The sequence below is a fragment of the Hylemonella gracilis str. Niagara R genome, from assembly GCF_000600295.1.
Taxonomy (GTDB): Bacteria; Pseudomonadota; Gammaproteobacteria; order Burkholderiales; family Burkholderiaceae_C; genus Hylemonella; species Hylemonella gracilis_A.
This window is the reverse complement of record NZ_JEMG01000001.1, coordinates 2042746-2096035: the sequence shown is the minus strand read 5'-3', so window position 1 is coordinate 2096035 and position 53290 is coordinate 2042746. Positions and strand designations below refer to the sequence as shown.

Here is a 53290-nt window from a genome sequence, read left to right as displayed (position 1 = left end):
CGCGCAGCGGGGAGCGTGGGGGTCCCGGTTCTCATCGTCGCCCACCAACCCACCTGGGGCCTGGACATCGGCGCGGTCGCCTACGTGCACGACCAGCTCGTCGCCGCCCGTGACGCGGGCGCGGCCGTGCTGCTGATCTCCGACGATCTGGACGAGGTACTGACCCTGGGCGACCGCGTGGCCGTGATGCACGCGGGCCGCCTGAGCGAGGCCCGGCCCACCGAAGACTGGACACGCGAGGCCATCGGCCTGGCCATGGCCGGCGTGACGCCGGAGAGCACCGCGACATGAGGCTGGAAAAACGCAACCAGGCCTCAGCCCTTGCCCTGGTGCTGGCCCCCGGCGCCGCCATCGCCTTCACCCTGGGGGTCAGCAGCCTGCTGGTGCTCTGGGCCGACGCGCCGGTGGCGCAGACCTTCGGCCTGCTGTTCAAGGGCGCGTTCGGTTCGGTCTTCGCATGGAGCGAGACCCTGACACGCGCGATCCCGCTGATCCTTACCGGCCTGTCCGTCACCGTCGCCTTCAAGGCACGGCTGTTCAACATCGGCGCCGAAGGCCAGCTCTATGCCGGCGCGCTGGCGGCGGTTGCCGTCGGCGGCCTGCACGGCGGCACGGGTTTTGATCTGTCACCGTGGTTGCTGTTTCCCCTGATGCTGCTCGCGGCGGCGCTGGCAGGCGCCCTGCTGCTGCTCGGCCCCGCGCTGCTGAAGAACCGGCTGGGCGTGGACGAGGTCGTCACCACCCTGCTGTTGAACTTCATCGTGCTGCTGGGCGTTTCGGCCCTGCTCGACGGCCCCATGAAAGACCCGCTGGCGCTGGGCTGGCCGCAGAGTGTCTCGCTGCAGGGCGAGCTGGAACTGGCCAAACTGATTCCTCAGACCCGCGCCCACACCGGCCTGCTGTTTGCTGCGGCCCTGGCCCTGCTGGTCTGGGTGTTCTTCAAGCACACCGCGCCGGGCTTCGACATCCGCGCCGTCGGCGCCAATTCGCGTGCCGCGGCCTTCGCGGGTGTGCGCGTCACGCGCACCGTGGTGTTGACCGCCCTGCTCTCGGGTGCGCTCGCGGGCCTGGCCGGCGCCATCGAGGTCGCGGGCCGCACCGGCTACGTCACGCTCGACATGTCGCCCGGCTACGGCTACAGCGGCATCGTGATCGCCATGCTGGCGGGCCTGCACCCGCTGGGCGTGCTGGCCGCCAGCCTGTTCGTCGCGGGCGTGCTGGTGGGCGCCGACAGCATGAGCCGCGCGATCGCCGTGCCCACCTACATCGCCGACGTGATGGTCGCGACCTCGCTGCTGGCCGTGCTGGTCGCGGCGCTCTTCGCGCAGTACCGAATCCGCTGGAAGATGTTGAGCGCCGCCGGGCCGTCCCAAGGCCTGCGAAACCCCACCCCGAGCAAAGCGCAGGACAAGCCTGCGAGTGGGGGCAGCGACCCACACGCAGTGGGGGAGCGTGGGGGCTGACAATGGACATTCTGGCCACCCCCGACTTCTGGAGCGCGGTGCTGCGCATCGGCACGCCGCTCATCCTCGGCACCCTGGGCGTGCTGCTGTGCGAACGCGCGGGCGTGCTCAACCTGGGCATCGAAGGCATCCTGGTCGCTGGCGCCTTCACAGGCTGGCTGGCCGTCTACCTGGGCGCATCACTCTGGACGGGCGTGCTCGTGGCGGCGCTGACGGGTGCGGTCTTCGGCCTGCTGCACGCCGCGCTCACCGTGGGGCTCGCGCTGTCGCAGCATGTCTCGGGCCTGGGCATCACCTTGCTGGCCACGGCCCTGAGCTATTTCGCTTACCGCGTGAGTTTTCCGCAGGTCAGCACGCCGCCCACGGTGACACCCTTCGGCCCCATGCAGGACTGGGCCCTGCTCGGGCAGATCCCCGTCCTGTCGACGCAGACGCCGCTGACCTTGCTGGCCCTGGTGCTCGTGCCCGTGCTGGCCTACCTGCTGTACCGCACGCCCCTGGGCCTGGCCCTGCGCATGTGCGGCGAGAACCCGCAGGCGGCCGAAGGCCAGGGTATCCCGGTCGTCGCAGTGCGCACGGGCGCCATCGTGGCGGGCTCGGCGCTGATGGGCGTGGCCGGCGCTTTCCTCACCCTGTCCGCCTTCAACGCCTTCTACTTCAACATGGTCAACGGCCGAGGCTGGATCTGCGTAGCCCTGGTCGTCTTCGCCTCGTGGAAACCCGGCAAGGCCCTGCTGGGCGCGCTGCTCTTCGCATTCTTCGATGCACTGCAACTGCGCCTGCAGCAATCAGGCGACGCCTGGCTGCCCTACCAGCTCTACCTGATGCTGCCCTACGCGCTGTCCATCCTCGCGCTGGTGCTGGTCGCGCGCAAGGCGGCCTATCCGCAGGCGTTGATGAAGCCCTACCGCAAGGGGGAACGATGATCCTTGCATCCATACGCACCGCGAAAAACCAAGTTCAGGCGCTCGCGGCACTCTTGTCTTGAACAAACCCGACGCCGCCCATGCTTGATCTACTCATCACCCATGCTTGCCTGCCCGACGGGCGCCAGAACATGTCCGTGGCCGTGCAGAACGGCAAGATCGTCGAGGTCCGGGAAGGCCTGAGCACAGACCAGGCGCCCGCGAAAGAAACGGTCGACGCCCAGGGTTGGCTGCTCTCGCCCCCCTTCGTGGACCCGCATTTCCACATGGATGCCACGCTGTCCTACGGTCTGCCCCGGGTCAACGCCAGCGGCACGCTGCTGGAGGGCATCGCCCTCTGGGGTGAACTCAAGCCGCTGTTGACCGGGGAAGCCCTGGTCGAACGGGCGCTGGCATATTGCGACTGGGCCGTGGCCCAAGGTCTGCTGGCCATCCGCAGCCATGTGGACACCAGCGACCCCAGCCTGCTGCCCGTGCACGCCATGCTCGAAGTCAAGAAACGGGTAGCGCCTTACCTCGACCTGCAGCTGGTCGCCTTCCCACAGGACGGCGTGCTGCGTATCCCCGGTGGTCTAGACAACCTCAAACGCGCGCTGGACCTGGGCGTGGAGGTGGTGGGTGGGATCCCGCATTTCGAACGCACCATGGTCGAGGGCGCGGCCAGCGTCAAGCTGCTATGCGAACTCGCCGCCGAGCGCGGCCTGCTGGTGGACATGCACTGCGACGAATCCGACGACCCATTGTCGCGCCACATCGAGACCCTGGCCTATGAGACCCAGCGCCTGGGCCTGCAAGGTCGTGTGAACGGCTCCCACCTGACCTCCATGCACAGCATGGACAACTACTACGTGAGCAAGTTGATTCCGTTGATCGCGCAAAGTGGCGTGAGCGCGGTGGCCAACCCGCTGATCAACATCACCCTGCAGGGTCGGCACGACACTTATCCCAAACGGCGCGGCATGACCCGCGTGCCCGAGCTGATGGCCGCAGGCGTGACCGTGGCCTTTGGTCACGACTGCGTCATGGACCCCTGGTATTCGCTGGGTAGCGCCGACATGCTGGACGTGGCTCACATGGGCCTGCATGTGGCGCAAATGACCAGTCAGGCGGGCATGCGCGCCTGCTACGAGGCCGTGACGACGAATGCGGCCAAGGTCATGCACCTGTCGGCTTACGGCCTGGCGCCGGGGTGCGACGCCAGTTTCCTGCTGCTGCAGGCCCGCGACGTGGTGGAAGCGATCCGCCTGCGCCCGACCCGCCTGGGCGTCTGGCGCCAGGGCCTGCTGCTGGCGCAAAGCCCGCAACAGCAGACCCGCCTGGGCCTGCCCGGGCGCGCACCACTCACACTGACCCCGGGGCTGCGCGCCTGAACCCGGGTCCAGGCCTGGACCACAAACAGCATCCACCATCACTGAGTTCTTTTGTCAATCAGTACTGGCGTGAAATATTCACGGTCCTGCGTGTTTGATCCAGCAACCATAGGATTTCCCTAACAAGGGGCAAAAGCCTCCCCCTGATGCAGGCAAAATCAGACAGCGCTGTCCATACAGGTCCATGCCTTGGGTGTGCGCTCTTCTTGTGTATGTTTTGCTCGCGGTGTTCCCATGTTCCCCTCGCCTGATCTGCTCACGCCCAGCTATGACCCTTGGGTCGTGGCGCTTTCTTACCTGATCGCGAGCTTCGCCTCCTACACCGCGCTGGACCTCGCGCGCCGCGTGCGCACCCCCCACCTGTCGGTGGCCCGTGGCTGGTGGCTCAGCGGCACCATCGTCATGGGCACCGGCATCTGGGCCATGCACTTCGTGGGCATGCTGGCCATGGACCTGCCCATCGACGTGGGCTACGACTACGGCATCACCAGCCTGTCCTGGCTGGCCGCCGTGGCCGCCTCGGGCGTGGCCTTGCACATCGCCAGCGATGCCGAACTCAACTGGGGACAGTTGGCGCGCGGCGCGCTGATCATGGGCGGCGGTATCTGCGCCATGCACTACCTGGGCATGCAGGCCTTGGTCATGGCACCGCCCATCCAATGGTCGATGCTCTGGGTGACCGTCTCCATCGTGATTGCCGTGGGCGCCTCGGCGGCGTCCCTGCTGATCTTCTTCGGCTTGCGCAAGCTGCAAGGCCGGCGCGCATTCCTGGGCCAGGTCGGAGCCGCGCTGCTGATGGGCGCCGCGATCTGCGGCATGCACTACAGCGGCATGGCGGCGGCCTCCTTCCCCCAGGGGTCGATCTGCCTGAGCGCGGATCAACTGGGCGGCGTGGGCCTGAGCGCGGTCATCGCCGCAGCCACCGGTGTGCTGCTGCTGCTCGCGACCCTCACCTCCATGATCGACGCGCACATGCAGACCCAGACCGCGCTGCTCGAAGCCTCGCTCAAGAGCAGCAACAACCGGTTGAAGGAGCAATCGCTGCGCGACGGGCTGACCGGTTTGCCCAATCGCCGCATGCTGGACGAGCGCCTGCGCCTCGCGGTCGAGCGCAGCGAACGCGACGGCCATGGTTTCGCCCTGCTCTTCGTCGACCTGGACGGCTTCAAGCCGGTCAACGATTCCTTCGGCCACCGCTTCGGCGATGACGTGCTGCGCGAGATGGCGCGCCGTCTGACCGCGCAGCTGCGCGCCATCGATGCCGTGGCACGGATCGGCGGCGACGAATTCGTCATCTTGCTGGATAACCAGGGCGACGCCGATGCCATCACGCGGGTCGCGCGCCGCATCATCGACGACGTGTCCGCCCCGGTGCGCGGCGGGGACGAAGGCAGCTCGCAGGAAGTACGTCTGTCTTGCTCCATCGGCATCGCCCGCTTCCCGCGTGACGGCGCGGCCGACCAGCTTCTGGTGCAGGCCGACGCGGCCATGCACGCGGCCAAGCGCGCCGGCGGCTCAGACTTCACCTTCTACGAGCCGCACATGAGCGCACGCGCCAAGGAACAGCTGGAGCTGCAGCGTGACCTGCGCCAGGCCCTGACGCGCGAGGGAGAACTGGAGCTGCACTACCAGCCCAAGGTCAGCGCGCGCGACGGCAGCCTGACGGGGGTCGAGGCACTGACGCGCTGGCGCCACCCTCAGCGCGGGCTGCTGGGGCCGGGCATTTTCATCCCGGTGGCCGAACGTTTTGGCCTGATCAACGCCCTGGGCGACTGGGTGATCGAGCAGGCCTGCATTCAGGCCGTGGCATGGCGGGAACAGGGTCAACCCTTGGCCGTGGCTGTCAACCTCTCCGTGCACCAGCTGCGCCAGGCCAATCTGGCGGAACGCACCCGCGAGCTGCTGAACAAGCATGGTTTGGACCCGGCCCTGCTGAGCTTCGAAGTCACCGAGTCCGTGGCCATGGAAGACACGGGCCACACTCTTCGTATCTTCGAGCAATTGGGTGAGATCGGCATCCAGCTGTCCATCGACGATTTCGGCACCGGCTATTCCAGCCTGTCCTACCTGCGCCAGTTGGACGCCGACCAGTTGAAGATCGACCAGAGCTTCGTGCGCGATCTGGAGCACAGCGCCGATGCCCGAGCCATCGTGCAAGCCGTGGTCAGCTTGGCCCACGCGTTGGGACTGACCGTGGTGGCCGAAGGCGTGGAAACCGAGGGCCAGCGCGACATCCTGGCCGGCCTGGGTTGCGACGAACTGCAGGGCTATTTCTACGCGCGCCCCATGCCTGTGACCACACTGACGGACTGGCTCTCGCGCCGGTCCGGGACCAGTTCTGGCCAGGCCGACACGCATTGAGCCGGCGACAGGTCGTCTCAAGACACGCGGAAATCCTGGCGCAATTCCTGTCGCAGCTTCTCCCCGACCTCGGGCCGGGCGGCAAAGGGGTCGGGCGGGTTCTGCTGGCCCACGATGGCCTCCATGCGCTGCTGCACGTTGCCCAGCGCCTGCGGGTGGCTGTAAATGTAGAAGGCGTTGTTGGCCACGGCCTCGAACACCTGGGCCGCGACTTGCGCCGCCGTCACCTTGCCCGAGCTGACCGCCTTGTCGTTCATGGCCTGGCCGATGCGCTGGCTGCGTGTGGCCCGACCCGCCGCCAGGTCCTGAGGGCGGTTGCGCTCGCTGCTGTTGATGCCCGTCGGCACGAAGTACGGGCAGAGCACCGAGGCGCCGACCTGGTCCGTGACCAGCGCCAGATCCTGGTACAGCGTTTCCGTCAGCGCCACCACGGCATGCTTGCTCACGTTGTAGACGCCCATGTTCGGCGGCGTCAGCAGGCCCGCCATGCTGGCCGTGTTGACGATGTGGCCGCGCCAGTTCGGGTCCCGGCCCGCAGCTTCCAGCATCATGGGCGTGAAGACACGCACGCCATGGATCACGCCCCAGAGGTTGACGCCCAGCACCCACTGCCAATCGGCCACGCTGTTTTCCCAGACCAGTCCGCCCGCGCCCACGCCCGCGTTGTTGAAGACGAAATGCGGCGCGCCCATGCGCTCCTGCACGGCTGCCCCCAAAGCCTCCATCTGCGCGGCATCGGACACGTCCACCTTGCGTGCCAGCACTTCGACGCCCTGGCCGCGCAGTTCTTCGACGGCTCGGTCCAGCGCATCCTGCTGCACATCGACCAGCACCAGCCTCATGCCGCGCTGCGCCGCGATGCGGGCACATTCCAGGCCAAAACCCGAACCGGCGCCGGTCAGCACGGCCACCTTGTCCTTGAAATCCGTCATCATGTCGTTGTCTCCTCGTTGTTGACCCGACAGATCATCCGACAGGCCGACTCGCTATGCAGTCACCTGTGTTTCCAGCAGCTTGACCAGCGTCCACAAGGCCCGGTTGACGGGCGTGGGCACGCCCAGGGCCGCGCCGCGACGCGCCACGTAGCCGTTGAGGTGGTCGATCTCGCTGGGCTTGCCGCGCATCAGGTCCTGGGCGGTCGATGAATACTGGCCTGGCATGGTCTCGGCGATGCGGCGCACGGCCAGGTCCGTGGCCTGCTTGCCCCCGGGAATCACCACGCCGTCCGCGGCCGCCACGGCCAGGCATTCGGCCACCAGGTCGGCCATCACGTCCTTCACACCGACACCTTGAACCATCACGCCATAAGGCCGGCGGGAGATGGCCGACAGCGCGTTGTAGGCGCAGTTCAGGATGAGCTTGGCCCAGAGCGCGCCGCGCACGTTGTCGTTGATCTCCACCGGGATGCCGGCGGCGATCAAGACAGGTGCAATCGCCCGGGCGGCAGGTTCGATCACCAGTTCCCCGCGCCCATGGTGTTTCACATGGCCGGGGCCGGCCATCTCGGTGGCCACGTAGACCACGGCGGCGGCGACGCTGTGGTCCGGCAGCACCGCACGCAGGCGCTCGGCGTTGTCCACGCCGTTCTGCAGGCAGAGCAGCAAGGCACCGGGTTTCAGGTGCGGACGGATCAAGGCGCCCGCTTCCTCGGTCGCGCCGGACTTGACGCTGAACAGCACCAGGTCAGCACCGGCGACGGCGGCAGGCTCGCTGCTGGCGCTCAGGCGCACCTGCTCGTCAAAGCCCTGGGTCTCCAGGCGCAGGCCCGCGCGTTCAATGGCTGCCACATGCGCCGGCCGCGCGATCAATGTCACCGCGTGACCGGCCCCGGGAACCGCTCGCGCCAGCATGCCCCCGTAATAACAACCTACGGCACCCGCGCCCATCACCGCCACCTTCATGCGCTCACTCCCTTCATGCGACCCGTCATGCCGCTCATGCCTCTTGCCTTGCCCCCACCACCTGGTGCGCCAGCGCCTGCAGCACCGGCCCCACGGACTGTTCGACTTTCAACGCCAGCAGATCGTCGGCCCGTGTGCGGCCCAGGTTGAGCGCCGCCACGGGCTGGCCCGCGGCCACCGCCGCCTGCACGAAACGCAGACCCGAATACACCATCAGCGAAGAGCCCACCACCAGCATGGCGTCGGATCGTGCCAGCGCCTCGAAGGCGGCCAACACGCGCTCGCGCGGCGCGTTCTCGCCGAAGAAGACCACGTCGGGTTTGACGATGCTGACCCGGCCTTCGGCCGCGCAGTACGGACACGGCGGCACCACCACGGTGCCGAAATCCACGCCCTCCAGGTCGGCGTCGCCGTCGGGCGCGGCCGGGGCATGCAGCGCCACCCAGTCCGGGTTGGCCTGGCGCAAGGTCTGCTGCCATTCGGCGCGTGGCCAGCGGCGCGCGCAGGCCATGCAGCACACGGTGTCGATGCGGCCATGCAGATCGATCACCTTCTGACTGCCCGCGGCCTGGTGCAGACCATCGACGTTCTGGGTCAGCAGCAGCTCGATGCGGCCCGCTGCCTCCAGCGCCTGCAAGGCCTGATGGGCCGGGCCCGGTCGGGCCTCGCCGATCGTGCGCCAGCCAATCAGGCTGCGTGCCCAGTAACGCTGGCGCGTCCTGTGCTCGCCCATGAAGGCCTGGAAGGTCACAGGCGGTGGGCGTTTCCATTCGCCCTTGGCGTCCCGGTAATCCGGTATGCCGCTGTCCGTGCTGACGCCCGCGCCGGTCAGCACGAAAAGGCGCGGATGGCGTTCGACGAAGGCACGCAGGGCTTCGATGTCAGTCATGAGCTTGCCCAAATCAGTGCGCGGCAGCCGCGGAGCTGACTTTGCCAGGCCGCTGGCTGCGCCCCTCCGCGCAGCAGGAGGGGGTGGCGAAGCGAACGAAGGGCGCGAAGCCTGGGGTGGTTACTCATGCTTCCGGGGCGATCTGCTCGGCATAGGCGTACAGCGACTCCAGGATCGCCTCGCCGCGCGCGTCGCCTTGTTCGGTCGCGTCCTGTCCCAGGCGGTCGAGTTCGGCAAACAAGGTATCCAGGTTGCGCGCGCCGCCCTCGCCGTCCACCAGGCGCGCCACGCGATGGGCCAACCAGCGCGCTTGCTCCTCGCCGTTCAGCGTGTCCGGAAAGTTGCGAGCGCGGTAGCGGAACAGGATGTCGCCCAGACGCGCGTCGTCGAAACCGGCGCGGCTGGTGGCCAGCTCCTGGGGCGAGAGCGCGCGCAGGCGGGCCAGGCGACGCCGGTCCTCGTTGCCAACGAAACCACCGTAGAGGTCCTCGTCCACGTCGGGTGTGCCGGCTTCGGCGGGACGCTGGAAGACCTGAGGCCAGATGGCGCTCATGTCCGGCAGTTCACGCGCGACGGCAGCGTTGCGCAACGCGGCCTCAATGTCGATGCCCCAGCGCTCGGCCAGTTCGGGCCGCAAGGTCTTGAGATTGCTGACCACCATGGGCGACTTGTTGAGGTGCACGCTCTTGATCGGCAAGCGGCTGACGCCTTCTGGCAAGTCATCCGTGCGGGTGTAGAGGCGCAGTCGGATCTCCTCAGCGCTCAGGCCGGGCAGCTCGCGCGGATCGGCGCTCAAGTCCCAGGCGATCAGTTCGTTCTTGTTCGTGGGATGCGTGGCCAGCGGCCACATCAGGGCCAGGCAACCGCGTTCGGCCGGGAACATGCCGGACACATGGAGAAAGGGCCGGGCCTGGGTCTGGGAGGTGGGCAGGCCCAACTCGGCCGCCACGGCGTCCTTTTTGCGCAGGGCCAGGGCGAAGTCGAACAGTCGCGGTTGTCTGTCCTTGATCAGTCGCGCCAGAGCGATGGTGGCGCGCACGTCGCTCAGGGCATCGTGCGCGGCCTCGTGGGCGAGGCCATTGGCGGCGGTCAAGTGCTCCAACTTGAAGCTGGCTTTACCCTTCATCTCGCCGTCGCGGTGCAGCGGCCATTCGATGCCCTCGGGCCGCAGCGCGCGGCACAGGCGCACCACGTCCAGCAGGTCCCAGCGGCTGCAGTCGTTCTGCCATTCGCGGGCGTAGGGGTCGATGAGGTTGCGCCAGAACAGGAAACGCGTCACTTCGTCGTCGAAGCGGATGGTGTTGTAGCCCACGCCGATGGTGCCGGGCTGGGCAAGCTCCTGTTCGATGCGGGCGGCAAACTCATGCTCCGGCACGCCCTGCTCAAGACAGGTCTGAGGTGTGATGCCGGTCAGCAGGCAGGCACCGGGGTCGGGCAGGTAGTCGTCTGCCGGCCGGCAGTAGAGCATGACGGGTTCGCCGATTTCGTTCAGGTCGGCATCGGTGCGGATGCCGGCGAATTGGGCAGGCCGGTCACGGCGGGTGTTGACGCCGAAGGTTTCGTAGTCGTGCCAGAAGAAGGTCAGAGCCATTCGTGGATTATCGCCAGCGCCACTGGTGTGCGACGATTATGCGGGTACGTTCCCGGGCACGCAGGCTCGCTGGCTGGGACGAACCTTCCTCATACGATTTTGCTGAACGCAAAATCCAAATCGTCGGGTCCGCCCCAGCCAGCGCCCCTGCTGAAACTGGCGCTTTTGACGCTCCAAGAGGTTCATCTTGCCGGCAAGGCGCGTCGCAAGATCGCGTCGAAATCGACGCCATTGCCCAGGCTGCCGTAGGTCTGGCCCCAGGCACCGCCCAGGCGGGATTCGCAGAAGGCGCTGCAGACGAAACCGGGCGCACTTTGCGCGAGCAAGGCCGCCTGCACGGCCAGGGCCACGTCCTGCGCCAGTCGGCGTGCTTCGACTTCGCTGCCCATGACTTCCACGCGCAGGGGCAAGCTGCGCGCCATGCGGTCGAGTGCGGCGTGTTGGCCCAGGGCGGGTTTCAACTCCTGCGCCAGGGCACTGGCGGCGTCAGCCTTGCGCAGGCCGCGCAACAGGTCCAGCGCCATGATGTTGCCCGCGCCTTCCCAGATGGAATTGACCGGCATCTCGCGGTAGATGCGCGCCAGCACACCCTCGCCGCCCTCCTCCACATAGCCGTTGCCACCCAGGCATTCCATGGCTTCCTGCGCGAAACCCGCGCCGCGCTTACAGATCCAGAACTTGGCCACGGGCGTAAGCAATCGGGCCATGGCTTTTTCATGCGGATCGTCGAGCTGGTCAAAGGTACGCGCCAGTCGCAAGGCCAGCGCGGTGGCGGCCTCGCTTTCCAGCGCCAGGTCGGCCAGCACGTTTTTCATCAGGGGCTGCTCGATCAGTGTCTTGCCGAAGGCCAGACGCTGGCGCGTGTGATGGATGGCCTGGGTCAGCGCCTGTCGCATCAGGCCGCTGCTGCCCAGGGCGCAGTCGAGCCGGGTCATGGTGCCCATTTCCAGGATCTGCGGCACGCCCCGCCCCTCCTCGCCCACCAACCAGGCCAGCGCGCCTTCAAATTCCACCTCGGAACTCGCATTGGCCTTGTTGCCCAGTTTGTCCTTGAGGCGCTGGATGCGCAGCGCGTTGTGCTGCCCCTGGGTTGTGCTGCCGGACAAGGCCTCGGGCAGCACGCGCGGCAGGAAGAAGCAGGACAGTCCATTGGCCGTCTGCGCCAGCACGAGGAAGGCATCGCTCATGGGTGCGGAGAAAAACCATTTGTGGCCGGTCAGGCGGTAACGCGCGCCCCAGGCATCGTGCCCGTCGGGCTCGGCGCGTGTGGTGTTGGCCCGCACGTCGCTGCCGCCCTGTTTTTCCGTCATGCCCATGCCCATGGTCAAACCGGCCTTGTGCTTGTACAGCGTGAGCGCCGGGTCGTAGGCCCGTGCGCCCAGGCCCGTTGACCATTCCTGGTGGATGGCCGCATTGGCGCGCAGCGCAGGCGTGACCGCATAGGTCATGGAGATCGGGCAGAGCATGGAGGGCTCCAGCTCGGTGAAGAGCATGAAGCCCGCGGCACGCTGGACATGTGGTGAGGTCGTCGACTTCGAGGCCTGCTCCAGCCAGGGCGTGCCGTGCAAACCCGCTTTCATGGCCGCCACCATCAGAATGTGGTAACTCGGGTGGAACTCCACCTCGTCGATGCGGTAGCCCTGGCGGTCGTGCGTGCGCAGCTGTGGGCCATGCGCGTTGGCCAAGCGCGCGTGCACCTGCATGGTGGCACTGCCCGCCAGTTGCCCCAGCGCCTCCAGGGGCCGCAGGTCCAGCGCGGGCGCATGGACCTTCAGTGCGTCGCGCATCGCCAGATTGCCCTCGAAGAGGTTCACATCCACCAGCGGTGCGGGCTGGTTGAACACGTCATGGGTCTGGTGCATGGCGGTCTCCTTGGGGACTGGCCGCACGAGCGGCGGCAAAGGGACTATATGAGCTTCACGAGCTGCTTGCCGAAGTTCCTGCCCTTCAACATGCCCAGGAAGGCCTCGGGTGCGGCGGCCAGGCCCTGCGCCACGGTCTCGCGCGGGCGCAGCTTTCCGCTGGCGACCAGCGTGACCAGTTCCTTGAGGGCCTCAGGCCAAACCTCCATGTGCTCGCTGACGATGAAGCCTTCGAGACGGATGCGCTGGGTCAGCAGCAGTTGCGGATACGTCAGCGGGATCGGTGCGCCGTCATAGCCAGCGATCACGCCGCAGAGGGCGATGCGCCCATGCGCGTTCATGCGCGAGAGCACGGCGTCCAGCACCATCCCGCCCACGTTCTCGAAATGGCCGTGGATGCCATCCGGGCAGGCGGCCTTGAGCGCCTTGGACAGCGAGCCCGCGTCGGCGTGCTGCTTGTAGTCGATGCAGGCGTCGAAACCCAGGTCGTTGACCACGTAGTCGCATTTCTCCTTGCCGCCCGCGATGCCCACCACACGACAACCGCGCGCTTTCGCCAGCGCGCCATAAGCACTGCCCACCGCGCCGCTGGCCGCGCTGACGGTCACGGTCTGTCCTGGCTTGGGTTCGATGATCTTGACCAGCCCATACCAGGCCGTCACGCCCGGCATGCCAGCCGCACCCAGGTACTGCGACAGGGGCACCTGGCCCGGCCCGTCCCCGGCCTGCACCTTGCTCAAGGTGCCGGGTTGCGCGGCATCGACCACGGCGTAGTCCTGCCAGCCGCCCATGCCCACCACCTTGTCACCGGGCACGAACTTCGGGTGCCGGCTTTCGACCACCTCGCCCACCGTGCCGCCGATCATCACCTCGCCCAGGGGCTGCGGCGTGGCGTAGCTCTTGGCGTCGCTCATGCGCCCGCGCATGTAAGGGTCGAGGCTGAGGTAGTGGTGGCGCACCAGCACCTGGCCATCCTGCAAGGGCGGTGTCTCCGTGCTCACGAGCTTGAAATTGGCTGCCGTGGCTTCGCCCGCGGGGCGGCTGGCGAGCAGGATCTGTTGATTGCGGGGCATGTCTGTCTCCTTGTTGTGGTGCCCGCTGCATGCGGGTTCAGTCGGTTGAAATCTGCTCGTTGAGTTTCTTCAAACCCGGTGGCAGGCGTTTGACGTACTTGAACGTCCCCGTGGCATGGGCGCAGGCTTGCCCTTCGCCGTCATAAACCGTGCCTTCGGTGAAGGCCATGGTGGTGCTGCGGTGCATGAGGCGGCCTTTGGCCCTCAGTGGCCCCTGTTCGGGCTTGGACGGCCGCATGAAGCTGGTCTTCATCTCTATGGTGACCACGCCCATTTCCTTGTCCACGCTGCGCGCGGCGCTGGCCATGGTCACGTCCAGCAGGGTCATCAGCGCGCCGCCATGCGCAACGGCGAAGGAATTCAGGTGCTCGGGCCGGGGCGCGAACACGAGTTCGGACTGTCCGTCCTCGAACTTCACGAGTTCGAAACCCAGGTGGTTGACGAAGGGGATTTCTGCGCCGAAGGGAATACTCATGGTGTAGATACTTGGCTCAATGATTTCGGGAGCGCGGGGTTTGGGGAACCCGACGATGTCGATTTGCACAACAAATCATATGAGGAGTGGTCCCCAAGCCACGCGCGCCCGAAATCATCCTGCACACGCAGCATTCAAACCACGGCACTTACGCCGCCATCCACCGCCAGCCACTGCCCCGTGATGTGCTTGCCCGCCGCCGAAGCGTAGAGCAACGCCAGGCCCTTCAAATCCTCATCGTCGCCGAGACGGCGCAGCGGCGCGTGCGCCGCCATCTTGTCCTCGCCCAGCTTCTCGATCAGGGCCGTCGCCATCTTGGTCTTGAAAAAACCCGGGCAGATCGCGTTCACCGTGATGCCATGCACGCCCCACTCCGCCGCCAGCGCGCGCGTGAAATTGATCACCGCGCCCTTGGACGTGTTGTAGGCGATGGTCTTCATCTCGACCGGGTTGCCGCCCAGGCCCGCGATCGAGGCCACGTTGATGATGCGGCCCTGCTTGCGCGGAATCATGCCGTGCTTGGCGATCGCCTGGCTCAGCAAAAAATAGCCACGGACGTTGAGGTTCATCACCTTGTCCCAGGCGGCAGTCGGGTGATCTTCCGCCGGGGCGCCCCAGCTCGCACCGGCGTTGTTGACCAGGACGTCCACATGGCCCAGGCGCTGCAGCGCCTCCTGCGCCAGGCGCTGGATGTCCGCCTCCTGCGCGCAGTCGGCCGCGACCCAGCGCGCGTCGATGCCGGCGGATTGCAGTTCCTGCACGGCCTCCTCCAGCTCATCCGCCTTGCGGGCGCTGAGCAGGACCTTGGCGCCCGCCTCGCCCAGGGCATGGGCGATCTGCAGGCCCAGGCCGCGCGAGCCGCCGGTGATGAGGGCCGTCTGGCCTTGAAGGTCGAACAGTTGCTGTACGGTGCGGGTCATGCTTGTCTCCTCGTTGTTGTCATGCCGGCCGTCGGGCCGGGCCTACTTCATCACGGAACGCAGCCAGATCAGGCCCACGCCCGTGGCGGCGACCAGACCGCCGCCGACTTGAAATATGTTGGCCAGGTCCGCCGTGTCCGGCCCCTGGCGTTGAAAGACGAAACCCAGCACCACGGCCAGCAGGCCGCCGTACAGGCAGATCCAGGCGCCTTTTTCGACCCGGGTCTTTTGGCGTTCGTTGCTCATCACATTGCTCCTGAGTAGAGGTCAAACCGCATGCGCGGATTAAAGCGGAAAGCGCGTTGCCGCGCAGCCGCCTCCCTCAGAAAGCGGCCTCCGGCATGGTGGCGCAAGTCAGGTCACGCGCCGCGACCACCTGCAGCCAGGGCTTGATTTTCGTCAACTCGTAGTGGAAAAAATAGCGGGTGGCATGCAGCACGCCCGCGCGGCGGTCCGGCGCAATTGTCGTGTCGGCGCGCGCGCCGCAGCAGGCCAGGTCCAGCCACATCCAGGCCAGCACGACATGGCCAAAGGCCTGCAGATAAGGCACGGCGTTGGCCAGGGCCTCGGTCGGATTTTCGGTGGCCCAGGCGGCCTTGGTGGCGGCGCCAATCTGCTGCAGGGCCTCGGCCAGTGCGTTCGCGTGCTCGGCCAGATCGGGCTGCTGGATCGCGCGCTCGATGGTGGCGTTCATGCGCGCGGCCAGCAAGGTCAGGCCGCGCCCGCCTTCCATGCGCACCTTGCGCCCCAGCAGGTCCAGGGCCTGCACGCCATGCGTGCCCTCGTGGATCATGTTCAGGCGCTGGTCGCGCCAGTACTGTTCCACCGGAAAATCGCGCGTGTAGCCGTAACCGCCATGGACCTGGATGGCCAGGGAATTCGCTTCCAGGCACCACTCGCTGGGCCAGCTCTTGGCGATGGGCGTCAGCACCTCCAGCAGCAGGCGCGCCTCATCCACGGCCTCGGGCGTGCCGGTACGCTGCTCGTCAACCAGGCGGGCGCAGTAGAGCTGCAAGGCCAGGGAACCTTCGCAATAGGCTTTCTGCGCGAGCAGCATGCGTTTGACATCGGCGTGTTCGATGATGCGGACTTGCGGCGCTGCGGCGTCTTTTCCCGTGCCCATTATCGGCCGCCCCTGCGGCCGGTTCTTGGCGTACTCCAAGGCAGCCTGATAACCCGCCATGCCCAGCATGGTTGCGGCCATGCCGATGCCGATGCGCGCCTCGTTCATCATGTGGAACATGCAGCGCAGGCCTTCACCGGGCTGGCCGACGAGGTACCCCACGGCACCCGGGGCGCCGTTCACAGGGAATTTGCCTTCGCCGAAATTGAGCAGCGTGTTGGTCGTGCCGCGCCAGCCGCATTTGTGGTTCAGCCCGGCCAGCGCCACGTCATTGCGTTGCCCTGTCAATGCGCCGTCGGCATTCACGAGCTTCTTGGGCACGATGAAGAGTGAAATGCCCTTCACGCCCGGCACCAGCTTGCCGTCCGGGCCCGGGATCTTGGCGAGCACGAGGTGGACGATGTTCTCGGTCAGCTCATGCTCGCCGGCCGAGATCCACATCTTGTTGCCGCGCAGGCGGTAGCGCGGTCCCAACGGGTCTTGCGCATAGCCATCGCCGTCGGGCACGGCCTTGGTCGCGATGTCGGACAACGAGGAGCCGGCCTGCGGCTCGGACAGGCACATGGTGCCGGACCACTGGCCCGAAAACTCCTTGAGCGCGAACACTTCTTTCTGCTTCGGGGTTCCATGCACCATCAGCAGGTTGGCGTTGCCCACCGTGAGCAGGCCGGAGCCCATGCTGATGGAGGCCAGGCCGAAGAAGCTGTTGGCGGCGGCTTCGACCAGGTAAGGCAGTTGCATGCCGCCGATGTCGTAATCCTGCGCGGCACTGAGCATGCCGGACTCGGCGTAGGCGCGCTGCGCCTCGTGCGTGGCCTGGGGCAGCACGACGCGCAGGCTGCCGTCGGCTTCGGTGACGGTGCGAGGCTCTTCAGTGTCGATCAGGCGGTTGAAGGGCGCGTATTTTTCGCGCGCGATGCGCTCGCAGGTGTCGAGCACGGCGTCGAAGGTTTCGCGGCTGTGCTCGGCGTAGCGCGGGCGTTGCGTCAGCGTTTCGGCGTGCAGCCAGTCATGCAAGAGGAATTCCAGCGTTTGACGGTAGCTCATGTCTCTCTCGTTGTCATGCGGGGTGTTACTGCATCGCCGGTGAAGCCAGGTGCCAAGTCACGACTGCTTTAAGTCCGAGCCATCTCATCGCCCGAGGAGGCGGGGCAAAGCCTGCGCTCATGTCCCCCGAAGCGGCTGCGCCGCTTCTCCTCCTTTACTTCGCTCCGACTTCGCCCCGCCTCCTCGGGCTCCACCAGCAGATCGGCACGCAATACCTCTGCATGCCCATGCCCTCGTCAACCTCAAAAGTCAGAGGACTTCAAACACCCCAGCCGCACCCATGCCACCCCCTATGCACATGGTCACCAGCACCTTCTTCGCGCCTCGGCGCTTGCCTTCGATCAGCGCGTGGCCGGTCAGGCGCTGGCCAGAGACGCCGTAGGGATGCCCCACCGCAATGGCGCCGCCGTTGACGTTCAGGCGATCCGCCGGAATGCCCAGCTTGTCGCGGCAGTAGATCACCTGCACGGCAAAGGCTTCGTTCAATTCCCAGAGATCGATGTCGCTCACCTTGAGGCCCAGGCGCTTGAGCACCTTGGGCACGGCGAATACGGGGCCGATGCCCATTTCGTCCGGCTCGCAGCCCGCGACCGCGAAGCCAAGGAAGCGGCCCAACGGTTTTAGGCCCTTGCGGCTGGCATAGTCCTCATGGACGAGCACGCAGGCGCCCGCGCCGTCTGAAAACTGGCTGGCATTGCCAGCCGCGATCACACCGCCGGGTATGGCGGGCTTGATGCCGCTGATGCCGTCTTTGGTGGTGCCGGGACGGATGCCTTCGTCCTGGCTCACGGTGACCTGCTTGCTGATCATGCCCAGCGTCTTGTCGGCCACGCCGGCCGTGACCGTGATGGGCACGATTTCGTCGCTGAACTTGCCGGCCGCCAGCGCGGCTTCGGCCTTTTGCTGACTGGCGGCGCCGTACTCGTCCATGGCGTCGCGGCCGATGTTGTACCGCTTGGCCACCTGCTCGGCCGTCTGCAGCATGTTCCAGTAGATCTCGGGCTTCTTGGCTTTCAGAACCGGATCGTGCAGCATGTGGACGTTGGCCTCGTTCTGCACGCAGGAAATGCTTTCCACGCCGCCCGCGACGTACACATCACCCTCGCCCGCGATGATGCGCTGCGCGGCCATGGCGATGGTCTGCAGGCCGCTGGAGCAGAAGCGGTTAACCGTAACACCCGACACCGAAACGGGCAGGCCTGCAGCCAGGGCGATCTGGCGCGCGATGTTGGAGCCGGTCGCGCCCTCGGGCGTGGCGCAACCCATCAGCACGTCCTCGACCTCGGCGCCCTCGATGCCGGCGCGCGCGATGGCGTGCTGGACTGCGTGTCCGCCCAGGGTCGCACCGTGGGTCATGTTGAAGGAACCGCGCCAGCTCTTGGCGAGCGGGGTGCGGGCGGTGGAAACGATGACAGCCTTGCTCATAACATCTTCCTCAGGGTGTACTTGCTCATCCGGACTCGCCGGCCTCAGACGTTGTTGAAGGTCTTGCCTTCGGCCACCAGCTTCTGCAGCAAGGGCGCGGGCTGCCAGAACTGGGCGTCGTCCAGCGGATTGCGGGCGTAGCGCTTCATGCTCTCGGCCACGTTGAACAGGCCCACGGTGTCGGCGTACTGCATGGGGCCGCCGCGCCAGAGCGGGAAGCCGTAGCCCGTGAGGTAGACCATGTCGATGTCGCTGGCCTTGGACGCGATACCCTCCTCGAGGATGCGCGTGGCCTCGTTCACCAGCGAGTACACCAGGCGTTCGACGATCTCCTGCTCGGAGATCTTGCGCGGCGTGATGCCTAGTTCCTTGCGATGGTCCTCGATCATCTTGTTGACCAGTTCGCTGGGGATGGCGTCGCGCTTGCCGGGCTTGTAGTCGTACCAGCCCGCGCCGGTCTTCTGCCCAAAGCGGCCCAGCTCACAGAGCTTGTCGGCCGTCTTGCTGTACTTCATGCCCGGTTTCTCGACGTAGCGGCGCTTGCGGATGGCCCAGCCGATGTCGTTGCCCGCCAGGTCGCCCATGCGGAACGGGCCCATGGCGAAGCCGAACTTCTCGATGGCCTTGTCGACCTGCTCGGGCGTCGCGCCCTCCTCCAGCAGGAAGCCGGCCTGGCGGCTGTACTGCTCGATCATGCGGTTGCCGATGAAGCCGTCCGTCACGCCCGAGACCACGGCCGTCTTCTTGATCGTCTTGGCCAGCGCCATCACGGTGGCCAGCACGTCCTTGCCGGTCTTGGCGCCGCGCACCACTTCCAGCAGCTTCATCACATTGGCCGGGCTGAAGAAGTGCAGGCCGACCACGTCCTGCGGACGCTTCGTGAAAGACGCGATCTTGTTGAGGTCCAGCGTCGAGGTGTTGGAGGCCAGGATGGCCCCGGGCTTCATCACCGCGTCCAGCTTCTTGAACACCGCTTCCTTGACGCCCATTTCCTCGAACACGGCCTCGATGACCAGGTCCGCATTCTTGATGTCGTCATAGCTCAGCGTGGTGCTCAGCAGGGCCATGCGTTGCTCGTACTTGTCCTGCTTGAGCTTGCCCTTGCCCACTTGGGCTTCGTAGTTCTTGCGGATGGTGGCGATGCCACGGTCCAGCGCCTCCTGCTTGGTCTCCAGGACCTTGACCGGAATACCTGCGTTCAGGAAGTTCATGGTGATGCCGCCACCCATGGTGCCCGCGCCGATGACGGCCACGGACTTGATCTCGCGCTTGGGCGTGTCGTCCGGCACGTCGGCGATCTTGCTGGCGGCACGCTCGGCCGCGAACACATGGCGCAGCGCCCGGCACTCGGGCGTCCACATCAGGTTGATGAAATGCTCGCGCTCGTAGGCAATGCCGTCATCGAACTTCTTCTTGGTGGCGGCTTCCACCGCGTCCACGCACTTGAGCGGCGCGGGGAAGTTCTTGGCCATCGCGCCCACGGTGTTGCGCGCGAACTGGAAGTAGGCGTCGCCCAGGGGATGTTTGGCGGGCAGGTCGCGCAGCTTGGGCAGCGGGCGGACGTCGGCTTTCTCACGCGCCAGAGCGATGGCTTCGTCCATCAAGGTATCGGCGGACTGAGCGATCTTGTCGAACAGCTTCTGGCCAGGCACCTGGGCCAGCATCTCGGCGGGCACCGGCTCGCCACTGACCATCAGGTTCAGCGCGGGCTCCACGCCCAGGGCGCGCGGCAGGCGTTGCGTACCGCCAGCGCCCGGGATCAAACCCAGCTTGACTTCGGGCAGGGCCACCTTGGTGCCTGGCGCGACGATGCGGTAGTGGCAGCCCAGGGGCAGCTCCAGCCCGCCGCCCATGGCGATGGTGTGCACGGCGGCTACCACGGGCTTGGCCGAGTTCTCGGCCGTGGCGATCACGCTCAGCAGATTGGGCTCCTGCATGGCCTTGGGCGTGCCGAACTCGCGGATGTCCGCGCCACCCGAGAAGGCGCGGCCCGCGCCGGTGATCACGATGGCCTTGACCTTGGGGTCCGCGTTGGCCCGCTCCAGGCCATCGGTCACGCCCTTGCGGGTCGCATGCCCCAGGCCGTTGACGGGCGGGTTGTTGAGGGTGATGACGGCCACGTCGCCGCGCACTTCGTAGTCAGCACTCATGCTTGCCTTCCTCTGTCAAATCGAAAATAGAACGACCGTTCGATAGTCGTCGATTGTAGGGCGCAGGCGGACAGGCGGCTTGTCACTGCAGGGACAAAACACCGAAACCCAAGGAATACCCTAGGTCCCCGTCGCGCACCACGGTCATTCGATCCTGGTCGCGCGCAAGCGCAAGGCATTGGCAATGACGCTCACCGAGGACAAGGCCATGGCCGCCGCAGCGACCACCGGCGAAAGCAGCAGGCCGAAGGCCGGGTACAGCACACCCGCCGCCAGCGGGATGCCGGCCACGTTGTAGGCGAAACTCAACACCAGGTTCTGCCGGATGTTGCGCATGGTCGCGCGCGACAAGGCCCTCGCACGCACGATGCCCATCAGATCCCCGTGCAGCAGGGTGACGCCCGCGCTTTCCATGGCCACGTCGGAGCCCGTGGCCATGGCCAGGCCGATGTCGGCGGCGGCCAGGGCCGGCGCGTCGTTGACCCCATCGCCGGCCATCGCCACCACCCGCCCCTGTGATTTCAAGTCTCGCACCACCGCGGCCTTGTCCTCGGGAAACACATCGGCGATCACCTCCGCGATGCCGAGCTGGCGCCCCACCGCCTCGGCCGTGGTCCTGTTGTCTCCGGTCAGCATCACGACGCGCAGACCCGCGGCCTGGAGTGCCTGCAAGGCCTGCGGCGTCGTGGCTTTGATCGGGTCCGCCACCGCAACGAAACCGGCGAGCCGACCCGCGACGCCCACGTAGATGACGGTGGCCGCCTGCTCGCGCTGCGTCTGCGCCAACGCCGCCAGGCCGGCCACGTCCAGCCCCTGTTCAGCCAGGAACCGGGCGCTGCCCGAGACGACGCGCTCGCCCTCCACCATGCCCACCACGCCCTTGCCCAGCGGCGAATCGAAATCCGTGACGGGCAGCAAGGGCAACTGGCGTGCCTGCGCGCCCGCCACGATGGCCAGAGCCAGCGGATGCTCGCTCGCGCGCTCCACGCTGGCGAGCTTCTGCAGGACCTCCCGCGCCGTGAAACCTGGCACGACCTCGACGTGCACGATCTCGGGCCGCCCTGCCGTGAGCGTGCCGGTTTTGTCGACCACCAGGGTGTCCACCTTTTCCATGCGCTCCAGCGCCTCGGCGTCGCGGATCAGCACACCTTGCTGAGCGCCGCGTCCCACGCCGACCATGATGGACATGGGCGTGGCCAGGCCCAGCGCGCAGGGACAGGCGATGATCAGCACCGCCACCGCGTTGATGAGGGCGTGGCTGAACGCGGGCTCCGGCCCCCACAGCATCCAGGCCGCGAAGGTCAGCGCCGTGATCGCGATCACCACCGGCACGAACCAGCCCGACACCTGGTCCGCCATGCGCTGGATGGGCGCTCGGCTGCGCTGCGCCGCGGCGACCATGTGGACGATCTGCGCCAGCAGGGTGTCCGCCCCGACCTTCTCCGCCCGCAGCACGAAACCGCCGGTCTGGTTGAGCGTGCCCGCCGTCACCTTGGAGCCGGCAGCCTTGGCCACCGGCAGAGGTTCGCCCGTCACCATGGATTCGTCGACATTGCCCTGGCCTTGGACGAGTTCACCGTCCACGGGCACTTTCTCGCCCGGACGCACGCGCAGCAGGTCACCGACCTGGATGGTGTCCACGGGCACGCTCGCGTCAGAGCCGTCACTGCCGTCGGAACGCACTTTCATCGCCGTCTTCGGGGCCAGGCTCAACAGCGCCTGGATGGCGCCGGAGGTCTTTTCGCGCGCCCTCAGTTCCAGCACCTGGCCCAGCAGCACCAGCACGGTGATGACGGCCGCCGCCTCGAAATAGACGGCCACCGAACCCTCCGGGCCGCGCAGGGCAGGCGGAAACAGCCCCGGAGCCAGCGTGGCCACGATGCTGTAGAGCCAGGCAGCGCCTGTGCCCAGCGCGATCAGCGTGTACATGTTGAGACTGCGGTGGCGGACCGAAGCCGCCGCCCGCGCGAAGAAGGGCCAGCCGGCCCAGAGCACGACCGGCGTGGCCAGCAGGAGCTGCACCCAGTTCGACAACCACGGAGCGACCCAATGGTGGATGTTGAAGAGGTGGGCCCCCATCTCGAGCACGAACACCGGCAGCGTGAGGGCCAGTCCGATCCAGAAGCGCCGCGTCATGTCGCGCAGTTCCGGACTTTCGGCGCCTTGATCGCTCGCCAGCACCGGCTCCAGCGCCATGCCACAGATCGGGCAGTTGCCCGGCCCCGGCTGACGCACCTGCGGGTGCATGGGACAGGTGTAGTCCCCGAGCCCGGCCGCCCGGACGGGGTCCGGGGCTGCGGTGGGTCGTACAAGCGGGGCATGCGCGGGAGGATGCGCATGCCCCGCGTGGGCGGCATGGCCAGAACGTTCGTGGTGATGTTCGTGATCGGATGGGGACATGGATCTCACCGGTAGGACTGGAACACGGTCGACGTGCCATTGCGCTGAACCAGCAGCACATCGTAGGCGTCTCTGCGCCCGCCATACTCCGGTCCATCCATGCCCGGCGACCCCATCGGCATGCCGGGCGCGGCCAGGCCCAGGGCCACGGGCCGGGCCTGGAGCAGACGACGGATGTCGCGTGCCGGCACATGGCCCTCGATGACGTAACCCTGCACCAGGCCGGTGTGGCAGGAGCCAAATTTGTCGGCCAGCCCCATGCGGCGGCGGTAGTCGTTCTTCACCGTCTCGCGGACATCATGAGCCGTCACCACGAAGCCTTCGGCCTCAAGGTGACGCAGCCAGTCCTTGCAGCAGCCGCAGTTGGAGGTTTTCCAGACCTCGATCGCCGTGCGGCCTTGGACAGGTTGGGCCGCGGCCCGGCCAAGCGACAGTCCGCCCAGCGCTGAAATGCCGGCCAGCAGGCATGTGCGTCGTTGCATGATCTTCCCCTTCCCGCTTCAAGGCTGGACGGTGATCGTGCCCACCATGCCGGCCTCCTTGTGGCCAGGCACGAGGCAGGCAAAGGCGAAGCTGCCGGGACGGTCGAAGGTCCAGACGATGCCACCGCGCTGACCCGCCTTCAGGTTGATCTGGTTGGGCTCCTCATGCTGCATGCCTGGCATCTTTTTCATCATTTCGGCGTGCTCGTCCAGTTCCGCCTGGGTGCCGATCACCATCTCGTGCACCAACTGGCCCTGGTTGACGACGAAGAAGCGGACGGTCTCTCCGGCCTTGACCGTGATGGCCGCTGGCGTGAAGCGCATGGTGTCACCCATCTGGATTGGAACCGTGCGGGTGACCCGGGCCGGATCGCCCGGGCGACCAGCTGCCGAGGCGTGCGCCGCCATGCCACCGTGGTGCATGCCGGCCATGTCGTGACCGCCATGCGTGCCGGGCTTGCCGTGACCGCCTTCATGGTTGCCCGCCGCTAACAGCAGGGTGGGCATGGCAAGCGTCATGGCCAGGGCGATTTTCAGGTTGATCGTGTTCATGGGAATTGCCTTTCAGGTATGTCTGTGTGTGTGATGAATCAAAGTCAGAACCAGAAGCGCAGACCGGCCACGGCGCGCGTCTCGCGCACGGGCTCGTCCGCCGCGCGCCGCAGGTCGGCCGTCTCGCCGAAATGCCCGGCCCATTCGACGCCGAGGTAGGGCGCGAACTGGCGCGAGAACTCATAGCGCAGGCGCAGCCCCACCGTGCCATCGGAGAGCCCCTGGCCGATGCCGTTGGCGGCATCGCGTCGGCCATGCGCCTGGGCTTCCAGGCGGGGTTGCAGCACCAAGCGCTGGGTGAGCAGCAGATCCTGCTCCACGCTCAAGCCCAGGGCCGTGCGCCCACCCTCGCCCAGGTAGGCCGTCACGCCGACCTCGAACCAGTACGGTGCCAGGCCGTCGATGCCCAAGGCCAGCCAGTTACGGGACCGCCCACCTTCCGCCGTGTCATGGCGCAGGCCGAGTTGCGCATCCCAGTAAGGCGCCACGGCATGGCTCCACAAAACCTCGGTGCTGGAGGCTTCGAGTTGGCCGTCCGCCACTTCGCCCTCGGCCTTGAGCACCAGGCGGTTGTGGTCACGGCCCCAGCGGGCCAGGAACTCATAGGCGCCCGTGGTGGTACCGCTGTCACTGTCCCGCACCGCTTCCAGCCGGTCGGCCAGGAACAGGCCGTGGCTGTGCTCGTCACCCATGAAGAGGCTGCGTTCGGACCCGAGCGCATACGGCCCGCTGGACAAGGTGGTTCCGCCCGCGTAGGCATGCGGGTCACGCGCATCGGCTGGCGCGGAACCACCCTGCATCTGCATCGCGCCATGGTCCATGCCTTGCATCGCCGTGCTGGACTGGGCCATCGCCAGCGGACTGCCCAGCAGAGCCAGCAGCAGCGCAGCGGGCGCGAGAGGAGAAAGACTTCTGAATTGGTTCATGGTCCATTCCTCCTTCACGCCACCACGACTTCGCGGAACATGCCGGCGTGCATGTGCAGCATCAGGTGACAGTGCCAGGCCCAGCGGCCCATCGCATCGGCGGTGACAAGAAAGCTCACGCGCTGCGCGGGCTGCACGGGTACGGTGTGCTTGCGCGCAACGAAACGGCCCTCGGCATCCTCCAGCTCGCTCCACAGACCGTGCAGGTGCATGGGGTGGGTCATCATGGTGTCGTTGTGCAGGATGACACGCAGGCGCTCGCCGAAATTCATGCGCACGGGCGTGGACTGGCCAAAGGCCAGCCCGTCCAGCGACCAGGTGTAGCGCTCCATGTGACCGGTCAGGTGCAGCTCGATCTCGCGCTCGGGGCCACGCGGGTCCAGCGGTCCGCCCAAGGTGCGCAGATCGGCCAGGGTCAACACGCGCCGGCCGTTGTCGCGCAGGCCCACACCGGGGTCGTCGAGGTTGGTGCGCGCCGTATCCACGCGCATGTCGGTGCTGGGGCCGTATTCGGTGCGCGCATGGCGCGCTAAGGCGCTGGGACGGGCCAATGGGTTCGCCATGGCCGACATGGCGTGGCCCCCGTGGCCATCATGCCCGGCGTGATCCATCCCGGGCATGGCCGAATTGCCATGCCCCATGCCTGCATGCCCTTCTTCGCCCGTCACCGCCCCGTGCCCTGCGGCGCCGTGGTCCATCGAACCATGGTCCATTCCCCCCATCATGTCCGACATGCTCAGCCACACGCGCGGGTCCAGGGCGGGCACCTGGGCCTGCAGGCCCGCGCGCGTCGCCAGCGTGCCGCGTGCGTAGCCCGTGCGCTCCATCGACTGGGCGTACACGGTGTAGGCTTCGTCGCGCGGCTGGACAATCGCGTCATAGGTCTCGCCGGGTCCAAAACGGAACTCATCCACCGTCACGGGTTCCACGTCCACGCCGTCGGTCTGCACGATGGTGAGTTTCAGACCCGGAATGCGCACGTCGTAGAAGGTGTGGGCCGAGCCATTGATGAAGCGCAGGCGCACCCGCTCTCCGGGGCGAAAAAGGCCGGTCCAGTTGCCCGCCGGTGTGCTGCCGTTCATCAGGTAGGTCAGCGTGGCCGCCGAGAGGTCGCCCAGGTCGGTGGGGCTCATGCGCATCTCGTTCCACATGCGCCGTTTGTCCATGGCGGCCTTCAGGCCCTCGTTGGATGCATCGCGGAAGAAATCGACCACCGTGGGCTGGTGGTGGTTGTAGTAGGCACTGTGCACCTTGAGCTTGTGCATCACCTGCATCAAGTCCTCGTCGGTCCAGTCCGACAGCAAAACGACATGATCACGGTCGGCGCGAATGCGTTCGCCACCTCGGGGCTCGACGATGATGGCCCCGTACATGCCCACGGCTTCCTGCATGTTGGAGTGCGAGTGGTACCAGTAGGTGCCGCTCTGCTCCACCTTGAAGCGGTAGGTGAATGTGGCGCCGGGCGGTATGCCCGCGAAACTGATGCCGGGCACGCCGTCCATCTGGTACGGCAGGATGATGCCGTGCCAATGAATGGAGGTGTCCTCTCGCAGGCGGTTGGTGACGCGGATAGTCACCTCCTCGCCCTCGCGCCAGCGCAGCGTGGGCGCCGGGATCGAGCCATTGATGGCCACACCCAGGCGTGGCGTTCCGGTGTAGTTGACGGGCAGTTCGGCCACCTCGAGCTGGAATTCCGTGCCGCTGAGTTCCGGCGCGGCCCGGCCTGCATTGGCGGCCTGGGCCCCGCGCAACAGCGAGGAAGCGGTGTAAGGCGACAAGCCGAGCAGCAGGCCGCCAGCGGCCAGGCCCTGCACGAAGCGTCGGCGCGCATGGGGCGGCACGGACGCGTAAGGGTTCGATGGAATGTTCAAGACCAACTCCTGAGTTCGATGCACAAGCGTCGCCGAGCCACGCGGACGCGGCGGACGCACCATGGGCAGGGAAACTCAGGCGATGGGGGGTTTGTCGCCCGGCAGCGGCGTGGCGCTGAGGTCGGCCGGCAGATCGCCCCAAGGCAAGGACGCGCTTGCCCAGGACAGGCCCAAGCCATTCAACGGCGGGGTCAAGGCCACCGTGTGGCAGGTCTGGCAATACACGCAGTTGGCGCAACTGCTGCTGTCGTGCTGCGTGTGTGACGTGTCCTGCGCCGCGTCGTGCACGATGACCTCATGCAGGCCATGGTCGATGGGCACCCGACGATCGTTGACGGTGGGCGTCGCACCGTGGCCACCATGGCATTCCTCGGCGGCGGTCGATTGATCAACAGGCAGGGCCTGTGTCAGGGGGGCCGAGGGCATGGGCAAGGCCGTCGCCATCTCCGTCGCCATGACCATGCCTGCCCAGCCGCGCAAGGGCAGCAGAACGAGCAGGGCCAGCAGGAGGCAGCGGCGAGGCAACATGGCGAGCATCATACGCCCGCCTTGTCAGCGGACAACCCTGTGGGGGTCTATCACCAGCGCAGCAAACGGGGGCCGAGCAGCGCGCCCGCCAGCGTCGGCACCAGCATGCCCAGCAGGTACCAAATGGCCCAGAAAGGCACTTCCATCTCCGGGCAATGCAGGCAATAGGCGACCGTCGCCACCGAACCCGCCAGCAGGCCTGCCATGGCCCCGGCCAGGCGCGGCTGCGTCGGCGCCAGACCCCGCATGGCCCACATCACGGCGATGAAGCCCGGCACCGACAGCAAGGCGATGTTGAAAGGGCATTCCCTCCAGCTCAGGCCCAGCATCAGATTCAGACGCTCAGGCGCGGGCGCCAACCACAGCACGACCAGCGCCGCCGCCCAGAGCAGCGCCACCGGCGCGACCAGGACGGTCCAGCCCGGTCCACTGACCGGCACGCCCGGCCGCGCAAGTCGCGTCACCGCGAGCAAGGCCCCCAGGGCCAGGACCAGGGGAACGACCATCTTGATCCAGAACAGCGGCACGCCCAGCATGGGTGCCAGGTCAGGGCGCAGGCCAAGGAGCCACAGCATCAGCAGCACGGCGCCCGAGCCGCCGATGAGCAAAGCGGCGGCGAAGCGCTTGGCCGCCAGATGGCGGTCCACGGGCGCCACGTCCGCAGCCAACAGGGTGATCATGTCCTTGGTTTTCATGAAGCGTCTCGTATCCTGGCCGCCAGGGCCTTGAGCCCGCGATGCACGCCCACCTTCACGGCCGATTCCGACAGGCCGGTGAGTCGCGCGGTCTCCACCACCGACAGTCCCTGCAGCTTGACATGCAGGATGGGCAGGCGCTGCTTGTCGGGCAGTTCCTCCAGCAGCTTGAGCACATCGCGCCGTGCCTCGCCGGCCTCGTCCTCGGCAGCAGCGAACAGCTCGGCCTCTTCGTCCAGCGGATCATTCAGATCTTCGCGGCGCGCACGCCCACGCAGAAAGTCTGCCAGCTTGTAGCGCGCGATCGCGTGCACCCAGGCCGTCAACGGTTGGCCGGTGCGGTAGGTGTGGCGTGCGTTGTGCACGGCGATGAGGATTTCCTGCACGATGTCCTCGATTTCATCCTGGAGCCGGAACAGGCGCTTGCGCAGAAAGGCGCGCAGGTGACCGCTCAGATCGTCCAGGAAGGCATGGTAGGCCGCCGCGTCGCCGTCCAGGCCCCGCAGCATCAGCGCCTTCAGGCGAGCTTCGGCAAGCTCGACGGGTGTCTTTCCTGTCATTCGTTCCGTGCAGGGTGCTGGTTACAGGGGGTGCGAAATATTTCTCTCAGCACCCCCGCAAGCCATTGATTCTATTGTGCCCCTCCCCGATCATTGGCTTACGGGTCCGACCGGACTCACGCAGTCAAAATTTTGGACTGCCTGTAACCGGCTCCGGCCCGGTGACGAAGTAACCCTCGGACCCTAGGCGGACGCGATCGGCGCGGCGCGGTGGGCCGAACACCTTTCAACCCTCTCGAGGAAATCGACACCATGAACGCACGCAATCTCGCCACCGTTGCCGTCACCTTCTCCGCCCTGGCCGCAGGGGTCGCGCTGGCCCAGTACCCTTCCGCGACACCTGCCAAGAAAACGACCGCTGTCGAGAAGTGCTACGGCATCTCCAAGGCCGGCCAGAACGACTGCAAGGCCGGCGCGGGCACGAGCTGCGCGGGCTCTTCCAAGGTGGACTACCAGGGTGATGCTTGGAAGAACGTTCCCGCCGGCACCTGCACCACGATCAAGACGCCCAAGGGCATGGGTTCGCTGACCCCGACGATGTCCTGACCCAGGCGCGAGGCCTCACACCATGGCAGACAGCAAGGCGCTCGGCGCGGGCCTCGGCCTGAAGCCACAGCATTTTCAGGACGCACGGGAGGCCGACGACCCCGGCCTGTGGTTTGAGGTGCATCCCGAGAACTACCTGATGGACGGCGGCCCGCGTCTGGCCTGGCTGCAGGCCGTGCGCGAACGCCATCCGCTGTCCTTGCATGGGGTCTCCCTTTCGCTGGCGGCGGACGCGCCGCCGGACCCCGTGCAGCTGGCGCGGCTCGTGCGCTTGGCCACGCGGGTCGAACCCGCGTTGGTGTCCGAGCACCTGGCCTGGTCAAGCTGGAACGGCCACTACCACCCGGACCTGCTGCCCTTCCCCCGCACCCAGGCCGCGCTTTCACGCATCAGCAACAACATCGCGCGGGTGCAGGATGCGCTGGGCCGGCGCATCGCCATCGAAAACCCCTCGCACTACCTGCGCATCGATGGGCATGAATGGGGCGAAATCGACTTCCTGAACGAACTGGTGCGGCGATGCGGCTGCGGCTTGCTGCTGGACGTGAACAATGTGCAGGTCAGTGCGCACAACCTGGGTTACGACGCGGCAACCTACATCGACGCTTTTCCGGCCGATGCGGTGATGGAAATCCACCTTGCGGGTCATCGTTTTGACGAGGCCCAGGCAGCGAACCAGGGCGAAGCGAGGACGCCTCCGCTGTTGATCGACAGCCACGACGTATCAGTCGCTGAGTCAGTTTGGACCTTGTACGAGCGTCTGATCGCGCGCATCGGCCCGCGTCCCACACTGATCGAGCGAGACGACGCCATCCCGCCCTATGCCGAACTGCAGGCTGAAGCGCGACGGGCCGCAGCCCTGATGGACCGGCACAAACGCACGGCCACGAGCCTTGCGGTTGAGATGGCTCCGCAGGTGATTCCCGCATGAACTCCCTAGCCACAGGCGCGCCAGCGGGGGCGCAGCCCCTGACCAATGCAACGGTCATGGGTGACGCGCTCGCGCGTTTTCAAAACGATTTCGTGCTCGCGCTCTACCACCCCGACTCGGCCTCGGCCACGCTGGCCCCACTGGTGGCGCAGCCCGGTTTCGCGGTCTACCGCAACACCGTGTTCAAGGGTTGCATCGACGCGCTGGAAGCCAATTTTCCGACCGTCGCGCGCCTGGTCGGCTCGGCTTGGTTTCGCGCCGCTGCCCTGCCTTATGTGCGAGCGACACCGCCTAGCTCGGTCATGTTGATGGACTATGGCCTGGACTTCCCCGACTTCCTGACCGACTTCGAACCCGCGCGTGAACTGCCCTACCTCGCCGACGTGGCGCGGCTGGACCGGTGCTGGATCGAGGCCCACATGGCGGCCGATGCACTCGCGCTAGAAGCGGACACCCTCGCGGCCCTGCCCGCAGAGGCCTTGGGCGAGTTGCGGCTGCGCCCGCACCCGGCCACCCGCTGGGCTTGGCACGCGGACCAGCCCATCTACGCGATTTGGTGCGCCAACCGTGAGGAAATAACACTCGACGGGCAACTGCCCTGGGTCGGTGACGGCGCCCTACTGACGCGCGCGCCACACGATGGCGCTGTGCGCTGGCAGGCGGCAGGCCCGGGTCTGTGCGCCTTCCTGGATGCCTGCGCGGCCGACCAGTCCCTCACGCAAGCTGCACAGTCGGCATGGCAGGCCGAGGCCGAACTCGACCTGGCCCGTCTGTGGGCCGACCTGATCACCACGGGCGCGCTGTCGGCGCCACGCGCCGACTGAAACCCAAATTTCCACCAAACCCAGGACACTCACATGCCCACGACCACGGAAACGACCTCCCACACCGGGCGCCTGCGCGCGCGCTGGAACGCATGCGCTGACCTGCTGGAACGCTGGATCGGCCACGACCTGATCGCGTTGGCGGCCCGCGTCGCCTTGGCCGCCATCTTCCTGATGTCCGGTCGCACCAAGGTGACGGGCCTGCTGACCGTCAGCGATGGGACCTACGCGCTGTTTCGCGAGGAATACCATGTCCCGCTGCTACCGCCCGATCTGGCTGCGCACCTCGCGACCTATGCCGAGCACCTGTTTCCGCTGCTGCTGGTGCTCGGCCTGGCCACGCGCCTGTCAGCCCTGGGCCTGCTGGGCATGACCTTGGTGATCCAGGTTTTCGTCTACCCCGATGCCTGGCCAACTCACCTGTCCTGGGCAGGTCTGCTGCTGTACCTCGCGGCGCATGGTGGTGGCAGGCTCTCGGTGGACCGCAGCCTGGGTCTACACTGAGGCCTCGCAGGTCGTCCCATTCCGCCCAGATCTCAACCCTTGACCGCGTCCTGCACAACGCAGAACAGGAAAGCCGCCACCATGCTCCCCCGCTTGCAGATCCGCACCGGCCTGTGGCTGGTGCTGGGCATTTTTTCCCTGGCGCTCTGGGCGTCGGCCGGGCTGGCCTGGCTGGGCGCGCGCCAGGCCGCGCGCGACATTGACGCGACGGCCGTGCTTGACCAGCGCATCCGGCCGCTGCACGAGACGGGCAAGCTGCTGCTGACGGCCCTGGTCGGCATGAACAATGCCTACATCCAGTTGCAGCGCGGGGACCAGGTCGCGGCCACCGACGAGGTGCGCAAGGCTTCGGCCGCGGTCCAGGCCGCCGCCAAGGCCTTCGAGACCTACCGTGCGACGGTACCGGGCGACGACCCGCACGCGCGCCGCGCGGTGCTGGCCTACGAGCGTTACGCACGCGTGCTGGGCCTGCGCGAGGAAGCGCTGTACGAAGTCTCGCTGGAACGCTACGTGGCCGCCGCCGGCGAAGCCGAACAGGCCGACGCGGACTTCAGTACCGCGCTGCGCGAGGCCATCGCCGAGGCTGAGGGGCAGCGCGACGCCCTGCGCCTGGCCTCCGAGTCTCGCGCCACCCGCTCGGGCGGCATCGCCCTGGGGCTGTTCGGCCTGACGCTGGCCCTGGCCGCGCTGTGCCTGCTCTTCTTCCGCCAGCGTCTGCTGGGGCCGTTGGCACAGGTTGATCGGCAATTCGACCGCATCGCGGCCGGTGACCTGAGCAGCGCGGTGTCCAGCGCGCGGCAGGACGAGATCGGCGCGTTGCTGATCGCGCTGGACCGCATGCAAGTCGGGCTGGCGCGCACCGTGGCGTCGATCCGGCAAGGGGCGTCGGCAGTGGACCAGGGCACGCGCGGCATCGCCGACGGCAATCTGGCGCTGTCGGCGCGCACCGAACAGCAGGCGGCCGCGCTGGAACAGACGGCCGCCACGCTGGAAGAACTGTCGGCCGCCGTGCGGCAAAACGCCGGCCAGACCAGTCAGACCCGGGATCTGGCACGCGCCGCCTCGGACGAGGCCGCGCTGGGTGGCCAGGCCGTGGCACGGATCACCGAGACCATGCAGCAAGTCTCGACCCACGCGCGGCGCATCGTCGACATCGTGGGCATCATCGACGGCATCGCCTTCCAGACCAATCTGCTGGCGCTCAACGCCGCGGTGGAAGCGGCACGGGCGGGTCAGCAGGGCAAGGGTTTCGCCGTGGTGGCGGGCGAGGTGCGCTCGCTGGCACAACGCAGCGCCCGAGCGGCCGCCGAGGTCAAGGACCTGATCGAACAGTCCTCGGCCAGCGTGGCGCTGGGCGCGGACCAGGCCACGGAGGCCGACCGCACCATGCGGCAGGTCGTGAAGTCGGTTGAACAGCTGATGCAGACCCTGGACCAGGTCGCACTGGCCACGGCAGAGCAATCCGACGGCATACAGCAGGTCAGTCTGGCCGTCACCGAGATGGACCGCGCCACGCAGGAGAACGCGGGCTTGGTCGAGCAGACGGCGCGCGCGGCCAAGGCGCTCAAGGCGCAGTCCGACCAGCTGGTGGAGACAGTGTCGGTGTTCCGACTCGCGCCGGGCGCGGACGTAGCCGAAGCAAGCGCCGAGGCGGCACCGTCGCTGACCTGGACAGAGGGCTCAGACCTCCAGCCACTCCTTGCGCACCGCCGTGTTGGCGCGCAAGGTCTCGGGTGAGCCTTCGAACACGATACGGCCATGGCCCATCACGAGCACGCGGTCGGAGATCGTCATCGCGATGGTGAGCTTTTGCTCGATCAATAGCACCGACACGCCGCGCGCCTTGAGCGTCTGGAGGTACTGACCCACTTGCTCGACGATCTTGGGCGCGAGGCCTTCGGTGGGTTCGTCGATGATGATGAGGTCCGGGTCGCCCATGAGGGTGCGGCACAGGGTCAGCATCTGCTGCTCGCCCCCGGACAACACACCACCCGGTGTGTGCTGACGTTCCCGCAGACGGGGAAACAGCGTGTACATGTCCTCATAGGACCACCGGCTCTTCGCACCCCGCCCCCGCTTCTCGCCCAGCATCAGGTTCTGGTGCACCGTGAGGTCGGGGAAGATATCGCGGTTTTCAGGCACGTAGCCCAGGCCCAGGTGCGCGATCTCATACGCCTTGCGACCCTGCAGCGGACTCTCACGGAAGCGCAGTTCACCCGTGCAGTCCACGAGTCCCATGACAGCTTTGGCCGTGGTGGAACGGCCCGAACCGTTGCGCCCGAGCAGGGCCACGATCTCGCCCTCGCCCACCGCGAAGTTCACGCCATGCAGCACATGGCTCTTGCCGTAATACGCATGCAGGTCACCGACCTGCAACAAGGGCTTCATGTTGGTGTTTGTGTTCATGCCCGGGCCTCCGCCTGGTTCTCGGCGACGACCGAACCCAGATACGCCTCCTGCACGCGCGCATTCGCGCGCACAGCCTCGGGGGTATCGAAGGCCAGCAACTCGCCGTAGACCACCACGGCGATCTTGTCGGCCAGACCGAACACCACGCCCATGTCGTGCTCCACGGTCAGCAGCGTCTTGCCCTCGGTCACCTCGCGGATCAGGCCGATGAAACGGGTGGTCTCACTCTGGCTCATGCCCGCCGTGGGTTCGTCAAGCAATACGACCTCGGCACCGCCCGCGATGGTGATCCCGATCTCCAGCGCGCGCTGTTCGGCGTAGGTCAGGTTGCCCGCTTGCGTATCGCGCCGCTTTTCCAGACGGATCATCAGGAGCAGCTCGTCCACGCGCTGGTTCACGTCGTGCAGGCCAGCCAGGAAACGCCAGAAGGTGTAACGGTAGCCCATGCTCCAGAGCACGGCGCAGCGCAGGTTTTCCTTCACACTCAGCCGGTGGAAGATGTTGGTGATCTGGAAGCTGCGCGCCAGGCCCTTGCGGTAGATCTCGTAGGGACGCAGGCCGTCGATGCGTTCGCCCTTGAGCAGGATCTCGCCGGAGCTAGGGCCGAAGCGGCCGCTGATCAGGTTGAACAGCGTGGACTTGCCCGCGCCATTGGGTCCGATCACGGCGATACGCTCCCCCTGCTTCACCGTGAGGTCGATGCCGCGGATGATCTCGGACTTGCCAAAGCGCTTGGTCACGCCCTTGAGTTCCAGGGCGTTGGTATTGGAAACGGAACTCAAGGCCATTGTCATGGTGCTCACAGCCCTTCCCTGTGCTTGATGATGCGCTCGATGCGGACCTGCACCTCGCCCCAGCGGCGTGCGTAGTCACGGCGCACCACCTCGAACAGGACCACGCCCAGCACCGTCACCCCGGCCGCGCCGACCCAGGCGCTGGTCTGGCTCACGTCCAGCGCCAAGCCCAGAAAACGGAACTCCGTACCCAAAGTCAGATTCAGTTGTTGGTGGTAAATCATTTCGATCAGCACCGCCGCGCCCAGCAAGGGCACCGCGCCGGTGACCACCAGGCCCAGCGTGCTCTTGGCGATGCGGTTCCAAAAGCCGAACTTGGCCACCCGCAGGTTCATCATGATCAGGCTGGCCACGCCGCCCGGGGCATACATGACCATGAAGAGGAAGATCAGCCCCAGGTAGAGCAGCCAGGCCTTGGTGAGTTCCGACAGCATGACCGAGGTCAGGACCAACAGCACGCCCCCGATGATGGGCCCAAAGAAAACCGTGGCCCCGCCCAGGAAAGTGAAGAGCAGGTAGCCGCCCGAGCGCAGCGGCCCCACCACCTCGGCCGTGACGATTTCGAACAGGATGGCGCCCAATCCTCCCGCGATGCCCGCGAAGAAGCCCGAGACCATGAAGGCCAGGTAACGCACGCGCTGCGTGCTGTAGCCAATGAATTCGACGCGCTCGGGGTTGTCACGCACGGCGTTGAGGATGCGCCCCAGCGGCGTGCGCGTGAAGGCGTACATGAGCGCCACGCAGACGAAGGTGTAGGCCGCGATCAGGTAGTAGACCTGGATGCCCGGACCGAAGCTGAGGCCCTTGTCGAAGAGTCCCTGCAGCACAGGTTTGCCCACCACCCGGTTGCCGGTGACGCCGGCCTCGCCGCCAAAGAACTCGGCGAACATCAAGGACATCGCGAACACCAACTCGGCCATGCCCAGGGTGATCATGGCGAAGGGCGTGCCCGACTTCTTGGTGGTGACGAAACCGAACAGAAAGGCGAAGAACAGGCCAGCCAGGCCACCCACCAGCGGCAGCAGGCTCACCGGCACGAAGGGTTCGCCTGCCTTGGCCAAGCCACTCATCAGGTTGAGCGCGTGGATGGTCATGTAAGCGCCCAAGCCCGAATAGACCGCATGACCGAAGCTCAGCATGCCGCCCTGCCCCAGCAGCATGTTGTAGGACAGGCAGGCGATGATGGCGATGCCCATCTGCGACAGCAGACTAACCGCCAGGCTGCTGCCGAACAGCCGTGGCATGGACAGCAGCATCAGGGCGAAAAGGCCCCAGATGATCCAGCGGCCCCAGTTGAAGGATTGGTTATTCATTGCGTCGTCCTCATTCGTCGCGCGTTCCCAACAGGCCCTTGGGCCTGAAGATGAGGATCAGCACCAGGAAAAGATACGGCAGGATGGGCGCCACCTGGGCCAGCGTGAGCTTGAGGATGGAGTTGTTGCGCGCGGCCGCGCCCAGTTCCATGCCCAGCCACTGCAGCAGGTGGATGAGTGAGTAGTCGAAGGCCACGGCGAAAGTCTGGATGACGCCGATCAGCACGGAGGCGAGGAAGGCACCCGAGAGCGACCCCAGGCCACCCACGACCACGACCACGAAGATCACCGAGCCCACCGTGGCGGCCATGGCCGGCTCGGTCACGAAGGTGCTGCCGCCGATGACCCCGGCCAGACCGGCCAGGGCCGCACCCGCACCGAAAACCAGCATGAAGACCCGAGGCACGTTGTGGCCCAGGGCCTGCGCCATCTCGGGATGGCTGAGCGAGGCACGGATGACCAGGCCGATGCGGCTCTTGGTCAGCAAGAGCCAGAGCGCCACCAGCATGAACAAGGCCACCAGCATCATGAAGCCGCGCGTGGCGGGAAACGGCGAACAGGCCGCCACCGCGCAGGCCTCCGCAGAAGCTCGGCCCCAGACCAGGTGCATGCCGCTCAGCGCGTCCGTGCCGGCGTCATGCACCAGGGTGAAGGCCGGGCCCTGCAGCAGCTCGGGCGGCCGGAACTCCAGCGGCAGCCGACCCCAGATGAGCTGCACCAGCTCCAGGATGATGTAGGACAGGCCGAAGGTGATCAGCAGCTCGGGCACATGCCCGTAAGCGTGCACCTTGCGCAGGGCCAGCCGCTCGAACAGAGCGCCCAGCGCACCGACCATCAGGGGCGCGACGATCAGGCCCAGCCAGAAGCCCGTGTAGTCACGGGCCACGGTGTAGCCCAGGTAGGCGCCCAGCATGTAAAAGCTCGCGTGGGCGAAATTGAGCACGCCCATCATGCTGAAGATCAGCGTGAGGCCGGAACTGAGCATGAAGAGCAACAGCCCGTAGCTCAGGCCGTTGAGCATGGAGATGAGGAAGAACTCCATCGCGTCCTGTATCGGTAAATCAGCAAATCACCATCAAACCGGCGAAGAAAGGGCCCGATCCCACGTAGGCAAGACCGGGCCCGCGAACCCATCAAGCAATCATCGCATCAAGGACGCTGCATCTGGCACACCGTGGGCGTGCTGGTCTGGGCCACCGTGAACTCGCGCACGGGCGCAAAAGTCATGTCCGTGGCCTCAGCGGTGTGCTTGTACTTCTTGTCCGCTTTTTGCCAGACCGTGATGAACAAGGGCTGCTGGAGCTGGTGGTCCGTGGCGCGCATCTCGACGTCGCCGTTGTAGCTCTTGAACTTCAAGCCCTCGAGTGCCTTGGCCACCTTCACCGGGTCGGTCGACTTCGCCTTGGCCATGGCTTCACCGAGCGCGCGGAAGATGTGGTAGACCGAGCCGGTGTAATAGTCGTCCTTGAACTTTTCCTTGTACTCCTGCTGCCACTTCTCATAGTCGCCGCCCATGTAATAGGTGTTGTAGGAGACTTGGTAGACCTTGCCCGCGCCGCCACTGCCCAGGGCCGTGGGCGTGCCGGTCACACCGGCGTAGTAGGTGTAGAACTTGCCGTTGTAGCCCCCCTCGATCGCGGCCTTGACCAGCAGCGACAGGTCGGAACCCCAGTTGCCCGTGATCACGGTGTCGGCGCCAGACGCATTGATCTTGGCGATGTAGGGCGAGAAGTCACGCACCTGGGCCAGCGGCGTCAGGTCCTCGCCAACGATCTGCACGTCGGGACGCTTCTCGGCCAGCAGGTCCTTGGCGTACTTCGCCACCTGGTGCCCGTGGGCGTAATTCTGGTTCATCAGGTAGACCTTCTTCACGTCCTTCTGGTCCTTGATGAAGCTGGTCATCGCGCCCATCTTCATGGACGTGTCCGCGTCGAAGCGGAAATGCCAGTAGTTGCACTTGACGCCGGTGAGGTCAGGGTCGATGGCCGAGTGGTTGAGGAACACCACCTCCTGGCCGGGATTGCGTTCGTTGTGCTTGGCGATCGCGTCAATCAAGGCCACGGCCACCGAGGTGCCATTGCCCTGGGTGATGTACCGCACGCCCTGGTCAATCGCAGCCTTGAGCTGGTTCACGCTCTCCTGCGGGCTGAGCTTGTTGTCGAGGCCGATGACCTCGAACTTCACGCCGGCCGGATTGCCTGCGCCGCTGAATTTCTCGCCGAAGAATTGAAAACTGCGCAGCTGGTTGCTGCCCACCGGCGCCATCAGGCCGGACAGCGGGTCGATCCAGGCGATCTTGACCGTCTGGCCCTGGGTTTGCGCCGAGGCGGCCGAGATGCCCAGGCCGGCCAGCAGAACGGCCGACGCGGCGTAACCGCCGAGCGCCGAGCCGAGTTTGTACACACGCTTCATGGTTGTCTCCTGTTCGTGGATGTCATCCCCGTGGCGGGGGCTACCTGTGAGGCCTGATGCGGCCTCTTTGTGTTTTTTGTCGAACCCGGGTCAGCGTAACAAGGCCGGACAGGGGCGCGCTCTAGGGAATCCCCGTAACAGGGTCCGCGCGCGTCACCCAGGTGACGCCGGGGCGGCGCGCGCGGTAGGCGAGGCGTCAAAGACCCGGCAGCTTGTAGTCCTTCAACTGCTCACGCAGCCGGGTCTTGAGCATCTTGCCGGTGGCACCCAGGGGAATGGCCTCGACGAAAATCACATCGTCGGGAATCTGCCACTTGGCCACGGTCTTGTCGGCGTAGAAGGTGAGCAGCGCCTCGCGCGTGAGTTCCGCGCCCGGCTTCTTGACCACGACGACCACGGGACGCTCGTCCCATTTCGGGTGCTTCATGCCCACGCAGGCGGCCAGGGCCACCGCCGGATGGGCCATGGCGATGTTCTCGATGTCGATGGAACTGATCCATTCGCCACCGGACTTGATCACGTCCTTGCTGCGGTCCGTGATCTGCATGTAGCCATCCGCATCGATGGTCGCCACATCGCCGGTGGGGAACCAGCTGCGGCCTTGCGCGTCCTGAACCAGGGGGTTGCCGCCCTCCCCTTTGAAATACCCGCGCACCACCCAGGGGCCACGCACCAGCAGGTCCCCATAGGTCTTGCCGTCCCAGGGCAGGTCCTGGCCGTCGCCGCCGACGATCTTCATGTCCATGCCGAAGATGGTGCGGCCCTGCTTGAGCCGGATCTTCTTCTGCGCCTCGGCGGGCATGGCGAGGTGCTTGTTCTTGAGCGTGCACAAGGTGCCCAGCGGCGACATCTCCGTCATGCCCCAGGCGTGCAGGACCTCAACGCCGAACTCGTCGCGGAAGGTGTCGATCATCGCGGGCGGGCAAGCCGCGCCGCCGATCACCGTGCGTTTGAGGCTGCCGAACTTCAAATTGTTTGTCTTGACGTGGCCCAGCAGCATCTGCCAGATGGTGGGCACGCCGGCCGCGTAGCTCACCCGCTCCGCTTCCATCAGTTCGTAGAGCGACTTGCCGTCCAGCGCCGGGCCAGGCAGCACCAGCTTGCAGCCCGTGAGTGCCGCCGAGTACGGGATACCCCAGGCATTGACATGGAACATGGGCACCACGGGCAGCACGCTGTCACGCGCGCTCAGGCACATCACATCCGGCAAGGCCGCCGCGTAGGCGTGCAGGATGGTGGAGCGGTGGCTGTAGAGCGCGCCCTTGGGGTTGCCCGTGGTGCCGCTGGTGTAGCAGATGCTGGACGCGGTGTTTTCGTCCAGTTCCGGCCAGCGGTACCGCGTGGGCTGCTTCGCGATCCAGGCTTCGTAGCTCGCCAGTCCGGAAATGCCGGTGTCGGCGGGCAGTTTGTCGGCCTCGCACAAGGCCACCCACTGCTTCACCGTCGGGCACTTCGCATGCACGGCCTGGATCAGGGGCAGGAAGGTCAGGTCGAAGCACAGCACCTGGTCTTCGGCGTGGTTGACGATCCAGGCGATCTGCTCGGGGTGCAGGCGTGGGTTGATGGTGTGCAGAACGCGGCCCGAGCCGCTGACGCCGAAGTACAGTTCCAGATGCCGGTAGCCATTCCAGGCCAGGGTGCCCACGCGGTCGCCGAGCTTGAGCTGGGCAGCGTCGAGGGCACCAGCCAACTGGCGGGAACGCCGCGCCACGTCAGCCCAGCTGTAGCGGTGGATGTCACCCTCCACCCGGCGGGAGACGATCTCGCCATCGCCATGGTGGCGTTCGGCGAAGTCGATCAGGGAAGAAATCAGCAAAGGCTGGGTCTGCATCAATCCGAGCATGGACGGTCTCCTGTTCTTGTGGGCGCGATGTTGCGCGCCAGTATCCCGCAAGCCCATGCGGCCACCACATGGGGAAACACCCGGGCCGGTCCCTCGCGGGACAAGCCGGGCACGCACCGCTGCCTGGGCCATGGCCATCGGGCCGTTATTGGCCGCTCGCTTGATCGTTTCAATAATTCAAGTATCATTGAACGATGAAAAAGGAAAAGGCAAGCCCCTCCCCGCTCGGCGAAGACCATGCCGTCACCGCCCTGTCCGCACTGGCGCAAGCCCAGCGCCTGCGCGTCTTTCGCGCCCTGGTGGTGGCCGGCCCGCAAGGGCTCACGCCCGGCGTACTGACCGCCACGCTCGACATTGCGCCCAGCGCCCTGTCCTTCCATCTCAAGGCCTTGCTGCATGCCGGTTTGGTCAGCAGTGAGCCGGACGGACGGCACCTGGTCTATCGGGCCGACTTCGCCCGCATGAACAGCCTGCTGGACTACCTGACCGAGCACTGCTGTCAGGGCGCGGCCTGTGATGTCGCACCTACGGGCAAGGCCGCAGGCACCTCCAAGGGTGGGCGCAAAACCGTCTGCTGCTGAGCCCACCCAGGATGAACATGGCTGTTACTCCCCCCGCCCCCACTGCGCTGACGCTGACCGCACAGGACCACCCCGCCGTCCAGGCCCTGCTGGCGCAGGCCGGCCTGCCCTACGCGGACCTGTCGCCTGCGTCCATGTCATTGTTTCTAGGGCTGCGCGCGTCGGACGCCGCAGGAACGTCGAACCTGTCGCCAAGAGAGCGCCCCGCGCCCTGGATCGCCATCGCCGGTCTGGAGCCACACCATGGCGACGGCCTGCTGCGCTCCCTGCTCGTGATGCCAGAGCATCGCGGGCAAGGCCTGGCGCGCGAACTGGTGCGCGCACAGGAGGCTCAGGCACGCGGCCTCGGGCTGCGCCGTCTCGTGCTGCTGACCGAAACCGCAGCCGACTTCTTCCGCGCGCTGGGCTACCGCGACACCGACCGCGCCACGCTGCCGGACGGCCTGCGGGCCGCGCCCCAGTTCGCGAAGCTCTGCCCTGCCTCTGCCAGTTGCCTGTCGAAACCACTCTGACGCATCAGTCCCTGACGGTCCATTGTTCTTGGCACCCGTTCTGAGCACCCACCCTCCCCTACGTTCCAAGGAGATCCCATGAAACGCTTCCACGTCCACCTGCATGTCCAGAACCTGGACCAGAACATCGCCTTCTACAGCGCCTTGTTCGGACTCGCCCCGGCACGCACCGAGAGCGACTACGCCAAATGGATGTTGCAGGACCCGCCGGTCAACTTCGCCATCTCCACGCGCGGTGCGCAAACGGGCCTGGATCATCTGGGCTTCCAGGTCGAGTCGGACGAGGAACTGCATGCGCTGAAGCACCGGGCAGAGCAGGCGGAATTGGCCATGCACGACGAAGGCGAAACCACCTGCTGCTACGCCCGCAGCGACAAGTACTGGTTGACCGATCCGCAAGGCCTGGCCTGGGAGCAGTTCCACACCCTGGACCACATTCCCACCTTCAGCGAGACCGCCGGCGCGGCCACAACCCGGACCACAACCCAGGCCACCGCCTGCTGCCCGCCCACGGCACAGGCCACGCCACGCGGCAAGCCTGTGGGCATCGCGGTCAAGTCCACGTCGTCCTGCTGCTGAGGCCTGCACCATGATCGAGAAAACCTACAACGTGCTCTTCATCTGCACCGGCAATTCGGCCCGCTCCATCCTGGCCGAAGGCCTCCTCAATGAAATGGGGCGAGGCCGTTTCAAGGCCTATTCCGCCGGCAGCCATCCCAAGGGCGTGGTGCATCCGCTGACCCTCCAAACACTGGCCGCGCATCGCATGGCGACCGAGGGCTACCGCAGCAAAAGCTGGGAGGAATTTGCCCAGCCTGGCGCCCCTGTCATGGACTTCGTGTTCACGGTCTGTGACCAGGCGGCTGGCGAAGTCTGCCCGGTCTGGCCCGGGCAGCCGGTGTCGGCGCACTGGGGCCTGCCCGACCCGGCGGCGGTGCAAGGCAACGAGGAAGCGCAAGAGCGCGCTTTCCGCGCGGCCTTCGTGACCATGAAACGGCGCATTGAGCTGATGCTGGCCTTGCCCCTGGACAAGCTGGATCGCCTGGCGATCCAGCAGCAGGTGCGGGCCATCGGCGCCCCCGCGCAGGAGGTCGCCTGACATGAACACCCACGTCCTCATCCTCTGCACCCACAACTCGGCGCGCAGCGTGCTCGCCGAAGGCATGCTGAACCATTGGGCCGGCCGGCTCGGCTCGCGCATCCAAGCCCACAGCGCCGGCAGCACACCCAGCGGCCGCGTCAACCCCCATGCCTTGGCAGTGCTGGCCCAGGCCGGCGTGGACACCACGGGGTTTCGCTCCAAGACCTGGGACGAATTCGCCCATCCCGACGCGCCGCCCATGCGGGTGGTCATCACCGTCTGCGACCAGGCCGCGGCCGAGCCCTGCCCCTACTGGCCGGGCAGCCCGGTGCAGGTGCACTGGGGCTACGCCGACCCGTCCAAGGCGCCCGAGGATCAGAAGCGCGCGGCCTTCGAGCTGACGCGGCAGGCCATCGGCTACCGCATGCTGCAGCTGGCGCAACTCCAGTTCGACACCATGAGCAACGCGGAACTGCAGATGGCGCTGGAAGCCATCGAAAAGAGCTGACATGAAAAAAACAGAGATGAACCTGTTCGAGCGCTACCTGACCTTGTGGGTGGCCCTGTGCATCGTGGTCGGTGTGGCGCTGGGACTATGGCAACCCGAGCTGTTCCAGGCCGTCGGCCGCATGGAAATTGCGCAGGTCAACCTGCCCGTGGGCCTGCTGATCTGGGTGATGATCATCCCCATGCTGGTCAAGGTGGACTTCGGCGCGCTGCGCGAGGTGCGCTCGCACTGGCGCGGCATGGGTGTGACGCTCTTCGTGAACTGGCTGGTCAAGCCTTTTTCGATGGCGCTGCTGGGATGGCTGTTCATCCGCGAGCTGTTCGCCCCCTGGCTGCCCGCCGACCAGATCGACAGCTACATCGCGGGGCTGATCCTGCTGGCGGCCGCGCCCTGCACGGCCATGGTCTTCGTCTGGAGCCGCCTGACCGGCGGCAACCCACTGTTCACGCTGACGCAGGTCGCGCTCAACGACGGCATCATGCTGGTGGCCTTCGCGCCGCTGGTGGCGCTCTTGCTCGGCCTGGCGTCCATCACCGTACCCTGGGACACGCTGTTCATTTCCGTGCTGCTCTACATCGTGGTGCCGCTGCTCATCGCCCAGCTCTGGCGGCGTGCGCTGCTGGCGCGCGGACCGGCCGCATTCGACGCCGCCATGCGGATGATCGGCCCGTGGTCGATGGTGGCCCTGCTGCTCACGCTGGTGCTGCTGTTCGCCTTCCAGGGTGAGGCCATCCTGCGCCAGCCGCTGATCATCGCCCTGCTGGCCGTGCCCATCCTGATCCAGGTCTTCTTCAATTCGGCGCTGGCCTATGTCCTCAACCGCGCCGTGGGCGAAAAACACGCCATCGCCTGCCCCTCGGCGCTGATCGGTGCGTCCAACTTCTTCGAGCTGGCCGTGGCCGCCGCCATCAGCCTGTTCGGCTTCGACTCCGGCGCAGCGCTGGCCACGGTGGTGGGCGTGCTGATCGAGGTGCCGGTGATGCTGCTGGTGGTGCGCGTGGTCAACCGCAGCAAGGCTTGGTACGAGCGCGGCGCCGCGTCATAACCTCACCCGGCCAGGGGCGGGCACGCTGCGAGACAATGCGCACATGTCCGCCGTTCTCGACACCGCCACCCCTGCCCAGGGCGACACTGCACCGGTGCAGACGGGCCTGCGTTGGATCAACCGCTACGCCCGACTGGGCGCAGCCTATGCGACCGCGCTGGCGCCCCAGCCTTTGCCCACGTCCCACCCGCCGTACTGGGTAGGTCAGAGTCGCGCCGTCGGAGACTTGCTGGGCCTGACACCCGACTGGACCGCATCCTCAGAACTGCTGGCCGCGCTGAGCGGCAACGCGCCCCTGGCCGGCAGCGCCCCCGTGGCCACGGTGTACAGCGGCCACCAGTTCGGCGTATGGGCCGGGCAGTTGGGCGATGGGCGCGCATTGCTTCTGGGTGAGGTGCTGGGTGAAACGGAAAACGGACTGGAAATCCAGCTCAAGGGCGCGGGCCGCACGCCCTATTCGCGCATGGGCGACGGCCGGGCCGTGCTGCGCTCGTCCATACGCGAATTCCTCGCCAGCGAAGCCATGCACGCGCTCGGCGTGCCGACCACGCGCGCGCTCTGCGTCACGGGTTCGGACGCGCCGGTGCGCCGCGAAACCATCGAGATCGCCGCCGTCGTCACCCGCGTGGCGCCGAGCTTCATCCGCTTCGGCCACTTCGAGCATTTCGCCGCGCGCGAACAGATCGATGAACTGCGCGTGCTGGCCGACTACGTGATCGAGCGGTATTACCCTGAGTGCCGGACGACCGACGCCTACCAGGGCAATGCCTACGCTGCCCTGCTGGCCGCCGTGAGCGAACGCACGGCGGTGCTGCTCGGGCACTGGCAGGCGGTGGGCTTCTGCCACGGCGTGATGAACACGGACAATATGAGCATCCTGGGCCTGACCCTGGACTACGGCCCCTACCAGTTCCTCGACGGTTACGACCCGGGCCACATCTGCAACCACAGCGATACGGCGGGCCGTTACGCCTATGCACGCCAGCCCAACGTCGCTTACTGGAACCTGCATGCGCTGGCCCAGGCGCTGCTGCCGCTGATCGAGGACGAAACCCTGGCCCAAGCCGCCGTGGACGTCTACCGCGAGCGCTTCCCGCTGGAACTCGACGCCCGTTACCGCGCCAAGCTCGGCCTGCGCACGGAGCAGGCGGACGACCGGGCACTGCTGGAAGCCACCTTGCGCGTGCTGGCCCAGGAACGCACGGACTACACGATTTTCTGGCGACGCCTCAGCCGTCATGTCGCGGACAGCGCGACCGACAAGCCCGGCTCGGCGGGTGCGCAAAACCTGCGCGATCTCTTCATCGACACCACAGCCTTCGACGCTTGGCTGCGCCGCTACGAAGCACGCCTGTCACAGGAAAACGCGCAAGACAGCGCCAACCTGATGCTGCGCGTCAACCCCAAGTTCGTGCTGCGCAACTGGCTGGGTGAACAAGCCATCCGTCAGGCGCGTGACAAGGACTACACCGGCGTCGCCCGCCTACTCACGCTGTTGGAACGCCCTTTTGACGAACACCCTGGCTTCGAGGCCGAGGCTGGTTTCCCACCCGACTGGGCTTCCTCCATTGAAATCAGCTGCTCGTCCTGAGCCTCTGCCTGAATCATCTTGGTTCCCACTTTTTCTTTCTTGATTCCCTAGCCCCACCATGAGCTACGCCATCCAGAAAACCGCCGCCGAATGGCAGGCCCTGCTCGCCGCCAAGCACGCCGAACCCGGTGCCTACCAGGTGACCCGCCACGCCGCGACCGAACGCCCCTACACCGGCAAGTACGAGAATTTCTGGCAGCCCGGCAGCTACCACTGCATCTGCTGCGGCGCGCGCCTGTTCGAATCCGACACCAAGTTCGACGCCGGCTGCGGCTGGCCCAGCTTCTCCGAGCCCGTCACTCCCCAGGCCATCGAAGAACGCCGCGACCTGAGCCATGGCATGGTGCGCGTGGAAACGGTGTGCTCCCAATGCGGCGCGCACCTCGGCCACGTATTCGAAGACGGCCCGACCCCAACCGGACTGCGCTATTGCATGAACTCCGCAGCCTTGGAACACAAGCCCTGATTCACGACCACTGACCTTCATTCAGAGTTGCGACCCAGTCACCTGCTTCGGCGCGGGGCATGGGGCAACCCGACGATTTGGATTTGCGCAGCAAATCGTATGAGGAGCAGTCCCCCATTCCCGCGCCGTAGCCGCCACGGCCAGCGCCGACACCGAACCAAGCCAGCACCGGCCGAATGAGAAAATCCCCCGCATGAAACTCCTGCTCGACTTCCTCCCCCTGCTCTTCTTCTTTGGGGCCTACAAGCTCTACGGCATCTACATCGCCACCGCCGTGCTGATGGCCGCCACCGTCGCGCAGATGGCCATCATCTACAGCATCGACCGCAAGCTGCAGGCCATGCACAAGATCACACTGGCGCTGATCCTGATCTTCGGCGCGCTCACCCTGACCCTGCACGACGACCGCTTTATCAAATGGAAACCCACTTTCCTGTACGCCGCCATGGCCCTCGCCCTGGGCGTGGCCGTCTGGGGCCTGCGCAAGAACTTCCTCAAGCTGCTGCTGGGCAGCCAGCTCACGCTGCCGGACGGCGTCTGGATGCGGCTCAATGGCGCCTGGGTGGTGTATTGCGCCTTCATGGCGGCCATCAACGCTTACGTGGCGGCCTATTTCAGCACCGAGACCTGGGTCAACTTCAAGCTCTGGGGCTATGTCTTCCCCCTGGTCTTCATCATCGGTCAGGGTTTCTACGTCGCGCGTCACATCAAGGGCGAAACCGCAACTGGCAAGGACGCCGACGCGACATGAACGACCAGGGCAGTCTGCTCGGCACGGAACACATGGCCGCGCGCATGCAAGCCGTGCTGCAGCAACGCCTGCAGGCCACGGCCCTGGAAGTGCTGGACGAAAGCGCCGCCCACCTGGGCCACGCGGGCTCCAATGGCACGGGGCACGGCACGCACTTTCGCGTGCGCATCGCCAGCCCACTGTTCACCGGCCGCAGCCGCGTGGCGCAACACCGCCTTGTGTATGATGCGCTGCACGATTTTTTCGACCCGTACAACAAGCAGGGTGCCGCAGCAGGCACCAACGGCGAACCCAGAGACAGCGTGCATGCGCTGGCCATCGAGATCCTCTGAAGCTCGCCCTTCTTCGAACGTTTCTCCCTTTCCCCTCCCTTCTGAACCATCATGAAGAAAACGCTTTCCGCGACTACCACGGCCCTGTCCGCTGCCCTCCTGCTCGGCGCGCTGGCCCTGCCCGCCTCCGTCGCCCAGGCCCAGAACCTGGCCGTCGTCAACGGCAAGCCCATCCCCACGGCACGTGTGGACGCCCTGGCACGCCAGGTGCTGCGCGGCCAGCCGCCCACGCCGGAAATCATGGAAGAGCTCAAGCAGGCCGTGATCGACCGTGAGCTGCTGGCGCAGGAAGCGCGCCGCCAGGGCCTGGCGGCCACGCCCGAGTACCGTGCGCAGATCGAGTTCGCGCAGGAGTCGCTGCTGATCCGCGAACTGGTGACCCGCTTCCAGGAAACCAACCCCGTCACCGACGCCGATTTCCAGGAGGGCTACCAGCGCTTCGTAGCGGCCAACGGCGGCAAGGAGTACCACGCCCGCCACATCCTGGTCGCCACCGAGGCCGAGGCGCTGGCCCTGCTGGCCCAGCTCAAGAAGGGCGCGAAGTTCGACGCCTTGGCCAAGCAACACTCCAAGGACCCGGGCTCCGCCCCCCGTGGTGGTGACCTGGACTGGGCACCCGCCCAAGGCTACGTGCCCGAATTCGCCGCCGCGCTGCAAGCGCTGGGCAAGGGCCAGACCAGCGAGGCACCGGTGCAGACCCAATTCGGTTGGCACCTGATCCAAGTCGAGGATGTGCGCGACATCCAGTTGCCCTCGCTCGACGACCTGAAGCCCCAACTGGCCCAGGAAATCGGCCAGCACAAGTTCGAGGAATTCCAGAAAAATCTGCGGGCCAAGGCCAAGATCAAATAAGCAGGCGGCGGCGCTCCGAAGCCGCCGCATCGTTTGCCTGCAGATTCCCCAATAACGCGGCCCCGGCCGCTTTATTCATTACGGGCTGGGATAATCCCGCCCCATCATGTCGACCCGCCTCGCCCAGCACCTCGAACTCCTCGCCCCCGCCCGCGACGCCGCCATCGGCATCGAGGCGATCAACCACGGCGCGGACGCTGTTTACATCGGTGGCCCCTCCTTCGGAGCGCGCGACAAGGCGGGCAACCCCATCGAAGAGATCGAGCGGCTCTGCAACCACGCACACCGCTACGGCGCGCGCATCTTCGTCACGCTCAACACCATCCTGCGCGACGACGAATTGGAAGGTGCCCGGCGCATGGCCTGGGACGTGTGGAACGCGGGCGTGGACGCGCTGATCGTGCAGGACATGGGTTTGACGATGCTGGACCTGCCGCCCATCCAGCTGCACGCCAGCACCCAGACCGACATCCGCACGCCCGAGAAAGCCCGCTTCCTGCAAGACGCGGGGTTCTCGCAGATGGTGCTGGCGCGTGAACTGACGCTGAAAGATATTCAGGCCATCCGGGCCGAGGTCCGAGACGCCACGCTGGAGTTCTTCATCCACGGCGCGCTCTGCGTGGCCTACAGCGGCCAATGCTTCATCAGCCACGCCGTCACGGGCCGCAGCGCCAACCGCGGCAGTTGCAGCCAGGAATGCCGCCAGCCCTGGACCGTGACGGACAGCCAGAACCGCATCGTCGCGCACGACAAGCATGTGCTCTCGCTCAAGGACAACGACCAGAGTGCCAACCTTGAAGCCCTGGTGGACGCGGGCATCCGCAGCTTCAAGATCGAGGGCCGCTACAAGGACATGGCGACCATCAAGAACGTGACGGCGCATTACCGGCAACTGGTGGACCAGCTGTTGGCGCGCCGCCCCGAATTCGCCGCCAGCTCCGACGGCCACTGCCGCTACACCTTCGCACCCGACCCCGAACGCGGCTTCAACCGCGGTGGCACGGACTACTTCGTCAATGGCCGCCGGGAGGACATCGGCGCCTTCGACACGCCCAAGCACGCGGGCATCACCATCGGCCACGTCACGCGCGTCAACGCCGACAGCTTTGACGTGGAATTGAAGAGCGCCGAACTGGCGCTCAACAACGGCGACGCGCTGACCTGGTGGGACCGCCAGGGCGAGCTGCAGGGCGTGCCCGTGAACGTGGCAAAACCGCTCGGCGGACGACTCTGGCGCGTCTTGCCCAACATGCCCAAGGAGCTGCAAGGCCAGGCGGTTTCCGCCCTCAAGGACTTGCGCAAGGACGCGGAAATCAGCCGCAACCGCGACATGGCATGGGAACGCCTGCTCGACAAGAAATCCGCCGAACGGCTCATCCCCATCACGCTCACCCTGCGCGAAACGGACAGCGGCTTTGCCCTGACCCTCAGCGACGGACTGCACAGCGCCAGCGCGCAGTTGCAGCACCCGCACGAACGCGCCAAGGACGCGACACGCGCCGAGGCCACGCTGCGCGAGCACCTGGGCAAACTGGGCGGCACGCTGTTTGAAGCACAGAGCATCGCGCTTGAACTGAGCCAGCCCTGGTTCATCCCCGCCAGCCTGCTCAACGCCCTGCGCCGCGACGCCGTGGCCGCGCTCGAAACCGCGCGCGCCTCAGCCTGGCAACGCCTGCCGAAAACAAAACCGGTGGAACCGCCCGCACCCTACCCCGACGACACGCTGAGCTACCTGGCCAACGTCTACAACAGCCAGGCCGCCGCCTTCTACGCCCGCCACGGCGTGAAGGTCATCGATGCTGCCTACGAAAGCCATGAGGAACTGGGCGAAGCCAGCCTCATGATCACCAAGCACTGCGTGCGCTTTTCACTCAGCCTCTGCCCCAAGCAGGCCAAGGGCGTCACCGGCGTGCAAGGCACCGTGCGCGCCGAACCCATGACCATCACGCAGGGCAAGGAAAAATTCACCCTGCGCTTTGACTGCAAGCCCTGCGAAATGCACGTCGTCGGCAAGATCAAACCCTCGGTGATCAAGCAGCAGGCGCGGGAGGAGCCGTTGACGTTTTATCGGACGAGGCCTGGGGTGTTGGTTTAGTTGCGCCAGCCAATTGGGGGCTTACGCAAGGAAAAGTTCACCCTGCGCTTTGACTGCAAACCCTGCGAGATGCATGTCGCGGGCAAGATCAAACCCTCAGTGATCAAGCAGCAGGCACGGGAAATACCGTTGACGTTTTATGCGACAAAGCCAGGAGTTTCAGTCGAATTGGGTTCGTCGCTTAGGCGTTTGAGACTTCTCGACTCCAAGTGGGAGTCTTTCTTACGGCTGGCAAGCAGGATATGTGGAATAAATAGGGTGCTTGCAATAAGCGCTATTCAAGCGCACCGATGGGTCGCGCCGAGGGATGAGGTGAGCATTTTCAGGTTTGCACGCCTGCACGTCTTTTCCACTTTTCGTGTCGCACACAAAACGGAATCGGCTCACGCTTTGATATCCACTTTCAAGCATGCACAAGCTCACTCGAACGCTATTTTCATACTCGTCATTCCTCGAAACTTCGCTCGTCTCATTGGACGCAGGCCAAGTTGAAGGACCAAAAGGATTGTGTGCGCCACATTCAAGCAAGGCCTTCCTGACTTCATCAGGCGTTTCATTTTCCTTTTCCCATAGTTCATACCAATGACTTGGCGGTCCAGCACAACCCATAAAAAAAAGCGCCATGCCCAATACAGAATAAAAACCTCTCATTTTTTATTCCTCTCGAAAAAATCCCAAGATGGTGTTTTGTCTTCCCACAACCCACCACAGTCTTTTCTATTGGAAATCCCCCCATAACAGTTGTGACTTGTGTCGTTACCTCCTATGGATCGAATCACCTCGTTAAAGCCACTAGAACCTTCCGGTACTACGCCGCCGGACGGGGGGTTACTCCCAACATATGTTCCGATAGGGTCATAGGCATGGTTCTGAAAGTGCACGCTACGATCATTCTGGGTTGCTGCGGCACCGCCTTGCAATTGCGAAAGCAGACCATCTGCAAATTCTGCGTTGAATGCGGGACCGAAGAAGTTCACATCCAAGCCAGGAGATCGACCCGCGCCGCCAGAATTCACAACCGATTGCATGGCGTTGCCAATGGTCATGGTTCCACGGCTGTGACCATCAAGGGTCAGTCCTGTCGCACCATACTGATTGATCATGTCAACGTTCAACTGCGTTGGGTTAGTTAACCCCCAAAAATCTCCCTCAAGGTATTTTTGGTACCCAGCCACTACCAGTTCGGCTACAGGATTGCTGGCCTGCCTGAATTCGATGAAATATTGATTGCGATCAACATTCGCCTCGCCATCCCTGGGAACACCGAACTGAGCCGCGTTTTCGGCAGCAGCGCTTTGATCGTTGAAGATGCCATTATTGAAGATGTAGAGCTTTCCATCCTCGCCTCGAACCAGATTCTTCATTTGCTCGGCAGTCACCGCCTCCCTTTCCGGGCTGCCATCTTGTTGCATCACCGGCTTTCCGTCAGCGCCGTACTTGATCGCGTACATTTTTGCATCTTCGGTGAACATCACTTCATAAGCCGAATATGTGCCTGTCACGCGCAGCAAATCTCTGGCTGCACCACCGGCTGCTTTTTTGGAGTTTTCACCTAGGTTCTTCTGATCATTGAGCAGGCTTTGCCGCCCCGTACTGGTCAACCAGCGGTTGTCCATCGACGCGCTGGCGTTCAAGCCCGCTGTCTGCTGGTCCAGCGTCGTGATCTGGCTTTCGTTCACGTTGCGATTCAGGTCGGCGAACTGATCCTGCTCGTCCAGCGAGGTACCGCCCACGGTGATGTTGCCTTGGCCCAGCGTCGCCTGGGTCTCGCCTTCGGTCTTGTGACCTTGATTGCTCATGCTCACCGTCGTCGTGCCAGAGCTGGCCTGTAGGCCCATGCTGCTCTGCTCGCTCTTGCTGCGGTCCTCCAGGTCGGTGACGGTCAGCGTCCCGGTCGTCAGGTTCAGCTTGCCATGGTCGATCAGCGTGCCGTCCTTGTTCTGGGTGGCATTGGCGATCAGCCCGCCAATCAGCGTCGTGTCCTTGGCCGTGATCTGGCTGTTGACACCGTCGGTGATCAGCAGTTGTGTCTGGCTGCCGACTTCATTGCTCTCGCTGCTGCCTTTGCCGTTGCTGAATCCGGCGTTGACTGACGACACCCGTCCCGCGCCGAATCCGGCTCCAACATTCACGCTCTTGCTGCTGTTGCTGCTGCTGCTTGTGTCCTGCAGGCTCTGCACCGTCAGGCTGCCCACGTTCAGGTCCGCTGTCTTGGCTGTCACCTCCGCGCCCCGCAGCGTGAAGTTGTCCGCGTCGCTCTCCAGGTGCCCTACGTTGATGGTGCTGTTCACGTTGCGCAAGCTCGTGCTGCTGCTTTGGCTGCTGCTGGCGCTCGCGCTCGCATTGGCCGAGCCATTGCTACCCCCGCTGGCGGTCACGCTTTTGGTGCTGCTGCTCGTCTCGGTCTTGTATTGGTCAATGCCGGCGGTGATGAGCACCTTGTCGCTGTTCAGTGTCAGCCAGCCTGCCGTGATGTCGCTGCCTTCGATGGTCGTGTTCTTGCCGCTGATCACCAGGCTGCCCGCGTCGATGCTGCTGCCCTGCCAGGTGCTGGCCGTCTGGGTGGTACTGGTGGTGGTTACTTCCTTCTGCGCGCTGCCGCTCACGTAGAAACCCGTGCCCATGGAACTGGATGCAGCTGTTGCCGCGCCCGCAATAGCCGCAGCCGCAGCAATCTCCGCCTGAACGAGGTTGGCGCGTGCGGCCTGCCGGTTGATTTCATAGTCCTTGAGCGCGGCCTTGGCCAACTCACCACTTTCCACTCTTTTGAAAGCATCGCTGAAAGCTTCGTCGGCATCCCTGACGGCCTTGGCTGCGTCCACCACGGCCTTGGCCGCCATGCCCGCGTCCACATAGGCATTGCGCACTGCCACCGCAGTGGTGGTCGTTTCCACCTCCGTGCGCGTCTCCGTACTGGTCGTGGCCTGCTTGCCCGTGACGTTCACGTCACCGCCAGCCTGCACAATGGCTTGGCCTTCCACCTCGACCTGGCTCGCCACGATGTTGACGTCCTGCGTAGCCAGCACCGCCAAGTTGCCCACGTTCAGCGTCGTGCCCTTGTGCGTGGTGCTGGTCGTGCGGGTGGTTTCGGTGATCTCCACCTCCTTCATGCCGCCCAGCGACACCTCGTCCTTGTTCAGCTTGCTGCCCAGCCCGCCCACCGTGTGCTCGCTGTGGCTGGTTTCGCTGGTGCTCGTCTCCGCCGCCGCCTCCAGCGTCACGTTGGTGGCCGACAGCACGGCCGTGCCCTCGGTGCTCACCTCCGCCCCGATCAGGGTGACGTTGTCCTTGGCAGCCAGCACCAGCTGTT

Annotated in this window: 49 protein-coding genes and 1 pseudogene; 22 read left to right on the top strand and 28 right to left on the bottom strand. The window is 65.8% G+C overall.

All coding sequences use genetic code 11. The annotated features are described in order from the left end of the window. From AZ34_RS09715 to AZ34_RS09695, 5 genes and pseudogenes are all read left to right on the top strand, one after another. A pseudogene (locus AZ34_RS09715) lies at positions 1-291 on the top strand (ABC transporter ATP-binding protein); the annotation flags it as partial. Beyond that, entirely contained in the window at positions 288-1463 is a 1176-nt protein-coding gene (locus AZ34_RS09710) for an ABC transporter permease (protein ID WP_231495502.1), read from the top strand. The pseudogene AZ34_RS09715 and the gene AZ34_RS09710, both read left to right, overlap by 4 nt. A gap of 2 nt (positions 1464-1465) precedes the next feature. Continuing rightward, positions 1466-2389 carry an ABC transporter permease gene (locus tag AZ34_RS09705; RefSeq protein WP_197026522.1) on the top strand — a complete coding sequence of 308 codons (924 nt, stop codon included), beginning with the start codon at positions 1466-1468 and terminating at the stop codon, positions 2387-2389. Positions 2390-2469: 80 nt separating this feature from the next. Next, on the top strand, positions 2470-3759 hold the full coding sequence (locus AZ34_RS09700; RefSeq protein WP_035607535.1) for an amidohydrolase family protein: 1290 nt from the start codon (positions 2470-2472) through the stop codon (positions 3757-3759). A gap of 234 nt (positions 3760-3993) precedes the next feature. After that, positions 3994-6120 carry a putative bifunctional diguanylate cyclase/phosphodiesterase gene (locus AZ34_RS09695; RefSeq protein ID WP_051509661.1) on the top strand — a complete coding sequence of 709 codons (2127 nt, stop codon included), beginning with the start codon at positions 3994-3996 and terminating at the stop codon, positions 6118-6120. A 17-nt stretch (positions 6121-6137) separates the two neighbouring features. On the opposite strand, the gene AZ34_RS09690 is transcribed toward AZ34_RS09695, so the two are convergent. From AZ34_RS09690 to AZ34_RS09595, 20 genes are all read right to left on the bottom strand, one after another. Next, a complete protein-coding gene (locus AZ34_RS09690) occupies positions 6138-7055 on the bottom strand; it encodes an SDR family oxidoreductase (RefSeq protein WP_035607532.1) in 918 nt (305 codons plus the stop codon). 51 nt (positions 7056-7106) lie between these two features. Further along, positions 7107-8021, bottom strand: coding sequence for a ketopantoate reductase family protein (locus AZ34_RS09685; protein WP_035607530.1), 915 nt, complete (start codon positions 8019-8021; stop codon positions 7107-7109). Positions 8022-8055: 34 nt separating this feature from the next. Further along, positions 8056-8910 carry an NAD-dependent protein deacetylase gene (locus AZ34_RS09680; protein ID WP_035611366.1) on the bottom strand — a complete coding sequence of 285 codons (855 nt, stop codon included), beginning with the start codon at positions 8908-8910 and terminating at the stop codon, positions 8056-8058. Between the two features lie 124 nt (positions 8911-9034). Next, positions 9035-10501 (bottom strand): exodeoxyribonuclease I, encoded by a 1467-nt coding sequence (sbcB, locus tag AZ34_RS09675; protein ID WP_035607527.1) that lies wholly within the window; start codon positions 10499-10501, stop codon positions 9035-9037. A gap of 182 nt (positions 10502-10683) precedes the next feature. Further along, positions 10684-12363 (bottom strand): isovaleryl-CoA dehydrogenase, encoded by a 1680-nt coding sequence (locus AZ34_RS09670; RefSeq protein ID WP_035607524.1) that lies wholly within the window; start codon positions 12361-12363, stop codon positions 10684-10686. A gap of 44 nt (positions 12364-12407) precedes the next feature. Further along, positions 12408-13436, bottom strand: a complete 1029-nt coding sequence (locus tag AZ34_RS09665; RefSeq protein ID WP_035607519.1) for an NADP-dependent oxidoreductase — start codon at positions 13434-13436, stop codon at positions 12408-12410. 37 nt (positions 13437-13473) lie between these two features. Beyond that, positions 13474-13911 (bottom strand): PaaI family thioesterase, encoded by a 438-nt coding sequence (locus AZ34_RS09660; protein ID WP_035611364.1) that lies wholly within the window; start codon positions 13909-13911, stop codon positions 13474-13476. Positions 13912-14045: 134 nt separating this feature from the next. Further along, a complete protein-coding gene (locus AZ34_RS09655; RefSeq protein WP_035607516.1) occupies positions 14046-14831 on the bottom strand; it encodes an SDR family oxidoreductase in 786 nt (261 codons plus the stop codon). A 42-nt stretch (positions 14832-14873) separates the two neighbouring features. Beyond that, on the bottom strand, positions 14874-15077 hold the full coding sequence (locus AZ34_RS09650; protein ID WP_035607513.1) for a hypothetical protein: 204 nt from the start codon (positions 15075-15077) through the stop codon (positions 14874-14876). Between the two features lie 76 nt (positions 15078-15153). After that, the gene (locus AZ34_RS09645) at positions 15154-17001 is read right to left on the bottom strand and encodes an acyl-CoA dehydrogenase (protein ID WP_035607511.1); all 1848 of its coding nucleotides are present in this window, start codon (positions 16999-17001) and stop codon (positions 15154-15156) included. 249 nt (positions 17002-17250) lie between these two features. Further along, positions 17251-18426 carry an acetyl-CoA C-acyltransferase gene (locus tag AZ34_RS09640; RefSeq protein WP_035607506.1) on the bottom strand — a complete coding sequence of 392 codons (1176 nt, stop codon included), beginning with the start codon at positions 18424-18426 and terminating at the stop codon, positions 17251-17253. A 44-nt stretch (positions 18427-18470) separates the two neighbouring features. Continuing rightward, entirely contained in the window at positions 18471-20576 is a 2106-nt protein-coding gene (locus tag AZ34_RS09635) for a 3-hydroxyacyl-CoA dehydrogenase NAD-binding domain-containing protein (protein ID WP_035607503.1), read from the bottom strand. 144 nt (positions 20577-20720) lie between these two features. Then, positions 20721-22976: a copper-transporting P-type ATPase gene (locus AZ34_RS09630; protein WP_035607501.1), complete on the bottom strand. Its 2256-nt coding sequence runs from the start codon at positions 22974-22976 to the stop codon at positions 20721-20723. A 5-nt stretch (positions 22977-22981) separates the two neighbouring features. After that, a complete protein-coding gene (locus tag AZ34_RS09625) occupies positions 22982-23458 on the bottom strand; it encodes a DUF411 domain-containing protein (RefSeq protein ID WP_035607499.1) in 477 nt (158 codons plus the stop codon). A gap of 18 nt (positions 23459-23476) precedes the next feature. Continuing rightward, entirely contained in the window at positions 23477-24010 is a 534-nt protein-coding gene (locus AZ34_RS09620) for a cupredoxin domain-containing protein (protein WP_035607497.1), read from the bottom strand. Between the two features lie 44 nt (positions 24011-24054). Then, positions 24055-24936 carry a copper resistance protein B gene (locus tag AZ34_RS09615; protein WP_231495501.1) on the bottom strand — a complete coding sequence of 294 codons (882 nt, stop codon included), beginning with the start codon at positions 24934-24936 and terminating at the stop codon, positions 24055-24057. Positions 24937-24950: 14 nt separating this feature from the next. Continuing rightward, a complete protein-coding gene (locus AZ34_RS09610) occupies positions 24951-26807 on the bottom strand; it encodes a copper resistance system multicopper oxidase (protein WP_419670208.1) in 1857 nt (618 codons plus the stop codon). 75 nt (positions 26808-26882) lie between these two features. After that, a complete protein-coding gene (locus AZ34_RS09605) occupies positions 26883-27335 on the bottom strand; it encodes a hypothetical protein (RefSeq protein ID WP_155831772.1) in 453 nt (150 codons plus the stop codon). A gap of 50 nt (positions 27336-27385) precedes the next feature. Then, complete coding sequence (locus AZ34_RS09600) at positions 27386-28030, bottom strand: DUF1109 domain-containing protein (RefSeq protein ID WP_035607490.1); 645 nt, start codon at positions 28028-28030, stop codon at positions 27386-27388. Next, complete coding sequence (locus tag AZ34_RS09595) at positions 28027-28590, bottom strand: sigma-70 family RNA polymerase sigma factor (protein WP_035607487.1); 564 nt, start codon at positions 28588-28590, stop codon at positions 28027-28029. The genes AZ34_RS09600 and AZ34_RS09595 overlap by 4 nt, the downstream gene beginning before the upstream one ends. A 252-nt stretch (positions 28591-28842) precedes the next feature. Between AZ34_RS09595 and AZ34_RS09590 the strand changes: the two genes are divergently transcribed. The 5 genes from AZ34_RS09590 (at position 28843) to AZ34_RS09570 (ending at position 33132) form a co-directional block, all read left to right on the top strand. Further along, positions 28843-29136 carry a DUF2282 domain-containing protein gene (locus tag AZ34_RS09590; RefSeq protein ID WP_035607484.1) on the top strand — a complete coding sequence of 98 codons (294 nt, stop codon included), beginning with the start codon at positions 28843-28845 and terminating at the stop codon, positions 29134-29136. A gap of 22 nt (positions 29137-29158) precedes the next feature. Continuing rightward, on the top strand, positions 29159-30067 hold the full coding sequence (locus AZ34_RS09585) for a DUF692 domain-containing protein (RefSeq protein WP_051509660.1): 909 nt from the start codon (positions 29159-29161) through the stop codon (positions 30065-30067). Then, positions 30064-30891 (top strand): DNA-binding domain-containing protein, encoded by an 828-nt coding sequence (locus AZ34_RS09580; RefSeq protein WP_231495500.1) that lies wholly within the window; start codon positions 30064-30066, stop codon positions 30889-30891. Before AZ34_RS09585 ends, AZ34_RS09580 begins: the two co-directional genes overlap by 4 nt. Before the next feature lie 33 nt (positions 30892-30924). Beyond that, entirely contained in the window at positions 30925-31395 is a 471-nt protein-coding gene (locus AZ34_RS09575; RefSeq protein WP_035607480.1) for a DoxX family protein, read from the top strand. An 81-nt stretch (positions 31396-31476) separates the two neighbouring features. Next, positions 31477-33132 (top strand): methyl-accepting chemotaxis protein, encoded by a 1656-nt coding sequence (locus tag AZ34_RS09570; protein ID WP_051509659.1) that lies wholly within the window; start codon positions 31477-31479, stop codon positions 33130-33132. On the opposite strand, the gene AZ34_RS09565 is transcribed toward AZ34_RS09570, so the two are convergent. From AZ34_RS09565 to AZ34_RS09540, 6 genes are all read right to left on the bottom strand, one after another. Beyond that, positions 33076-33801 carry an ABC transporter ATP-binding protein gene (locus AZ34_RS09565; RefSeq protein ID WP_419670207.1) on the bottom strand — a complete coding sequence of 242 codons (726 nt, stop codon included), beginning with the start codon at positions 33799-33801 and terminating at the stop codon, positions 33076-33078. The two genes, AZ34_RS09570 and AZ34_RS09565, sit on opposite strands and share 57 nt — an antisense overlap. Then, positions 33798-34592 carry an ABC transporter ATP-binding protein gene (locus AZ34_RS09560; protein ID WP_155831876.1) on the bottom strand — a complete coding sequence of 265 codons (795 nt, stop codon included), beginning with the start codon at positions 34590-34592 and terminating at the stop codon, positions 33798-33800. The genes AZ34_RS09565 and AZ34_RS09560 overlap by 4 nt, the downstream gene beginning before the upstream one ends. A gap of 11 nt (positions 34593-34603) precedes the next feature. After that, a complete protein-coding gene (locus AZ34_RS09555; protein WP_035607477.1) occupies positions 34604-35911 on the bottom strand; it encodes a branched-chain amino acid ABC transporter permease in 1308 nt (435 codons plus the stop codon). A gap of 10 nt (positions 35912-35921) precedes the next feature. Further along, the gene (locus AZ34_RS09550) at positions 35922-36953 is read right to left on the bottom strand and encodes a branched-chain amino acid ABC transporter permease (RefSeq protein WP_035607475.1); all 1032 of its coding nucleotides are present in this window, start codon (positions 36951-36953) and stop codon (positions 35922-35924) included. Positions 36954-37060: 107 nt separating this feature from the next. After that, complete coding sequence (locus tag AZ34_RS09545; RefSeq protein WP_035607473.1) at positions 37061-38323, bottom strand: branched-chain amino acid ABC transporter substrate-binding protein; 1263 nt, start codon at positions 38321-38323, stop codon at positions 37061-37063. 196 nt (positions 38324-38519) lie between these two features. Next, on the bottom strand, positions 38520-40166 hold the full coding sequence (locus AZ34_RS09540) for a 3-(methylthio)propionyl-CoA ligase (protein WP_035607472.1): 1647 nt from the start codon (positions 40164-40166) through the stop codon (positions 38520-38522). Between the two features lie 194 nt (positions 40167-40360). On the opposite strand from AZ34_RS09540, the gene AZ34_RS09535 reads away from it, so the two are divergent. The 12 genes from AZ34_RS09535 (at position 40361) to AZ34_RS09480 (ending at position 49980) form a co-directional block, all read left to right on the top strand. After that, complete coding sequence (locus AZ34_RS09535) at positions 40361-40747, top strand: ArsR/SmtB family transcription factor (protein WP_051509658.1); 387 nt, start codon at positions 40361-40363, stop codon at positions 40745-40747. Positions 40748-40764: 17 nt separating this feature from the next. After that, complete coding sequence (locus tag AZ34_RS09530; protein ID WP_035611346.1) at positions 40765-41259, top strand: GNAT family N-acetyltransferase; 495 nt, start codon at positions 40765-40767, stop codon at positions 41257-41259. Positions 41260-41337: 78 nt separating this feature from the next. Then, positions 41338-41838 carry an ArsI/CadI family heavy metal resistance metalloenzyme gene (locus AZ34_RS09525; RefSeq protein ID WP_035607471.1) on the top strand — a complete coding sequence of 167 codons (501 nt, stop codon included), beginning with the start codon at positions 41338-41340 and terminating at the stop codon, positions 41836-41838. Positions 41839-41848: 10 nt separating this feature from the next. After that, complete coding sequence (locus tag AZ34_RS09520; RefSeq protein WP_035607470.1) at positions 41849-42358, top strand: arsenate reductase ArsC; 510 nt, start codon at positions 41849-41851, stop codon at positions 42356-42358. 1 nt (position 42359) lies between these two features. Then, complete coding sequence (locus AZ34_RS09515) at positions 42360-42848, top strand: arsenate reductase ArsC (RefSeq protein ID WP_035607468.1); 489 nt, start codon at positions 42360-42362, stop codon at positions 42846-42848. Position 42849: 1 nt separating this feature from the next. Further along, positions 42850-43893: an ACR3 family arsenite efflux transporter gene (gene arsB, locus AZ34_RS09510; RefSeq protein WP_035607467.1), complete on the top strand. Its 1044-nt coding sequence runs from the start codon at positions 42850-42852 to the stop codon at positions 43891-43893. Positions 43894-43936: 43 nt separating this feature from the next. Further along, entirely contained in the window at positions 43937-45484 is a 1548-nt protein-coding gene (locus AZ34_RS09505; protein WP_051509657.1) for a protein adenylyltransferase SelO, read from the top strand. Positions 45485-45542: 58 nt separating this feature from the next. After that, positions 45543-45950: a peptide-methionine (R)-S-oxide reductase MsrB gene (gene msrB, locus AZ34_RS09500; protein WP_035607465.1), complete on the top strand. Its 408-nt coding sequence runs from the start codon at positions 45543-45545 to the stop codon at positions 45948-45950. Between the two features lie 193 nt (positions 45951-46143). Continuing rightward, a complete protein-coding gene (locus AZ34_RS09495) occupies positions 46144-46701 on the top strand; it encodes a septation protein A (protein WP_035607461.1) in 558 nt (185 codons plus the stop codon). Then, positions 46698-47033 carry a BolA family protein gene (locus AZ34_RS09490; protein ID WP_419670206.1) on the top strand — a complete coding sequence of 112 codons (336 nt, stop codon included), beginning with the start codon at positions 46698-46700 and terminating at the stop codon, positions 47031-47033. Before AZ34_RS09495 ends, AZ34_RS09490 begins: the two co-directional genes overlap by 4 nt. A gap of 51 nt (positions 47034-47084) precedes the next feature. Further along, on the top strand, positions 47085-47885 hold the full coding sequence (locus tag AZ34_RS09485) for a peptidylprolyl isomerase (RefSeq protein ID WP_035607459.1): 801 nt from the start codon (positions 47085-47087) through the stop codon (positions 47883-47885). A gap of 106 nt (positions 47886-47991) precedes the next feature. After that, positions 47992-49980 carry a peptidase U32 family protein gene (locus AZ34_RS09480; protein WP_035607457.1) on the top strand — a complete coding sequence of 663 codons (1989 nt, stop codon included), beginning with the start codon at positions 47992-47994 and terminating at the stop codon, positions 49978-49980. A 222-nt stretch (positions 49981-50202) separates the two neighbouring features. Here AZ34_RS09480 and AZ34_RS18300 read toward each other — a convergent pair whose 3' ends face one another. Next, complete coding sequence (locus AZ34_RS18300; RefSeq protein ID WP_155831771.1) at positions 50203-50631, bottom strand: hypothetical protein; 429 nt, start codon at positions 50629-50631, stop codon at positions 50203-50205. Next, positions 50628-53290, bottom strand: a 2663-nt coding sequence (locus AZ34_RS09475) for a hemagglutinin repeat-containing protein (protein ID WP_035607454.1), incomplete at its 5' end; no start/stop codon positions are given. The genes AZ34_RS09475 and AZ34_RS18300, both read right to left, overlap by 4 nt.

What these genes read in the sequence shown, in the direction of transcription:
- AZ34_RS09615 (WP_231495501.1), bottom strand. Translation starts at nt 24,936, where the DNA reads ATGAACCAATTCAGAAGTCTTTCTCCTCTCGCGCCCGCTGCGCTGCTG.
- AZ34_RS09490 (WP_419670206.1), top strand. Translation starts at nt 46,698, where the DNA reads ATGAACGACCAGGGCAGTCTGCTCGGCACGGAACACATGGCCGCGCGC.
- AZ34_RS09590 (WP_035607484.1), top strand. Translation starts at nt 28,843, where the DNA reads ATGAACGCACGCAATCTCGCCACCGTTGCCGTCACCTTCTCCGCCCTG.
- AZ34_RS09685 (WP_035607530.1), bottom strand. Translation starts at nt 8,021, where the DNA reads ATGAAGGTGGCGGTGATGGGCGCGGGTGCCGTAGGTTGTTATTACGGG.
- AZ34_RS09535 (WP_051509658.1), top strand. Translation starts at nt 40,361, where the DNA reads ATGAAAAAGGAAAAGGCAAGCCCCTCCCCGCTCGGCGAAGACCATGCC.
- AZ34_RS09695 (WP_051509661.1), top strand. Translation starts at nt 3,994, where the DNA reads ATGTTCCCCTCGCCTGATCTGCTCACGCCCAGCTATGACCCTTGGGTC.
- AZ34_RS09555 (WP_035607477.1), bottom strand. Translation starts at nt 35,911, where the DNA reads ATGAATAACCAATCCTTCAACTGGGGCCGCTGGATCATCTGGGGCCTT.
- AZ34_RS09505 (WP_051509657.1), top strand. Translation starts at nt 43,937, where the DNA reads ATGTCCGCCGTTCTCGACACCGCCACCCCTGCCCAGGGCGACACTGCA.
- AZ34_RS09705 (WP_197026522.1), top strand. Translation starts at nt 1,466, where the DNA reads ATGGACATTCTGGCCACCCCCGACTTCTGGAGCGCGGTGCTGCGCATC.
- AZ34_RS09565 (WP_419670207.1), bottom strand. Translation starts at nt 33,801, where the DNA reads ATGAACACAAACACCAACATGAAGCCCTTGTTGCAGGTCGGTGACCTG.
- AZ34_RS09650 (WP_035607513.1), bottom strand. Translation starts at nt 15,077, where the DNA reads ATGAGCAACGAACGCCAAAAGACCCGGGTCGAAAAAGGCGCCTGGATC.
- AZ34_RS09670 (WP_035607524.1), bottom strand. Translation starts at nt 12,363, where the DNA reads ATGCACCAGACCCATGACGTGTTCAACCAGCCCGCACCGCTGGTGGAT.
- AZ34_RS09525 (WP_035607471.1), top strand. Translation starts at nt 41,338, where the DNA reads ATGAAACGCTTCCACGTCCACCTGCATGTCCAGAACCTGGACCAGAAC.
- AZ34_RS09605 (WP_155831772.1), bottom strand. Translation starts at nt 27,335, where the DNA reads ATGTTGCCTCGCCGCTGCCTCCTGCTGGCCCTGCTCGTTCTGCTGCCC.
- AZ34_RS09655 (WP_035607516.1), bottom strand. Translation starts at nt 14,831, where the DNA reads ATGACCCGCACCGTACAGCAACTGTTCGACCTTCAAGGCCAGACGGCC.
- AZ34_RS09600 (WP_035607490.1), bottom strand. Translation starts at nt 28,030, where the DNA reads ATGAAAACCAAGGACATGATCACCCTGTTGGCTGCGGACGTGGCGCCC.
- sbcB (WP_035607527.1), bottom strand. Translation starts at nt 10,501, where the DNA reads ATGGCTCTGACCTTCTTCTGGCACGACTACGAAACCTTCGGCGTCAAC.
- msrB (WP_035607465.1), top strand. Translation starts at nt 45,543, where the DNA reads ATGAGCTACGCCATCCAGAAAACCGCCGCCGAATGGCAGGCCCTGCTC.
- AZ34_RS09630 (WP_035607501.1), bottom strand. Translation starts at nt 22,976, where the DNA reads ATGTCCCCATCCGATCACGAACATCACCACGAACGTTCTGGCCATGCC.
- AZ34_RS09660 (WP_035611364.1), bottom strand. Translation starts at nt 13,911, where the DNA reads ATGAGTATTCCCTTCGGCGCAGAAATCCCCTTCGTCAACCACCTGGGT.
- AZ34_RS09480 (WP_035607457.1), top strand. Translation starts at nt 47,992, where the DNA reads ATGTCGACCCGCCTCGCCCAGCACCTCGAACTCCTCGCCCCCGCCCGC.
- AZ34_RS09640 (WP_035607506.1), bottom strand. Translation starts at nt 18,426, where the DNA reads ATGAGCAAGGCTGTCATCGTTTCCACCGCCCGCACCCCGCTCGCCAAG.
- arsB (WP_035607467.1), top strand. Translation starts at nt 42,850, where the DNA reads ATGAAAAAAACAGAGATGAACCTGTTCGAGCGCTACCTGACCTTGTGG.
- AZ34_RS09665 (WP_035607519.1), bottom strand. Translation starts at nt 13,436, where the DNA reads ATGCCCCGCAATCAACAGATCCTGCTCGCCAGCCGCCCCGCGGGCGAA.
- AZ34_RS09575 (WP_035607480.1), top strand. Translation starts at nt 30,925, where the DNA reads ATGCCCACGACCACGGAAACGACCTCCCACACCGGGCGCCTGCGCGCG.
- AZ34_RS09710 (WP_231495502.1), top strand. Translation starts at nt 288, where the DNA reads ATGAGGCTGGAAAAACGCAACCAGGCCTCAGCCCTTGCCCTGGTGCTG.
- AZ34_RS09700 (WP_035607535.1), top strand. Translation starts at nt 2,470, where the DNA reads ATGCTTGATCTACTCATCACCCATGCTTGCCTGCCCGACGGGCGCCAG.
- AZ34_RS18300 (WP_155831771.1), bottom strand. Translation starts at nt 50,631, where the DNA reads ATGAGAGGTTTTTATTCTGTATTGGGCATGGCGCTTTTTTTTATGGGT.
- AZ34_RS09515 (WP_035607468.1), top strand. Translation starts at nt 42,360, where the DNA reads ATGAACACCCACGTCCTCATCCTCTGCACCCACAACTCGGCGCGCAGC.
- AZ34_RS09530 (WP_035611346.1), top strand. Translation starts at nt 40,765, where the DNA reads ATGGCTGTTACTCCCCCCGCCCCCACTGCGCTGACGCTGACCGCACAG.
- AZ34_RS09620 (WP_035607497.1), bottom strand. Translation starts at nt 24,010, where the DNA reads ATGAACACGATCAACCTGAAAATCGCCCTGGCCATGACGCTTGCCATG.
- AZ34_RS09635 (WP_035607503.1), bottom strand. Translation starts at nt 20,576, where the DNA reads ATGAGTGCTGACTACGAAGTGCGCGGCGACGTGGCCGTCATCACCCTC.
- AZ34_RS09520 (WP_035607470.1), top strand. Translation starts at nt 41,849, where the DNA reads ATGATCGAGAAAACCTACAACGTGCTCTTCATCTGCACCGGCAATTCG.
- AZ34_RS09485 (WP_035607459.1), top strand. Translation starts at nt 47,085, where the DNA reads ATGAAGAAAACGCTTTCCGCGACTACCACGGCCCTGTCCGCTGCCCTC.
- AZ34_RS09570 (WP_051509659.1), top strand. Translation starts at nt 31,477, where the DNA reads ATGCTCCCCCGCTTGCAGATCCGCACCGGCCTGTGGCTGGTGCTGGGC.
- AZ34_RS09680 (WP_035611366.1), bottom strand. Translation starts at nt 8,910, where the DNA reads ATGACTGACATCGAAGCCCTGCGTGCCTTCGTCGAACGCCATCCGCGC.
- AZ34_RS09690 (WP_035607532.1), bottom strand. Translation starts at nt 7,055, where the DNA reads ATGATGACGGATTTCAAGGACAAGGTGGCCGTGCTGACCGGCGCCGGT.
- AZ34_RS09560 (WP_155831876.1), bottom strand. Translation starts at nt 34,592, where the DNA reads ATGGCCTTGAGTTCCGTTTCCAATACCAACGCCCTGGAACTCAAGGGC.
- AZ34_RS09580 (WP_231495500.1), top strand. Translation starts at nt 30,064, where the DNA reads ATGAACTCCCTAGCCACAGGCGCGCCAGCGGGGGCGCAGCCCCTGACC.
- AZ34_RS09545 (WP_035607473.1), bottom strand. Translation starts at nt 38,323, where the DNA reads ATGAAGCGTGTGTACAAACTCGGCTCGGCGCTCGGCGGTTACGCCGCG.
- AZ34_RS09540 (WP_035607472.1), bottom strand. Translation starts at nt 40,166, where the DNA reads ATGCTCGGATTGATGCAGACCCAGCCTTTGCTGATTTCTTCCCTGATC.
- AZ34_RS09585 (WP_051509660.1), top strand. Translation starts at nt 29,159, where the DNA reads ATGGCAGACAGCAAGGCGCTCGGCGCGGGCCTCGGCCTGAAGCCACAG.
- AZ34_RS09625 (WP_035607499.1), bottom strand. Translation starts at nt 23,458, where the DNA reads ATGCAACGACGCACATGCCTGCTGGCCGGCATTTCAGCGCTGGGCGGA.
- AZ34_RS09645 (WP_035607511.1), bottom strand. Translation starts at nt 17,001, where the DNA reads ATGAGCTACCGTCAAACGCTGGAATTCCTCTTGCATGACTGGCTGCAC.
- AZ34_RS09550 (WP_035607475.1), bottom strand. Translation starts at nt 36,953, where the DNA reads ATGGAGTTCTTCCTCATCTCCATGCTCAACGGCCTGAGCTACGGGCTG.
- AZ34_RS09495 (WP_035607461.1), top strand. Translation starts at nt 46,144, where the DNA reads ATGAAACTCCTGCTCGACTTCCTCCCCCTGCTCTTCTTCTTTGGGGCC.
- AZ34_RS09595 (WP_035607487.1), bottom strand. Translation starts at nt 28,590, where the DNA reads ATGACAGGAAAGACACCCGTCGAGCTTGCCGAAGCTCGCCTGAAGGCG.